The sequence below is a fragment of the Pseudoalteromonas sp. S3431 genome, from assembly GCF_000690035.1.
GTDB classification, from domain to species: Bacteria; Pseudomonadota; Gammaproteobacteria; order Enterobacterales; family Alteromonadaceae; genus Pseudoalteromonas; species Pseudoalteromonas fuliginea.
Genome location: NZ_JJNY01000041.1, coordinates 1 through 57,671, shown reverse-complemented (window position 1 = coordinate 57,671; position 57,671 = coordinate 1). Strand labels below are relative to the sequence as shown.

General features: G+C 40.2%; 43 protein-coding genes and 1 tRNA gene (1 of these 44 running past the window's edge). 25 read left to right on the top strand and 19 right to left on the bottom strand.

The features are described from left to right. The 7 genes from DO88_RS09245 to speD all read left to right on the top strand — a co-directional run. Positions 1–1,127: the 3' portion of an HDOD domain-containing protein gene (locus DO88_RS09245; RefSeq protein WP_007376260.1), read on the top strand. 34 nt of this gene lie to the left of the window's left edge; 1,127 of the gene's 1,161 nt are visible here — the last part of the coding sequence; its start codon lies off the left edge, out of view; its stop codon occupies positions 1,125–1,127. 379 nt (positions 1,128–1,506) lie between these two features. After that, positions 1,507–2,712, top strand: a complete 1,206-nt coding sequence (locus tag DO88_RS09250; protein ID WP_033039427.1) for an aspartate aminotransferase family protein — start codon at positions 1,507–1,509, stop codon at positions 2,710–2,712. 85 nt (positions 2,713–2,797) lie between these two features. Then, entirely contained in the window at positions 2,798–3,814 is a 1,017-nt protein-coding gene (astA, locus tag DO88_RS09255; protein WP_008133413.1) for an arginine N-succinyltransferase, read from the top strand. 15 nt (positions 3,815–3,829) lie between these two features. Continuing rightward, the gene (gene astD, locus DO88_RS09260; RefSeq protein ID WP_007376263.1) at positions 3,830–5,299 is read left to right on the top strand and encodes a succinylglutamate-semialdehyde dehydrogenase; all 1,470 of its coding nucleotides are present in this window, start codon (positions 3,830–3,832) and stop codon (positions 5,297–5,299) included. Positions 5,300–5,425: 126 nt separating this feature from the next. Continuing rightward, on the top strand, positions 5,426–5,773 hold the full coding sequence (locus tag DO88_RS09265) for a DUF3802 family protein (RefSeq protein WP_007376264.1): 348 nt from the start codon (positions 5,426–5,428) through the stop codon (positions 5,771–5,773). Positions 5,774–5,864: 91 nt separating this feature from the next. Then, a complete protein-coding gene (locus DO88_RS09270; protein WP_008133415.1) occupies positions 5,865–6,278 on the top strand; it encodes an OsmC family protein in 414 nt (137 codons plus the stop codon). 88 nt (positions 6,279–6,366) lie between these two features. Next, the gene (speD, locus tag DO88_RS09275; protein ID WP_007376266.1) at positions 6,367–7,179 is read left to right on the top strand and encodes an adenosylmethionine decarboxylase; all 813 of its coding nucleotides are present in this window, start codon (positions 6,367–6,369) and stop codon (positions 7,177–7,179) included. Positions 7,180–7,231: 52 nt separating this feature from the next. Here speD and DO88_RS09280 read toward each other — a convergent pair whose 3' ends face one another. The 7 genes from DO88_RS09280 to DO88_RS09305 all read right to left on the bottom strand — a co-directional run bounded on the left by DO88_RS09280 (position 7,232) and on the right by DO88_RS09305 (position 19,826). Continuing rightward, positions 7,232–8,575, bottom strand: a complete 1,344-nt coding sequence (locus DO88_RS09280; protein WP_033039426.1) for a M24 family metallopeptidase — start codon at positions 8,573–8,575, stop codon at positions 7,232–7,234. Positions 8,576–8,705: 130 nt separating this feature from the next. Next, positions 8,706–9,977, bottom strand: a complete 1,272-nt coding sequence (locus DO88_RS09285) for an aromatic amino acid transport family protein (protein ID WP_033039424.1) — start codon at positions 9,975–9,977, stop codon at positions 8,706–8,708. Between the two features lie 454 nt (positions 9,978–10,431). Next, positions 10,432–13,524, bottom strand: a complete 3,093-nt coding sequence (locus tag DO88_RS09290; RefSeq protein WP_033039421.1) for an efflux RND transporter permease subunit — start codon at positions 13,522–13,524, stop codon at positions 10,432–10,434. Next, the gene (locus DO88_RS09295; protein WP_007376271.1) at positions 13,521–14,636 is read right to left on the bottom strand and encodes an efflux RND transporter periplasmic adaptor subunit; all 1,116 of its coding nucleotides are present in this window, start codon (positions 14,634–14,636) and stop codon (positions 13,521–13,523) included. The genes DO88_RS09290 and DO88_RS09295 overlap by 4 nt, the downstream gene beginning before the upstream one ends. A gap of 120 nt (positions 14,637–14,756) precedes the next feature. Beyond that, the gene (locus tag DO88_RS09300; RefSeq protein ID WP_007376272.1) at positions 14,757–15,701 is read right to left on the bottom strand and encodes a pseudouridine-5'-phosphate glycosidase; all 945 of its coding nucleotides are present in this window, start codon (positions 15,699–15,701) and stop codon (positions 14,757–14,759) included. 12 nt (positions 15,702–15,713) lie between these two features. After that, complete coding sequence (locus DO88_RS18905) at positions 15,714–15,875, bottom strand: hypothetical protein (RefSeq protein WP_007376273.1); 162 nt, start codon at positions 15,873–15,875, stop codon at positions 15,714–15,716. 72 nt (positions 15,876–15,947) lie between these two features. Next, positions 15,948–19,826 carry an amino acid adenylation domain-containing protein gene (locus DO88_RS09305; RefSeq protein WP_033039418.1) on the bottom strand — a complete coding sequence of 1,293 codons (3,879 nt, stop codon included), beginning with the start codon at positions 19,824–19,826 and terminating at the stop codon, positions 15,948–15,950. A gap of 227 nt (positions 19,827–20,053) precedes the next feature. Here DO88_RS09305 and DO88_RS09310 point away from each other — a divergent pair, with 227 nt between their 5' ends. Beyond that, positions 20,054–20,560 carry a MarR family winged helix-turn-helix transcriptional regulator gene (locus tag DO88_RS09310; protein ID WP_008133426.1) on the top strand — a complete coding sequence of 169 codons (507 nt, stop codon included), beginning with the start codon at positions 20,054–20,056 and terminating at the stop codon, positions 20,558–20,560. 373 nt (positions 20,561–20,933) lie between these two features. Here DO88_RS09310 and DO88_RS09315 read toward each other — a convergent pair whose 3' ends face one another. From DO88_RS09315 to DO88_RS09330, 4 genes are read right to left on the bottom strand one after another with little or no spacing between them, the layout of a single operon-like run. Next, entirely contained in the window at positions 20,934–22,067 is a 1,134-nt protein-coding gene (locus DO88_RS09315; protein WP_033039416.1) for an alkene reductase, read from the bottom strand. An 11-nt stretch (positions 22,068–22,078) separates the two neighbouring features. Further along, positions 22,079–22,993, bottom strand: coding sequence for an EamA family transporter (locus DO88_RS09320; protein ID WP_033039413.1), 915 nt, complete (start codon positions 22,991–22,993; stop codon positions 22,079–22,081). Continuing rightward, positions 22,990–23,694, bottom strand: a complete 705-nt coding sequence (upp, locus tag DO88_RS09325; RefSeq protein WP_232224803.1) for a uracil phosphoribosyltransferase — start codon at positions 23,692–23,694, stop codon at positions 22,990–22,992. The genes DO88_RS09320 and upp overlap by 4 nt, the downstream gene beginning before the upstream one ends. Before the next feature lie 58 nt (positions 23,695–23,752). Beyond that, the gene (locus DO88_RS09330) at positions 23,753–24,430 is read right to left on the bottom strand and encodes a phosphoribosylanthranilate isomerase (RefSeq protein ID WP_008133429.1); all 678 of its coding nucleotides are present in this window, start codon (positions 24,428–24,430) and stop codon (positions 23,753–23,755) included. A gap of 458 nt (positions 24,431–24,888) precedes the next feature. Here DO88_RS09330 and DO88_RS09335 point away from each other — a divergent pair, with 458 nt between their 5' ends. From DO88_RS09335 to DO88_RS09345, 3 genes are all read left to right on the top strand, one after another. Continuing rightward, complete coding sequence (locus tag DO88_RS09335) at positions 24,889–25,251, top strand: DUF7674 family protein (protein WP_033039411.1); 363 nt, start codon at positions 24,889–24,891, stop codon at positions 25,249–25,251. 168 nt (positions 25,252–25,419) lie between these two features. Next, positions 25,420–26,217, top strand: a complete 798-nt coding sequence (locus tag DO88_RS09340) for an alpha/beta fold hydrolase (RefSeq protein WP_033039408.1) — start codon at positions 25,420–25,422, stop codon at positions 26,215–26,217. 233 nt (positions 26,218–26,450) lie between these two features. After that, a complete protein-coding gene (locus tag DO88_RS09345; RefSeq protein ID WP_033039405.1) occupies positions 26,451–27,854 on the top strand; it encodes a KAP family P-loop NTPase fold protein in 1,404 nt (467 codons plus the stop codon). A gap of 72 nt (positions 27,855–27,926) precedes the next feature. Here DO88_RS09345 and cysQ read toward each other — a convergent pair whose 3' ends face one another. The 6 genes from cysQ to cysG are packed head-to-tail and all read right to left on the bottom strand — an operon-like array spanning position 27,927 to position 34,889. Beyond that, positions 27,927–28,697, bottom strand: coding sequence for a 3'(2'),5'-bisphosphate nucleotidase CysQ (gene cysQ / locus DO88_RS09350; protein WP_033039404.1), 771 nt, complete (start codon positions 28,695–28,697; stop codon positions 27,927–27,929). 9 nt (positions 28,698–28,706) lie between these two features. Then, positions 28,707–29,300, bottom strand: a complete 594-nt coding sequence (gene cysC, locus DO88_RS09355) for an adenylyl-sulfate kinase (RefSeq protein ID WP_010555008.1) — start codon at positions 29,298–29,300, stop codon at positions 28,707–28,709. Positions 29,301–29,332: 32 nt separating this feature from the next. Beyond that, positions 29,333–31,057 carry an SLC13 family permease gene (locus DO88_RS09360; RefSeq protein WP_033039402.1) on the bottom strand — a complete coding sequence of 575 codons (1,725 nt, stop codon included), beginning with the start codon at positions 31,055–31,057 and terminating at the stop codon, positions 29,333–29,335. A 31-nt stretch (positions 31,058–31,088) separates the two neighbouring features. Further along, entirely contained in the window at positions 31,089–32,513 is a 1,425-nt protein-coding gene (gene cysN, locus DO88_RS09365; protein ID WP_033039400.1) for a sulfate adenylyltransferase subunit CysN, read from the bottom strand. Continuing rightward, positions 32,513–33,412, bottom strand: coding sequence for a sulfate adenylyltransferase subunit CysD (gene cysD / locus DO88_RS09370; RefSeq protein ID WP_033039398.1), 900 nt, complete (start codon positions 33,410–33,412; stop codon positions 32,513–32,515). Before cysD ends, cysN begins: the two co-directional genes overlap by 1 nt. Before the next feature lie 49 nt (positions 33,413–33,461). Then, a complete protein-coding gene (gene cysG, locus DO88_RS09375; RefSeq protein ID WP_033039396.1) occupies positions 33,462–34,889 on the bottom strand; it encodes a siroheme synthase CysG in 1,428 nt (475 codons plus the stop codon). Positions 34,890–35,175: 286 nt separating this feature from the next. Here cysG and deoC point away from each other — a divergent pair, with 286 nt between their 5' ends. Both deoC and DO88_RS09385 read left to right on the top strand, forming a co-directional pair. Beyond that, positions 35,176–35,928, top strand: a complete 753-nt coding sequence (gene deoC / locus DO88_RS09380) for a deoxyribose-phosphate aldolase (protein WP_033039395.1) — start codon at positions 35,176–35,178, stop codon at positions 35,926–35,928. Beyond that, entirely contained in the window at positions 35,912–36,427 is a 516-nt protein-coding gene (locus DO88_RS09385) for a hypothetical protein (protein ID WP_033039392.1), read from the top strand. The genes deoC and DO88_RS09385 overlap by 17 nt, the downstream gene beginning before the upstream one ends. Positions 36,428–36,464: 37 nt before the next feature. Here the strand turns inward: DO88_RS09385 and DO88_RS09390 are convergent, their stop codons facing one another. Both DO88_RS09390 and DO88_RS09395 read right to left on the bottom strand, forming a co-directional pair. Next, entirely contained in the window at positions 36,465–37,595 is a 1,131-nt protein-coding gene (locus DO88_RS09390) for a CsgG/HfaB family protein (RefSeq protein ID WP_007378446.1), read from the bottom strand. A gap of 133 nt (positions 37,596–37,728) precedes the next feature. Further along, on the bottom strand, positions 37,729–41,712 hold the full coding sequence (locus tag DO88_RS09395; RefSeq protein WP_033039390.1) for a hybrid sensor histidine kinase/response regulator transcription factor: 3,984 nt from the start codon (positions 41,710–41,712) through the stop codon (positions 37,729–37,731). Positions 41,713–41,972: 260 nt separating this feature from the next. On the opposite strand from DO88_RS09395, the gene DO88_RS09400 reads away from it, so the two are divergent. The 12 genes from DO88_RS09400 (at position 41,973) to fusA (ending at position 57,588) form a co-directional block, all read left to right on the top strand. Beyond that, positions 41,973–42,049 (top strand) — tRNA-Trp (locus DO88_RS09400). A 131-nt stretch (positions 42,050–42,180) separates the two neighbouring features. Beyond that, on the top strand, positions 42,181–42,558 hold the full coding sequence (gene secE, locus DO88_RS09405) for a preprotein translocase subunit SecE (RefSeq protein WP_002958877.1): 378 nt from the start codon (positions 42,181–42,183) through the stop codon (positions 42,556–42,558). A gap of 4 nt (positions 42,559–42,562) precedes the next feature. Beyond that, positions 42,563–43,126, top strand: a complete 564-nt coding sequence (gene nusG, locus DO88_RS09410; protein ID WP_007378450.1) for a transcription termination/antitermination protein NusG — start codon at positions 42,563–42,565, stop codon at positions 43,124–43,126. Positions 43,127–43,339: 213 nt separating this feature from the next. Beyond that, positions 43,340–43,768: a 50S ribosomal protein L11 gene (rplK, locus tag DO88_RS09415; RefSeq protein WP_002958879.1), complete on the top strand. Its 429-nt coding sequence runs from the start codon at positions 43,340–43,342 to the stop codon at positions 43,766–43,768. Positions 43,769–43,771: 3 nt separating this feature from the next. Continuing rightward, positions 43,772–44,476 carry a 50S ribosomal protein L1 gene (rplA, locus tag DO88_RS09420; RefSeq protein ID WP_007378451.1) on the top strand — a complete coding sequence of 235 codons (705 nt, stop codon included), beginning with the start codon at positions 43,772–43,774 and terminating at the stop codon, positions 44,474–44,476. Between the two features lie 323 nt (positions 44,477–44,799). Next, positions 44,800–45,294, top strand: coding sequence for a 50S ribosomal protein L10 (gene rplJ / locus DO88_RS09425; protein ID WP_007378452.1), 495 nt, complete (start codon positions 44,800–44,802; stop codon positions 45,292–45,294). A 74-nt stretch (positions 45,295–45,368) separates the two neighbouring features. Next, positions 45,369–45,731: a 50S ribosomal protein L7/L12 gene (gene rplL, locus DO88_RS09430; protein WP_002958882.1), complete on the top strand. Its 363-nt coding sequence runs from the start codon at positions 45,369–45,371 to the stop codon at positions 45,729–45,731. 272 nt (positions 45,732–46,003) lie between these two features. Next, positions 46,004–50,029, top strand: coding sequence for a DNA-directed RNA polymerase subunit beta (gene rpoB / locus DO88_RS09435; RefSeq protein WP_007378453.1), 4,026 nt, complete (start codon positions 46,004–46,006; stop codon positions 50,027–50,029). 104 nt (positions 50,030–50,133) lie between these two features. Then, positions 50,134–54,309, top strand: a complete 4,176-nt coding sequence (gene rpoC, locus DO88_RS09440; RefSeq protein ID WP_008133458.1) for a DNA-directed RNA polymerase subunit beta' — start codon at positions 50,134–50,136, stop codon at positions 54,307–54,309. A gap of 194 nt (positions 54,310–54,503) precedes the next feature. Further along, on the top strand, positions 54,504–54,878 hold the full coding sequence (rpsL, locus tag DO88_RS09445; protein WP_002958885.1) for a 30S ribosomal protein S12: 375 nt from the start codon (positions 54,504–54,506) through the stop codon (positions 54,876–54,878). Between the two features lie 97 nt (positions 54,879–54,975). Then, positions 54,976–55,446 carry a 30S ribosomal protein S7 gene (gene rpsG / locus DO88_RS09450; RefSeq protein ID WP_010555004.1) on the top strand — a complete coding sequence of 157 codons (471 nt, stop codon included), beginning with the start codon at positions 54,976–54,978 and terminating at the stop codon, positions 55,444–55,446. A gap of 27 nt (positions 55,447–55,473) precedes the next feature. Continuing rightward, positions 55,474–57,588: an elongation factor G gene (gene fusA / locus DO88_RS09455; protein ID WP_008133459.1), complete on the top strand. Its 2,115-nt coding sequence runs from the start codon at positions 55,474–55,476 to the stop codon at positions 57,586–57,588. Positions 57,589–57,671: the final 83 nt, after the last annotated feature.

Genomic DNA, 57,671 nt, shown 5'->3' with positions numbered 1-57,671 from the left:
AAATACTTGACCAACGAGCACATGATTTATTGCTTGGTCATAGCTTTGCGCATCAGCAAATTGGTTTTATTCATACATTAGAAATAGAATATGGCGAGCCAATGAAGCAACGTACGTTGCTTCAAGTTGAGGTCGCAGCACAACATAAACGTCAGCAGAGCAGTACTGCGCATCATAAGTATCGAGCTCAGGCGAGTGAAGTACTTCACAAAGCAATAGAAACAGCTATTTTTAAGCAACTAAGCGACATGGATGCCGTAATCCTAAATACGTTAGGGATTGAAGATGGTATTGCAACTATTCTTGACCTTTTAGCGGTTAAGTCTGCAACTGTAGGGCGGCTAGAGCCTCTAGTAAACGATTTAAGCTGGCTTGGGCGTGAGTTAGTCACACTCGTTAATTTACCTTACTATCGAAAACAGCGTAGTAAAAACACCTCAGTAAAAGTAGATAGCCCCGCGCTTGCTCTGCGCTATATTGGCCTTGATAATTTACAGTTAGTCATACCTACTTTTGCAGTACGTCATTGGATGCCACACAGTACTGAACCATTTTCACTGCTAAAGCGCAGGCTACGTGATAGTGCAATGGCTAATGCGATTGCAGCACAAAAAATAGCGCAAATTAACAATGTAAACGATATTCATGCATTTACCCTTGGTATGCTTTTAGATGTAGGGCGAATCGCATTAGTGCGTTTATATTTAAAAACTTTTGAGCAAGTATGGCAACGTAAAGTACAAATAGCGCGCCAAGAGCAGCGCAAAGACTTGCACACTGCGTTATTAGAATTAAAACCCGACCCGCTTTTTTTAACTACGTTACTTAATAACCAATCTTTAGCTATCAGCGCTAAAGTTATTGAGAAGATGAAATTTAAGTATTTGCCGTTTCAAGGGGTCATGCAGCAGTTGGTTAATGGAGTCGATAAGGGCGATACAATGTTACCTTTAACCGAGGTAATGTTAAAAGCGCGTTGTTACTCTCAATATCTAAATTTAAAAGAACACCAGCTTATTGAATCTGATGAAACAACAGCATGGTTTTCGTACTTTAAGTTCACTAAAACGGAACTAAAAACCCTCGAAACAAGTAATTTTACCAATCTAGCTATTCAAATTGACTAAAAACTTAAAATTTTTGTTAATTTTTTAGCGACTAATCATTCATTCTCACTCTATTGTTATATTGCATATTTAACACTTAAAGTGTGTGCGCCTCAGTGCTCATGCGGTTAGTTGTCTAAAAATGAGCATAATTGACTATGCAAATAGTTATTCACTATCTATGAAATAATATCTTTAGCCCTTTATTTTAAAGGGATACATGAAAGTTTTTAACGAGACAGATTTAAGTAATTCTGAAATAATGTGCGTCTGAAAATTGAACCACAAAGCAATTTTGCGCAATTATCAGGTTACTGATCTTGCCTATAAAGTTGGTTACAAATAGTAACCAAACACCTATTTTTATGTTTTGTGTTGCTCACAATTAAGAGGAAATAAAATGACAGTCAATCGCGAATTATTTGATCACGTAATGGTTCCTAACTACGCACCTTCAAGCGTAATTCCTGTTCGAGGCGAAGGCTCTCGCGTATGGGATCAACAAGGTCGAGAGTTTATCGACTTTGCTGGTGGTATTGCCGTTAACTGTCTTGGCCATTGCCACCCTGCATTAGTAGGCGCATTAAAAGAGCAAGGCGAAAAAATCTGGCATCTATCTAACGTAATGACCAATGAGCCGGCACTTCGCCTAGCTAAAAAAATGGTTGATGCGACATTTGCTGAAAAAGTTTACTTTGCCAACTCAGGCGCAGAAGCAAACGAAGCCGCGCTTAAATTAGCGCGTCGTTTTGCACTTGATAAGTTTGGCGCAGAAAAATCACAAATCATCGCGTTCAACAAAGGTTTCCACGGTCGTACATTCTTTACCGTAACTGTTGGCGGCCAAGCGGCATATTCTGATGGTTTTGGTCCTAAGCCAGGCGACATTGTACATTGTGATTACAACGACCTAGCTGCTTTTGAAGCGCTTATCAGCGACAAAACATGTGCCGTAATGATGGAACCTCTTCAAGGTGAGGGCGGTATTGTTTCACCAACTGACGAGTTTGCTCAAGGCGTTCGTGATTTATGTACTAAACATAATGCACTGCTTATTTTTGATGAAGTTCAAACAGGTGTTGGTCGTACTGGCGATTTATATGCATACCAAGGCTTAAACGTAGTACCTGATATTTTAACTACCGCTAAAGCACTTGGCGGCGGTTTCCCTATTGGCGCTATGATCACAACAACTGAGATTGCACAGCACCTTAAAGTAGGTACTCATGGTTCTACTTATGGCGGCAACCCGCTTGCGTGTGCTGTAGCAGAAGCTGCATTTGATACAGTAAATACACCAGAGGTACTTGCTGGCGTTAAAGCAAAAGCGGCTTTATTTAACGAACTACTGACTGCGGTTAACGAAAAATACAACGTATTTAGCGAAATCCGTGGCCAAGGTTTATTAATTGGTGCAGTAGTGAACGAGAAATACAAAGGTCGTGCAAAAGAGTTTTTAGTGGCAGGTACTGAGCAAGGTCTTATGTCATTAGTTGCTGGTGCGGATGTAGTACGTTTCACTCCATCTTTAGTAATTCCTGAAGCGGACATTCGCGAAGGTATGGCGCGCTTTGAAAAAGCAGTAGCAAGCGTAGTAAACGCATAAGCGACTTAAGCCAACCAATTAAGGGCAAGCACCGCTTGCCCTGCAATTCCTATTTACCGTTATTTATAAGGGAGCAAGCGGACTCATGATGATCCTTCGCCCAATCCAGCAAAATGATTATTCAGCATTACTGAAAATTGCCCACGAATCAGGGCATGGTTTTACGTCTTTGCCATTAAACGAAGAACTATTGCAAAAAAAGATTGACCATTCAGTAAGCTCTTTTGCTAAACAAACGTCACAACCTGGTGACGAAGGCTACCTGTTTGTTCTTGAAGATAGCGAAACCGGTGACGTTGTAGGTACGTCTGCAATTGAAGCTGCGGTAGGGCTTGATGATGCATTTTATCATTATCACTTAAGTAAAGTGATTCACTCTTCGCGTACATTAAACGTCTACAAAGCGGTTGATATTTTAACGCTATGTAACGACTACACAGGTGCTACAGAGCTTTGCACATTGTTTTTAAAAGATGGCTATCGTAAAAATTGTAACGGTAAGCTACTTTCAAAAGCGCGCTTTATGTTTATAAAACAGCATCAAGAGCGTTTTGCACAAACAGTGATCGCAGAAATGCGCGGTGTGTCTGACGAAAACGGCAGTAGCCCTTTTTGGCAGTGGCTTGAAGAGCACTTTTTCTCAATGGATTTTCCAACAGCCGATTACTTAACAGGTATTGGCCAAAAGGTTTTCATTGCTGAATTAATGCCTAAATACCCAATTTACGTAAACTTGCTAAGTAAAGATGCGCAAGCCGTAATAGGTAAAGTACACGACAACACTCGCCCAGCAATCGAGTTATTAAAAAGCGAAGGCTTTACGTTTAATGGCTACGTAGATATTTTTGACGGCGGCCCAACGGTTGAAGCCAAAGTAGATAACATTGCGACGATTCGTAATGCAAATCACTTTAACGTTGAAATTGGCGAAATGACTGGCGACACCATGGTGTTACTAGCGAACGAAAAGCTTGAAGATTTTAGAGCAACTGTTGCGCCAATGACATTTGACGAGCGCGCAAAAAGCCTTATTTTATCGCAAGAAATAGCAGATGCATTGCATTTGCAAGCTGGCGATATTGTTAGTGCAACCACGATTTAATTTAGGAGAAAGTATATGACTCATCCTGCACAATTTATAAATGGTCAATGGTCACAAGGCCAAGGCACAGAATTTAATTCGCTAAACCCTGCAAATAACGACGTTATTTGGCAGGCATCATCAGCAACTGCGGCGCAAGTAGATACCGCAGTAAATGCAGCGCGCGAAGCGTTTTACGCATGGGCTGATAAAAGCTTTACTGAGCGTTTAGAAATAATTAAAGCATTCGCAGCGCAATTAAAAGAAAACAGCGAAGAGCTCGCTATTACTATCGCACAAGAAACAGGTAAGCCACTGTGGGAAACGCGCACAGAAGCGGGTGCTATGGTTGGTAAAATTGCCATTTCTGAAAAAGCATTTTTAGAGCGCACTGGCGACGTAGAAAACGCAATGCCACTTGGCCGTGCGATGATTCGTCATAAGCCACATGGGGTTGTAGCCGTATTTGGTCCGTATAACTTTCCGGGTCACTTACCTAATGGCCACATTGTGCCAGCGCTTTTAGCAGGTAACACGGTTGTATTTAAACCGTCTGAGCTTACTCCTAAAGTTGCCGAGCTTACGCTTAAACTGTGGGAAAAAGCAGGCTTACCAGCTGGTGTAATTAACTTAGTTCAAGGTGAAGTAGAAACGGGTAAAGCCCTTGCTGCTCACAAAGGGATTGATGGCTTGTTCTTTACGGGTTCTTCGCGTACTGGTCATATTTTACATGAACAGTTTGCGGGTCAACCGGGTAAAATTTTAGCGTTAGAAATGGGGGGTAATAACCCACTTATTATTACTGACGTTGAAGATACGAAAGCCGTTGTACATGACATCATTCAATCAGCGTTTATCTCAAGCGGCCAGCGTTGTACCTGTGCACGTAAATTATTTTTACCTAAAGGTAGCAAAGGCGATGCAATTTTAGAGCGCCTTATCACTGCAACTAAAGCGATTAAAGTAGGTAACTACGATGATGCAGACCAGCCATTTATGGGCTCTATGATCTCATCAGCGGCAGCTGCAGGCATGGTTAAAGCGCAAAACGAGCTTGTTGAGCTTGGCGCTCAAGTATTAGTAGAGCTTGAGCACACAGCCAATACCGGTTTTGTAACACCGGGCATTATTGAGTGTACAAACATTAGTGACTTCCCAGATGAAGAGCATTTTGGACCACTTTTAAAAGTATTCCGCTTTGATGACTTTGACCAAGCCATTGATAAAGCAAACGATACAACCTTTGGTTTATCGGCTGGTTTATTAAGTGATAGTGCAGCAGATTACGACCATTTTTTACGTCGTATTCGCGCTGGTATTGTTAACTGGAACCGCCCAATTACTGGCGCATCAAGCGCAGCACCATTTGGTGGTATTGGTGCGTCGGGCAATCACAGAGCAAGCGCGTATTACGCTGCTGATTACTGTGCATACCCAGTTGCTTCAGTTGAGCTTGAAAAAGTAGCGATGCCAGCAACGCTAAGTCCAGGTTTAAAAATAGATTAAGTACTACTTAATAACTACAAAAGCAGCTTCGGCTGCTTTTTTTGTATTGCTATCGTGCAAAGCTAGTAATTCGCGTCGCTTTCTGATTAAATCATGGCAATTAATTATTTTAAGGTGGTATAAAAAATGGTTTTAGATAGGCAAGGGTACGATGATTTGATCATGTATCTAACTCAAAATTTAGCATTGTTTGAGAAGCCAGGCGAGATAAAACCAGGTGCCCCAACAGTAATGGAATTAATTGAAGACGTCATTGCGCAAAATGTTATGCTTATTTGTGAGCAGCACACAGAGCTTAATACAGAGCAGCGTAGCTTAATTGTACGCGAAGTTGACGGCATAGTTTACGATTTAGAAGAAGTCCTCAGTAGTATCACCACACAGCCTGTCACGGTTGAGCAGCATGCATTTATAGATGAATTTGCTGGTTTAGTTAAAAACTTATTCGATAATGCAGTCTCGCAACAGTATTAATCAATTGCTTATATAGCCGCCTAGTACATTTTCATTTGCAACTGCGGCTAAGTTGCTTACAATCAAGAAAATATTTTTTTGAGATAAGCACATGCAAGCAAATGTAAAATGGGTTGAGGGCGATACGTTTATCGGCCGTTCTAATTCTAACCACAATGTAGTGTTTGATGGCGGTAGCGATAGTGCCGCGCCAAGCCCTATGGAAATGGTTTTAATGTCGGTTGGCTGTTGTTCATCAGTCGATGTTGTCAGTATTTTAAAAAAAGCCAAACAAGATTTTTCAGACGTGCAGGTTCAACTTACTTCAGAGCGTGCCGAAACAGCCCCACGCGTATTTACTAAAATCAACTTACACTTTGTTGTTAAAGGTAATAATGTGTCTGAAAAACACCTTGCACGCGCCGTTTCCCTCTCTGCTGAAAAGTATTGTTCGGTTGCATTAATGCTTGATAAAACAGTAGAAATTACGCATAGCCACGAAGTTGTGCAAGATCAAGCAAAATAACGCTTTTTCCATAAGGAAAATTCGTATAAAATCCGCGAACTTTTCATTCTGCAGGTGCAGAGTTCACTAATTTATAGGTTGGTTTATTATGAACAAACCCTTCGATAAACTTAAACTTCATGGCTTTAACAATTTAACCAAAAGTTTAAGCTTTAGTATTTACGATATTTGCTACGCAAAGACCGAGCAACAACGTAAAGAATATATTGAATATATCGATGAGCAGTATAGTGCAGATAGACTAACCGACATTTTAGGTGAAGTTGTTGATATAATTGGCGCTAACATTTTAAATGTAGCGCGCCAAGACTATGAACCACAAGGCGCTAGTGTAACTATTTTGGTTTCAGAAGAACCAGTAGAAGAGCAGCAAAATTACGATGCTGACGAAGCGCCAGGTCCATTACCTGATTCAGTTGTTGCGCACCTAGATAAAAGCCATATTTGTGTACACACATACCCAGAAGCTCACCCTGATGATGGTATTTGTACATTCCGTGCTGATATTGAAGTGTCTACTTGTGGCATTATTTCACCACTTAAAGCGTTAAACTTCTTAATTCATAGCCTTGAGTCAGACGTGGTAACAATTGACTACCGCGTTCGTGGTTTTACCCGCGACATAAATGGCGTTAAGCACTACATTGATCATGCTATTAGCTCGATTCAAAACTTCATGACAGAAGATACTAAAGAAGCGTACCAAATGATGGACGTGAACGTGTATCAAGAAAACCTGTTCCATACCAAAATGATGTTAAAAGAAACCGACTTAAATACCTATTTATTCGGCCTTTCTACGGCAGATTTATCAGAGGGCGAAGAAGACGAAATTCGCTCAAAACTGACCCGTGAAATGCAAGAAATATTCTATGGCCGTAACCTGCCAGATACAGAATAATAGCAACGAATTAAATTAAAAATGGCGCTCAGTGAGCGCCATTTTTTTTGCTTTATTTTACAAGCAATAATTGTGTTTGTCGGCCATTTAAATACCAGACACCGCTTTTATCAAAAATAGCTTCCTCTTCTAGCATTATTCTTATTTCTTTGTTCCACTGTTTTATAAACACCGCATTGTTGAGCTCAATAGAGTAAGCCGTATTTAAATGCAGCGGATAGTCACCATCTCCCGGTACACCTTGCTGAGAATCCCACATACCTAATGTAGTACCAGCAGCGTGACCATGATAGCCAAGAGGATGAGTATAAATAGTGGGCTTTAATCCCTGAGCAATAGCGGCTTTTCGTGCTGCAGCTAACACTTCATTACCTGTTTTTCCTACCGCAAATTGATTGGTAAATATATCTTGTAGTTTATTACCGCTTTTTAGTGCTTCAACTAAGTAATTAGGCGCACTCGTTTCGTTTTCTTTGAGCACATACGCATGCTGCTGCGTGTCGGTATTTAAGCGTAAATAAGTAATACCAAAATCGACATGAAGTAAATCGCCGGCTTGTATAACGTTATCATCGTAGCCATTGGTAAAGCTTTCTTCATGATTAAACGACTTCGCATCGGCGCGCTGAATAGCAACGCTTGGGTGAAACCATGTTTGTAGTTTTAGCTCTTTTACGCGCTCTCTAAACCACCATACCAAGTCATCGCTAGTTGTTTTACCTACCGTAATTGTTTTACCCGAAAACCCCTCTGCAATAATATGATGGGCAATAGCCACAATATGCTTATACATTTTAACTTCTTCAGGAATGCGTTGCTCTAACCACGCAACAGCAAGCGGCTCTGCAGAAATTATTTTATTGTGATAAGCGGCGGGTAAGTTAGCCATTAAGGTTTTGTAATCGCCTAGCACAAGGCCATCGGCATGTGCCCAGTCGGTAGAAGTATTAAGCGCAATGTTGCGAGGTTTGTATTGCTCAATAAGTGTATTGAGTGCTTCCCACTGGCTTGGTTGTGTTTGTTTATCCCACCCTTTTTTAAATACGTTACCTATTTTATAAGGCGCAATAGCGTAAGCATCAACACCACCTTGTTTATTAAGTGCAAATAGCAAAATAGTGGTGCGTCTGGCTGAAAGCCATGTTGCTGGCAGCATTGTTTTTAATATTGGATCTTCGTTATATTCTCGACTTATAAGTAGCCACATATCAGTGTTGTGCTGCTTCATTAACGAGGGCATTAAGGTATTAACTCTAAGCTCAGTTATTTTATCTATAAACGTAGCGCGCTCTTTCATCGATAAAATAGCGGGAGCGTCATCAGCTTTAACAAAGAGGCTTAAAACAAGCGTAGTTAGCAAGCTTACGTAAAGTAGGAGTTGTTTAGTAAAGTGCATAATTGTTTTATTTTTAGGCTAGTTAATTTATAACATGCCTGAAGAGCGACTATAAAAAAACAATTTGAGATAAACAGCACACAAAAAAGCCCAGCTAAAAAGTAGCCGGGCTTTTGTATAAACAGTTTTATTACTTAAGCATACTGTATAAAAGTGCAAATACAGCAAGTGAGCCAACCGCTAATATAAATAGCGTGCTAAAGCGATTTCGGTATTTATTAAGTGCAGGTACTTTATAAACTGCAATCATTGGCATAATGAATAAAATCATCGCGATAATAGGGCCCGATAACTGATCCATCATGTCTAAAATACTTGGGTTTTTAACAGCACAAAACCAAATAGCTAAAAACATAATTAACACACCAATTTTATCGGCCACTTTTGCGCTTAAGCTTGTTTGTTTAGTTACTAAACCTGTAAAGCTTTCGCGTGCCCCTAAAAAATGACCCAAAAACGACGATGTAATAGCAATAAAGGCAACAAGCGGCCCAAGTGTGGCAATAAACGAGTTATCAGTAATGTTAGCAAGATAGGACAGAACCGATACGTTAGCCGCTTTAGCAGCGGCCATTTGCTCGCCTGTAAGCGACAGCACGCAAGAGAACACAAATAACAGTACAAAGGTAATAAGTAGTAAGCTAGTGCGCTTTAAAATCGCCTCAGATTTATGTGTAGCTTGTTCACCGTAGTGACCGCGTTGCACGTTTACAAAGCTTGAGATAGCCGCTGCGTGGCTAAACGAAAACACAATAATAGGGATCGATAACCACAACGTTTTTCCAAAGCTGCCCATTTCAGGCATGCTCATATCTGGCACTTGCCAGCTTGGGATTAAATAAAGTGATAAAAACAATAATATACCCACAAGCGGATAAACTAAAATAGCAAAGGCACGTAGCATTAAGCGCTCGCCGCCCATCATTAAGCTAATCATACCTGCAACTAATACACCCGAAAGTAATACGCGAGATGGCGACTCTAACCCCATTTGATTAACCATAAAGCTATCAACAGTATTGGTTAAGCCCACACCGTAAATAAGCAAAATTGGGAATATAGATAAAAAGTACAACAAGGAGATTAACCGACCTGCAGTCACACCAAAGTGCTCTTCAACTACATCGGTAAAGTCGGCATCTTTATTTTTCGACGAAAGTACAAAGCGTGCTAAGCCTCGGTGGGCACAAAAGGTCATTGGGAATGCTAAACACGCCATAATAATTAATGGCCAAAAACCGCCAATACCAATATTAATAGGTAAAAATAAAATACCCGCACCAACGGCCGTGCCAAATAGACTTAGCGTCCATTGTGTATCGTGTTGGTTCCATTTTGAGGTAGAAGAGTGTGTGTTATTTATTGGTGCATTTGAAAGCGTTGCACCTTGAGGTGTTGTCATGTGTGTGCTCATCCATTATTTGTAATAATAATTACGCCGAAGAATATAGTTTTTGACTAAATTTTTCATGTTTTGAGCTGGTTTTAGAATGAATTAGTTGTAGTGGTTTAGTGACTAACTGTCATGAATATGAAACAGCGATTTAAAAGTGAGCAATGTATAAAGTAATAATTATACAATGTGTTGTTTATTTGAACGAAGTAACTGCTGTCAGGTTTTTTTGTATGAAACAAAGTTTTTTATACGCTGCAGATATTACATAATTTATCGCGATAAGAGCTTTAGCTTATTAGAGCGTGTTGATCTTTGGTCGTTGAATTTTCAACAGCATGTTTGCATGTAAGCCAACAAGGTAACGCAGGAGCTGTTACCGAGCTGGCTATGTTATAAATCTCGCGCCGGGATTAAATTTCCCCTAGATAGAACAAACTTTAATCTTGAGAGGTCACAGACCTTAACTAATAGCAAAAGATGATTTTTCATTTGAACTGCAAAGGTTACTTTTATTTACTTCTTTAGGCACTCGTTTTGAAGCCAGTTTTACGTAAAAAGCAGGCAATACAAAAAGAGTAAAAAGGGTTCCTATAAGCATTCCTGCTACTAATATAATGCCAATACTATTTCGGGCTTCAGCCCCAGCTCCAGATACCATTAATAATGGGAAGTGCCCAAGAACAGTGGCAGCAGTGGTCATTAAAATAGGCCTTAATCTAGTTGATGCAGATTCAATTACGGCTTCTATGCGGCTTTTACCTTGCTCTTGTAGGTGATTTGCAAATTCGACAATTAAGATACCGTTTTTTGCAATCAGACCAATGAGTGTGATTAAACCGATTTGAGAATAAATATTGATAGTCGTTAATTCAAAATACGACAGCATCAACGCGCCAGCCATTGCCAAAGGTACACTCCCAATTAACACAACTAGAGGGTCTCGAAAGCTATTAAATTGGATACTAAGCAGTAAGTAAACAATGACCAGTGAAATTAGCATAACGCCTAATAAACTATTACCTTGTTGTCTTATTTGTCTAGACTCTCCTGCATAATCAACAGTGTATGAAGGGGGGAGTAATTCTTTTGCGGCATTTTCTAATGCTGAAAGTGCCTCTTCTTTTGTGGAATTAGGTAATACGGCTCCAAATATGCGAAAGGCATTTTGCTGTCCAAAGCTATTTAATTGTCTAGGAACTGTTGCCCATTTAACTTCAGCTATTGCAGATAATGGCACGCTGGTTCCATTAATTGATTTAATATTTAAGCTTAGTAGTTTTCCAGGATCTGACTTTACATTTCGGTCAATAACAGGGATTACCTGATAAGCTTTTCCTTGCGCATCAAATCGATTAACGTAGTTATTTGATAAAAGAACACTCAGTTGCTGATTGACATAAGCGAGATCCATTCCTAAATCGGCAATTTTATCGCGCTTTAATTGTAATTGTATTTGGGGTAAATCGATTTTTAAATCAGTGTCTGCGTATAAAAAGTGCCCACTAGCAAATGCTTTACCTATAAGTTGCCCCGCATAGCTTTGCATTATTTCAAAACTATCGCTGGACTTAACGACCATTTCTACATCGAATTGGCCCGCAGTAGGAAGTGGCGCTGGAAGAATGGGCAACGGGTTGACTCCAGGGGTTTTAGCCAAGCGTCCATAAATCTCAGGAAGAATTGATTTAGTAGTGTAATCTCGTTCGCTAGCACTTATAAATTCAATACCGCCAAAAGCACTATTGGTAAAAATGTTCTGCCACATTTGAGTTGTGCCGGGTATTTCTAATAAGCTATCAACCATGCCACGAATGTTATCTTCATTATAAGTTAACGATGACTCAGGGGGGGATTGTACAAGTACAAATATGCTGCTTTGATCCTCAACTGGCGCAAGCTCTTTTTGTGCACCTTGGTAAAATGGTATTATCATAAGGCTTAACGCAATTGCAGCGACAATCACTTGATTTCGCCACGACAATAAAAGTGTAAGTAACAACGCATATTTATTTCTTAGCTGATCAAATACCCAGTTTACTTTTTTTGTTAATTTAGTTTCTTGCCCTTCAGCAGGGATAACATACGCGCTCATTATTGGTGAAAGTGTGAGGGCAACAATGCCTGATATAAGCACTGATATTGCTAGGGTAAAAGCAAATTCTTTAAATAATACGCCGGTAAGTCCAGACAGAAAGCCAATCGGTAAATACACCATTGTTAGTGTGAGAGTCATTGATACAATTGGTACAAACAGCTCTTTGGAGCTTGTGAGCGCAGCGTCAATTTTAGATTTTCCTGCACGAATATGACGTGAAACATTTTCTACAACAACAATCGCATCATCAACCACCAAGCCAACAGAGAGAACAATAGCGAGCACGGTTAGTAAGTTTAACGAAAAACCGACGACATACATTGCGGCAATAGCACCTAATATTGAAATAGGAATAGTCACTAAAGGTACCGCTGAGCTTCTAAATGAACCCATCATAAAGAGAACAACAACGCCTACTAGAATAACCGTCTCAATAAGTGTTTTAAAAATCTCATTTAATGCATCGCGCATATATAAAGTACCATCATAGGCATAACCAATGCTGATACCATCCGGTAAAGTCTTATTAATTTTATCGGTTAATGCGTAAAGTGCGTCACCAACTTCAATTTCATTTGCACCTGGCTGCGGCCAAACTGAAATATAAACAGTATCATGCTGATTTAAGCGAGCACTTACCGTTGGCTGCTCAGAGCCAAGTTCAATATGGGCTACATCTCTCAGATATATAACATCATTATCTATACGTTTTACAATTAACTGCTTAAATTCATCGATACTTTTCAATTGTGTATTAGCGACCAGATCAATTTTTTGTTTATTAGTTTCTATATAACCTAGCGTAGCTATTGTATTATTTGCAGCCAACGCGGAGTAAATATCGTCAGCGCTAAGATCAAATGCTTCTAACTTTGCAGAATTTAAATGCACGCGCATCGCAGGCGTTCTACTGCCTTCAATTTCGACTCTTTGAACACCCTCAATATCTGTAATTATAGGAGTCACTTGCCTTGATAAAAAGTCGGTTAGTTGTGTAAGTGATTCGCCCTGATGCTCTATATTTAAATAAAATAGCGCATGAGGTCGATCGGTGCGCTTAACGCTAACAATGGGATCCTCAGTATCATTCGGGAGCATATATTTAACTTGGCTAAGACGAGCAGTAAGCTGTGATAAAGCCCGAGTACTATCTTCGTTTAAATTTAAGTAAGCTGTTACAGTGCTATTCCCTGCAATTGTGACTGATTCAACATAATCAACACCTGGAACCGTAGCAGAAATACGTTCAATTGGTTCTGTAATAAAACCTTTAACTGTTTCAGCTGATGCGCCTACGTAGTTAGTTGAAATAACTAAAGATGAACTTTCAATTTTTGGAAACTGTAGCACAGTCACCTTAAGCACTGACCAAATCCCAGCAATACAAATAATGGCGGATAAAACGATTGCAAGTGTTGGTTGTGTTATGAATCGATCCATAAAATGATTGTTTTTCATAATGATACCTTAGGAGATAACGTATCTTCCATAGCTACAGTACGCTCTGAATTAAGCAAGTATGCTCTTAAACCGTCACGCAATTTAAATGCTCCATGACTTGCGATTAATGCGCCTGAGGTTAAGCCATTGGTGATCATAACGAGATCCCCAATACGTTCGCCTAATTCAACTTGTGTACGCTTAGCGTATGTTTTTCCTTCCTCGTCTTTATTTAATAAATATACATAGTTCCCTAATTTGCCTTTAATAACTGCTAAATATGGGATCGCAACAACCTCTTTTTTGTTGCCAATAGGTACCTTAATTTTAACGAGTTGATTTGAATTTAGTTTAGTATTTCCTAATGTAATTTTTGCACGGTATTTCAGCTGTCTTGAGTGTTTTGACATTTCTGGTGCAACAGAGGCAACTTGTGCAATTATTTCTGTCTGTGTGTCATCAAGTAGCGTTAATACTACCGGCGTATTAATTGCTAGCTCTGTATAGGTTTGCGGGAGAGAAAAATCGACCCACATATATTTTTCAATACCAATGAGCTGAGTTAGATTTGTATTAGCAGGTAAAAACTGACCGACTTGCAAGTCATGTATACCAACGCGGGCTGTAAATGGTGCTGTAATCACTTTTTTAGCAATTTTAGCTGAGAGTAGATTTATTTCTGCTTGGTATTGAGCAAGTAAAGCCGTTGATTCATCTAATTGCTGAGCGCTCAATTTATTTGAATTATAAAGGCTTTTATATCTCTTTACGGTGGTGTTTTGTAGTTCAAAGCGTGATTTAGCTATTTGCAGTTGTGCTTTTTCCTCCTCGTGTTCTATTTCGAGTAACGTATCGCCTGCATAAGTAATACCGCCAGATTGCAAATAGAGTTTTGTAACTTTACCTGCTGATTCATTAATTAACGATAATGTTTTAGGGGCTTTTACGATACCGCTAATATCTATATGTGACTGATGAGCAACTTTTTCTACATACATAGCTTCGACATTAGCCGATTGTTCATTGCCTATATTGCTGCGCGCATCAATGATGTTACTTTTAACTGCAAAGCTGCCCGCTATTAAAATTGCTAGTATGCCTGTCGTTGTAATCCATGGAATGAAATTCATAATTAGCTCCTTGTGTGCATCTAGTAGGTAATATGCTTGGGTGAAGTTTGTTTATGTAAAGTATCTTTATATAAAGATATGTAATTAAAAAAATTTGTCAATAAACTTCACCCATTATTTTTACGCTACTTCTCTTTTATTACTAGATTGCTTTGCATGGGCAACAGCTAAATGCCCTGCAACACGCGCTGTATTGATCAAAACGGCACTGTTAGCTTTAGCTGAACGCCCTTTAGTTACTTCATCAATTGCTTTCATAATGTACTTAGTGACTTTATTTCCACTGATCCCTTGCGCTTGAGCCGAGCTAATTGCCGCGTTGATAGCATCATTAACATCATCACTATCAATGGCATCTTCGAGCTTAGTGGGTGTTGTAATTAATACACTGCGCTTATTATCAAGCAGCCATTGGGTTTCAATTATGTCGGCTAAAATAGATGCATCATCTATCCGTTGTGGTGCTTTATAGCCACTTGAGCGACAGTAAAATGCAGGGAAATCATCAAATTGATAAGATATAATAGGGACATTGTGGGTCTCTAAGTATTCAAGTGTTAAACCTAGATCGAGTATGTTTTTTGCACCAGCACATACAACGGCAACCCGTGAACGTGTAAATTGCATAAGATCTGAAGAAATATCCATCGTATTGTTTGCTCCTCTATGAACGCCACCAATGCCGGCAGATGCAAAAAAGCATATTCCTGCTAACTCAGCTGCAATAATAGATGAGGCAACGGTGGTTGCACCCAATTGCTTAGTCGCTAATACAACGGGTAAGTCACGCGTGCTGACTTTAGGTATATTTGCGGTTGTTGCAAATAACTCAATCTCACTTTCATCCATGCCAATTAGTAATTTACCATTAGCGACTCCAATGGTTGCAGGGATTGCACCCGATTCACGAACTGCTGCTTCTACTTGTAACGCGGTGTGTTTATTTTCAGGGTAATCTAAGCCATGCGTTATAACATTAGACTCAAGCGCCACGACTGCAAGCCCTAACTCAAGAGCCCGTTTAATTTCAGGCTTAATAACAAGATTTATCTTTGTATTGTTCATTTTATTTCTCCTCTAATAACTTGGTTTTTTAATTAATTTATATTTTTGCTGAATAATATGTTTGTTATAAACACGTTGTCGCCAATTTTTCGGTTGCTCTGCATGCAGTGCGATTGAAATAAAGTCGTTATTGCATTTAAACTCTTTACTTATCAGTGCCGAAATTTTTTTCACGAGCCTATTCTTGGTAGAACTGGATACGTGAGAATCAAAATAATGTATGTTGATATGCGGCATGTTGCGTCCTTACGCTATTAATAATGAACGATGGCTCTCGTAAGAACCTTGAGATTGCACAATGCAATTAAACAGCTCATCAACACCTTGATGTTTTAATAATGCGTAATGATCTGCTTGTAAGTGTTGTGTTATCGCTTCTTTTTCGTTGTACTCAGGAATGTTTTCAATAAATGAATAATCATCTCCTTGTGCTTTAAATATCACTTTTGGTGCTTTTACTTGGCGTTCAAGCAACTCTGTGAATGTATATTTAAACTCATAAGTGCGCATGACTACTTCTATGATTTTACTGACAACATCTCGATTCAAAGTGCGATGATTCATACATACAAAGTCAATAAACTGTTGTTTATTAGTCACTGCCGATAAACATTGTTCTAATACCGGGCCTTGTATTTTTTGAAAGAACACTGAAAATAAAATGGTGACAAATGCAGGAGAAGTAAAACAAGGTGTCTGCTCTTTTTGTGAATACTGAGGTAGATTAGGTGAGCCAGGTGCAATGAGATAAAGTGCTTCCACGGTCTCGCCACTTGCTTCAAGTTGATGGGCCACTTCAAATGCAACACGCGCCCCAAAAGAGTATCCCCATAACGTATAAGGACCCGTTGGTTGCTCATTTTTGATTAGCTTGATATCAGCTTCTGCCATTTCTTGTATTGTATCGTAAGGAACTTCATCACAATTAAGGCCATGCGCTTGCACTGCAATAAACGTCGCTTCATCGGCCACTTTTTCAGCTAAAGGTTTTAAGCTCATTGGATACCCACCTAAACCAGGCCAGCAGAAAATTCGCGATTTTTGTGTAGAGTTATTTAAATTAATCAACCGACTATGTGAGCTGTTATCGTTTTGCTTAATATAAAGAGCAAGTGCTTCAATAGTGGGGGCTTGAAAGATAGCTTGCATTGGGATACTAATGCTCAACTCTTTATTTAAAGTATTCATAAATGTAACGGCTGTTAAAGAGTTTCCACCACTTTCAAAAAAATTATCTTGGACTGATACTTTGTCCCATTTCATCACATGGAGCCAAATATCAGCTATTTTCTCTTCTAATTTATTTCGAGGCTCAATGTAGGCTGCCTTATTTTCAATATTATTAAGTTTCTCTGAATTTTTTAGAGCGAGATAATCGACTTTCCCATTCGCTGTTTGTGGGAATTCAGCAAAAGTTATAATTTTATTAGGTACCATATAGCTAGGTAGCGAATTTTGTAAATCATGATTCAATATTTCAAGGGGGCCACGCATATGTATAGCGTCTTCTTTCATACCTTCACTGCGCTTTTGCTCTTCTGAAATTTTTCCACCAATGCAAAAATAAAATGGTTTCATTGTACAGTTCGCATCAGATAAAATTTCTTCAATACGATTGGCTGAAGGTAAATTATTACCAGATTTTGAGCTATAACCAGAAGACATTAAACCTATGTTTAAGTCGTTCATTTGTAACTGCTGTAACTTACGACCTAAATCAATATAGTGTCGCCAAGCCGTTGTAGAATGATTAAGTAAAGAAATACCAAAAGAAGCTCTATCATAGACTTGCTGATTAATGGCAATCACTTTTTTCTTTTCAATTAGCTGATCAGAAAGGGGTGTCAGCTGATTATCTTGAACGGTGTATTGTCCTGAATTTAAACCATCTACATTTTGAATTTGCACTAAGGTCTCAACATTTGAAAGCGAGTCAGTTTCGCTATGTTGGCTAATATCAAAACTTCCTAAGTAGGCGTCATCTTCGTGAACAGCTAAGTAATCTTGGTATTCATTGTCAAAACTAGCAGCGCCAATTGAAAGGCCAAACTGAGGTAAAATATGATCAAATAAGCCAAGCATATGGCCTGTTTCCATTTCTAAAACTTCTAATATATTATTTTGATATACAGGTTCTATAGCTGATTGTTTACCTAAAAAATGGCAAGTTAATTTAACCGTGCTTACAGGCGCTAATGAGCGTACAAGATGCAGGGTATGTAGTTCAGGGTGATAATAATAAATACCCGATTTTAAATTAAATAAATTATGTATTTCTAAAAATAACTGCGTAGCATACAGGGCGCCTGGAGATGCATAGCCATACTTGGGCAGTAAGCGTTGCTTGCTTTTAAACTGGCCAAAATATCTCATGATTTGACCAAATTCATCATATTCTAATGCGCTGACAGGGCGTGTAGGGATCTCTGATTTTTGTTTTTTGAGTAAGTTAAGTATTTCTTGCTCACACACATTTCCACCATCAAAGTAACGATAAGTTTTACGAGCAAAAACAGTTTCAGTTTGCTCTTTTGATGCGTTTTTATTTGGTAAATTAAATACGGGTAAGTTTAACAGCGCTTGTGGTTGTCTAAATCCTGCATTAGAGAGTTGTGCTTTAACTTGTAATTTACTTTTTTTAGATTGATGGTGTTCACTCTGCTTGCCTTGATCCATTAAAGCGGCTTCACGATGATTTAATTCAATGCATGCAATAAGATTTTGAAAACCGGTACGCTGGTCATTTTTTACAACCATTGCGGCATTTTTTATCCAATCATGCTTTTCAATAGCAAGTCTAATTTCATCAAGCTCTACACGGTAACCACGTAATTTAATTTGATTATCGGCGCGACCTAAAAAGTGTGTGTTACCTTCTTTATCACGTTTTACAATATCACCACTGCGATAGAGCGTATTATGCATAGGCTCGCTATTGTGAGGATTAGATATAAATCTTTCGAGTGTTGTATCGTTACGGTTTAAATAACCTCTAGCAACCTGCACACCACTAATATAAAGCTCACCAGATTCACCCTCATCAACTAAGTTTAACTGTTCATCAAGTATATAGTAGTGAGTATTGGCTACAGGCTTACCAATGGTAATTGCATCAAACGCTTGCTCTAAAGTATGAGGCGTTACTTTATGGCTGGATGAATTTATTGTGCATTCTGTTGGCCCATATAAATTGATTAGATCTTTTTCAGGCAGTGTTTCAAAAAATTGTAAGGCGAGCTGTTTAGTAAGCGTTTCACCCCCACTGAACACGTGAGACAATGAGTTGCACAATTGAATACAAGGCGAATCAAGCAAGGCTTGTAAAAGGGTAGGAACACATTGCAAAACGGTCACTTGTTTTTCAATGATTAAATCAATAAGTGCAAGCGGATCGCGATACATTCCTACTTCACTTGTAACAACACAAATACCGATTGCATTAGCTAAAATCTCCCATTGGGCTGCATCAAAGCTAAAAGGCGTTTTTTGTACAATACGAGTTGATTGGCTAAAGCTATGCTCTTCTTTTAGCCACAGAAGCTGATTAACAATACTGCTATGTTCAATGATGACGCCTTTTGGATCACCTGTGCTTCCAGAGGTGTAAATCATATAAGCAAGGTTATCTTGTGATAGTGGCGCATAATATGACGTATTATCATCAACATCATCTATTGAAATCACAGTAATGTCGCTGCTAACCAATGCAGTAATTTGCTCTTTTAAATGTGCTTGAGTTAAAACTAAGCGCGCTTTAGAGTCTTTTAGCATATAGCTAATACGTTTTTCAGGGTATTCAGGAGACAGTGGAAGGTATCCGCATCCTGCATAAATAGCTCCCCACACACCAAAAATTAAGTCAGGCGATGGATCGACAAACAAACCAACATATTCACCTTGCTTAGCACCATGCTGATGGAGTAAAGAGGCAATGTTAGCTGATTTTTTATCCAGCATTTTATAGCTCCAATCTCCTTGGTTACTAATTACTGCAGTTTCATCAGGTGTTTCAATAATTTGCTTTTGAATTAAATCAAACAATGTTCGAGTATCACTTTCTCCTAAAAAAGATATCTGATCTTGCTCAAGGTTTTCGGTTCGATTTAGTTGGTTATGTAGTTTCATTTCTATGCCTATTCCTTTATTTAAAATTTTATAGATGACTAATTTTTGAATTGCCTTGTTAAAAATGAGTACTACACATAACTCTCATGTAACAAAGTTAGGTAAAAGATAATACATACAATCTTAATGTCAAGTATCTTTGTGTAAAGATACTTGTTGTGATGAGTCTTGTCGTAGAGGTTGTTGTGAGTTATATTGGTTTATCAATTTAAATTAGAGTAGTAGATATGATGAAAAATGATCTTGTTGACGTCGTTATAGCCCAGTGGAATAAAGAAAGACCTGATTTAGACCCTTCGCCTATGGGAGTTATGGGCCGACTCGTTCGTACCGATGCAATGTTTAGCAAAGAATTACAAACTGTATTTGGCCGTTTTGGCCTCAATGGTGGCGAATTTGATGTATTAGCGACAATTAGGCGTTCAGGAAAACCGTTTACATTAAGTCCAAATCAACTATTGCAGACATTAATGCTAACCTCAGGCTCAATGACAAACCGTATCGATAAACTAGAAGCTAAAGACTTGGTTGCACGCAGCTCAGATCCTAACGACCGTCGAGGCGTTATGGTGTCTTTAACTGAGAAAGGTTTTCAATTGATTGATCAGGTTGTAGAGGAGCATATCGCAAAAGGGCAGTCTTTATTGTCACCTTTAGATAAGTCGGAGCAGCAGCAACTCGCAGTATTACTTAAAAAATTACTTTTAGGCCTTTCTAGCTCTACTTATAAATAAGGCCAGTTGGCCTTTCAGGAGCACAATTTGTTCTATCTAGGGCATGTTGATCTTTGTGGATTAAAATTTGTTCAATCGAGGAGCGATTTAATCGTGGCGCGAGATTTGTAACTTGGTAGCTTTGGTAACGCTCCTGCATCACCTTACTAACTTATCTTTATGTAAGAATAGGTAAATTCGCGCAAAGCTTCCGCGCCCTACTCACGGCTTTTATTTACATCTATGTAGCAGCAAAGAGTAAATCGCCCCTAGGACGAACCTAAGGGCTACGGATGTTTGGCACTTACGCTGCGTTATCGCCTATTTATGGGGAATAATCACACGACATAAACTCTGCCTCGCCTAACTACCAAACCTACAGCTGCAAAATTAATCACGAAAGCTCGACACGCTCTAATATAGATTCACTTTGTTTCTCAGATAGCGATGCACTTTTATCTACCATTGTAGGATAATCGGTATAACCGGTTTCGTCGCCACCATAAAACGTATCGGGATCTACATTATTAAAAGAAGCATTTAACTTAGTACGTTCTACCAAATCAGGGTTTGCTAAAAAGAGTGCCCCTAATGCCACACCATCGCATAAATTTTCATTTAACACATCTGATGCAATAGCAGGGGTTACAGGGCCATCTTGCCAAGATTTGTGAGGGTTTAATATAAGCTTACCTAACCATTGGTTACGGATCTGCTGAGTGTGCTCACGGTTAGCCGCTTCCATAATATGCAAATACGCCAGATCAGTTGGCAACTGACTAATAAGAGTTTGGTAGAGCACTGCACTGTCTTGTTCAATAATGTCATTGTAAGTATTGTCGGGAGAAATACGAATACCGACTCTTTTAGCACCAATAGCTTGTGTAACAGCCGCCACTACTTTTAGCGTAAATCTTAAACGGTTTTTGACGCTACCACCAAATAGATCGGCTCTATTATTTGTATTGCTTGCCATAAATTGGTGAAGTAAAAAACCATTTCCTGCGTGTATTTCTACCCCATCAAAACCTGCCTGAATCGCTAATTCAGCTGATTTTGCGAAGTCTTCAATGGTTGCTGTAATTTCATCTAATGTCATTTCTTTTGGTGTAGGGTAGCTCTTTGGCCCTGTTGGTGTAAAAGCGTCTCCGGTAGCTTTAATTGCTGAAGGCGCTATTGATTGATGAGCACTGGGGTATAATTCAGGATGCCCAATACGACCAGAATGCATCAATTGAGCTACAATTTTGCCTCCCCTTTTATGTACTGCTTCAGTAATGGGCTGCCAGCTTTTCACATGTTGTAAATTATGTAGCCCTGGGGAGTTCATAAAACCTTGACCAATTTGGTTAGGTTGAATACCTTCAGAAATAATTAACCCAGCTGTTGCTCTTTGAGCATAATAGGTTGCCATAAGAGGCGTTGCTAATCCTTCAGCTGTTGCCCTGTTTCTACTCATTGGTGCCATTACAAAGCGATTGCTTGCGTTGATTTTCCCAAAACGAGCTTCTGTAAATAAGTTGTCCATGTTTACTTCCTTTAACTAGTTTTTTTGTTTAGTGATGGTTCCAGATTAAAATTGGAACTTGATTTTTTAAACAGCTGTACTTGAGATATAACAATGGCTAATACAATAATGACAGCGCCTAATGTTTGACTCATCGTTAGCCTTTGCGAAAGAATAAAATAACCCAATAATGTTGCTGAGATTGGGCTTGCAAACGATATAAAAGACACCGTAACAACTGGCAGTTTTTCAATAGCTTTAAACCAAACTATATAAGCGAACAAGGCGCCAATGATACTTAAGTAGGAATAACCAATTATATTGTCCACTGTTAGGTTACTAGGTAAGCCTTCTTGTACTAATCCAATCGGGAGTAAAAATAATCCACCTACAACGAGTTGCCAGCCTGTAAAAGTATATAAATTAACGTCAGCAGGCTTGCCCCATTTTTTTGTTAATACTATTCCCGTGGCCATTGAAGCGGCACCAATTAAACCTGCAATAACACCTTGAACAGGTAAATTCATATTTGGTTCTAAGACCAACATCGCGACTCCAACAGCCGCAATTGCACAAGCAATAAATTGCCTTAAATTAAGGGTATCTTTAAAGAGTAGCGCACCAAGTATCATGACTATGATAGGTTGGCACGACATAACAAGTGCAGCTACACCACCGGGTAATAGATAGGCTGCTACAAATAAACAGTAAAAAAAGCCACCAATATTAAGTATGCCAAGCACGATAGAACGCACCCACCAGATGCCTTTAGGTAGCTTTCGACCAATCAGTACTAATAAAATACCAGCAGGTAAAGCACGAAGTGTTGACGCTATTAAAGGCATATCTGGCGGTAATAGCTCGGTCGTTACTATGTATGTACTGCCCCAAATTGTTGGGGCAATCATAGCAACTAACATCCAAAGTATTAGTTGTTTATTTGTCATACGGCCCCCACATCGGTCGTACCGAAGTAGCGATCTCCGAAGTCGCCAATTCCAGGTATCATAAATGCGTTTCCATTTAGATACTCTTCAATTGAAGACGTGACTATTTGAATTTTTTTAAATTGCTGAGTAACTTTTTGAATCCCCTCAGGGGAGCACAAAAGATTAACAAAAATGATATTTTCTTCTAAAACACCAGCATCTATAAGCACCTGAATAGCACAAATTGCAGAGCCGCCTGTCGCCAACATAGGTTCGAATATCAGCACGCGACATTTAGCGATATGATCCGGAAGTTTTGAATAATAAAGAGTTGGCAATTTTGTGACGACATCGCGTTGTATTAAAATTTTTCCAATGGGAATTTTTAAGTCAATATGACGCAGCTCATTTTCCATACTTTCACCAGCACGAACCACAGAAACGGCACATATTGGATCTGCAAACTGCTTGCCTTTGTATGTTTCTCCCACGGGAGTAGTTACATCGAGATCTTTAAATGGTACTAATTCTAAGCTTTTTTCAATCAGCAGACGAAACACTTGATCAGCATAAAAAATGAATTGGCTTTTACTCGCTACCTTGTCACGCATTTTTGCATGCAGGTATTTTAGTCTATTTGTTTGCGGTAACTCGATCACACTACTTGAGAGTATTTGTGAGTCTTCTTTATATATTTGAATAACTTGATTTGCATTCATAACGCTCTCCCTATTTGAGTCTGCCAGATTAGGGGTGTTAATCTGGCAGTGAATTATATTAAGCATTGATCTCCGAGAATGCTTTTTCAGCTTCGCGAATGAATTTCTTCACCTTAGCGGCATCTTTTCTGCCGTCGCTACCTTCTAATCCCGTATGTGAATCAACTGCGGCTGGTTTAACCTTATAGATTGCATCAGCTACATTTTCAGGCGTTAAACCGCCAGCCATCATTAGAGGTTTTGGAGATCGTCTAACAAGTTCAGCGCTTACGTCCCAGTTATGCGTTAAACCAGTAGCGCCTTTAGCACCCGTTTTAGGGTTAAACGTATCAGTGATAAACATGTCAACAAAGTCAGCCATGGTATCAACAATTTCTAACAGCTCTTCAGCATTGTCTTCTTTCACAACAAGGCTTTTTAATAAGAAAAGATCAGGGCGCAGCTCTCTAAGCTTTTTCATTTCTGCCACACTAATATCACCGTGTAGTTGAACTGCTTTTACACCTAGCTCACTGCAATAACCGCTCACTTCTTCAGCATCTACCATATAGCTAATCAACACACCGGCTTGAGGCTCACTTAAGCCTTTAATAATGCTCATTGCATCTGTTTCAGAAATATCATCTTTTCCAGAAGGTAAGCGCAAAGGAAAGCCAAGCCACTCAATGCCAGACTCCAGCATTAGATTTGCTTCTTCTCGGTCGATAATGCCAGCTACTTGAATAATGTTTTTCATAATGTTCTCCAATTTAAAGTTAAAGGGTTGTAAAGAATCTCGACGTAAAGATATGTAAGAATTAACTTTGTGTCAAGTATCTTTATGTGAAGATATTAAATTAATATACGTTTAGCTGTTTCATAGAGTTGTTGAAGACTGATATTTTTATATCGTAATTATTTAAAAAGTTAACATAAGCAATAGTTTAAGTGGGTTTTTGAAGTGGTGCAGGGCGATTGGAAGCTTACTAAAAAATAATTTTCGGCCTTAAAAAAACTTAACGTATTGAGCGTAAGTCTTAAATAAAAACAATATTTAGGCATTTAAAAAATTATATGGTGTGGGTATGGTTATCAAAACGTTAAGTTAACGAGGTCGTAAACGCGGACAAGAACAGTTGGCTTTGTCCGTGCCCCACCAAATTATTTTTAGCTGGTACAATGGCATTTGTATAACTATGTGCAGCAAGGGAGTATATGGAAAAGCAAGAAATAATAAGATTCATTAAGGATATACAATGTAAGTTTCCAGATGTGATCCCGCTAATGGATAAACACGAAAGTTGGGCGCTTACTTTTCGCATGGAAGAGTTTGCAAACTTAACAACTTTTGCATTCAACGAAAATAAAGTCACTAATGCTCTAAAGCACTTGTCATATATGAGTCTAAAATTAGACTCTGCAAGTCCTGCTGAACTTGAGTACATAGACACTTATTACGTTGAGCACTTATTTTGCAAGGCCACTCCCATTGGAATTGAAATAGGTTGGCCACTTGTTCCTGACATACTTAAAAAACTGTATTTAGATTTTCACGGGCAAGCGCCTAAAATACGTTGAGAATAGAAGCAAGTCGTTTTTATTTGTTTTCATTTAAAATCAAAATCTGCTCCCAAAAGCTGTTAAGTAGAAGCCATTGTTCTCAACTTCATAAGAGATTTTTATTAAACTCCGTTATACTTCCTACAATTGAATATGCCAAATGAAGTAAATAGGCCGCTAACAGCAATGAGTACAGAAATTCTTTTCCATACTATTTTTCCACACGAAACCAGTAAAACATGGGTTGTATTTGTCCATGGAGCCGGTGGTAGTTCGGCAATCTGGTTTCGTCAGCTTAAAGCGTATAAAAAAGAATATAATGTGTTGTTGCTTGATCTTCGCGGTCACGGCAAATCGAATAATCTACTACAAAACTTTGTTGATAATAATTATTCATTTAATAATGTCTCTAAAGACATCATAGATGTGTTAGATCATAACAATATTACCAGCGCACACTTTGTTGGTATTTCATTGGGCACAATTCTTATTCGAAATATTGCTGAAATTGCGCCGCAATATGTTTCTAGCATGGTGCTAGGTGGAGCGGTTACTCGTTTTAATACTCGCAGTAATACATTGGTTTATTTAGGTAATACTTTTAAACACTTCCTGCCTTATATGTGGTTGTATCGCTTATTTGCTTTTATTATGATGCCGAAAAAGCGTCATAAAGAATCTCGACTTTTGTTTGTTCGTGAAGCAAAGCGCTTGTGCCAAAAAGAGTTTATAAAATGGTTTAAATTAGCCATGGATGTAAATCCTTTAATGCAATATTTCAAAGAAAAAGACATTGATATTCCCATTCTGTACATTATGGGTAAGGAAGATCATATGTTCCTTGGCCCTGTTAAAGAAATGGTTAAGCGTCATAAAAACAGCGTACTGCAAACTATTCACCATTGTGGCCATGTCTGTAATGTGGAACGTCCTGACTTATTCAATCAGCACTCGCTTGCTTTTATCGCCCAGCAAAATCGTTAAGGGTTGTTGCTTTTAGAAAGCTTTCAGTTAATGGTAGGTAATTAGTAAATTGGATTAGGTCATTCTTTTTGGCTTTCGTCCTAAACTAAAAACAAGACCTGCTCCTGAAGGGCATAGCTTTCCTGCACATCCCAATTGATAAGCAATGTTTACATTAGAGCTCTCTGATGTAAATATGTGATTAGTTTTATGAAGTTGGCCTTTCAATATTGGAACCGGAGAAAAATACATAAATGGAATTTAAATCACATAAAATAATTATTGATCCAAACGATCCTTTTAAGAATGATAAGCTTGGACGAAAACCTCATGTCGAAAACTTTACTACACTCCTCAAAAATATTAGCTCACCGATAGTTTTATCCGTAAATGCTCCTTGGGGACAAGGTAAAACTACATTTTTGGAGATGTTAGAAGCTAACCTAAAAATAAATGATTGTTCGGCAATTTACTTTAGTGCTTGGGAAACTGATTTCGTTAATGATCCACTGCAAGCATTTCTGGGCGAGGTTAATAAAAAAATAGAGTCTCTTGCTGAAGGAGATAAAGAGAAAAGTAAGGCATGGGTTAAAGCCAAGAGTGCAGGTGCACAAATTTTAAAAAAAGGTTTACCCGTGCTAGTAAAGCTCGCTACTGCTGGAATAATTGATGCTGAAAAAATAATTGAAGCTGAAGCAGCAAAATTCACGGAGGGATTATCTAAAGATTTTTTGGATGATTATACAAAGAGTAAAGAGGCTATTACTTCTTTTAAAGAAAATGTGTCAAAAACTTTGAAAAATGAAGATGGAGCTACAAGCCAATTATTTATTATTATTGATGAATTGGATCGATGCAGACCTACCTACGCAATTGAGTTACTAGAGAGAATAAAACATCTTTTAGATATTGAAGGCCTTGTATTCGTAATTGCAATGGATAAACTTCAACTGTCTCATAGCGTTAAAGGGGTCTACGGTGCAGGGTTTGAAGCAATGGGTTATCTTAGGCGGTTTATTGATATTGAGTATATTTTACCTGATAGTGATTTAGACGCATTTATTGAACAGCTTTATAAAATATTTGAGTTTGATACTTTCTTTCATAAAAGAACTCAATACCAAGCATTTAGATACGAAAAAGATCACTTAAAGAATACCTTTAAACTATTGGCAAAAGCTAAAAAACTGTCCTTAAGGGAAGTAGAGCAGTTATTTGCGAAAGTAAATTTAGTAGTTAAATCTACAGCTGAAAATGTGTATCTATACCCTGACTTACTGGCATTCTTGATTGTTGCTAAAGAGTTCTATTACGAAAGTTATAGTGGGTATATTAATGGAGGTGATACACCAGAAAACCTGATTCAAGTTCTTCATTCAATAACCCCTAGTTTGAAATCAATAGATTCTAGAGCGTGCGCAGTAATTGAAAGCTCTTTAATTGGAGCAAAAAACGACAGATACCACGGTAATATTGGAGACGCACTAAAGTACCATGAGGATATAATTTCTGATGAAAGTACTAGTACAGAAGAGCAAGGCTATTCGAATGATGTAGTACAATTAACAAAAAGTTTTGACGGGTTTAGAAATTCGATTAATTTAGAGAGTTTAAAGCAGAGGATAGAAATGCTAGAAAGCTTCAAATTCAATAGTTAATATAAAGTCCTGTTGTAGTTAAGCTATCAATTGTCTTTTTAACAACCGATAGCTAACCACTTAAAACAGGGCTTACTCTTCTATCGCACTCACTACAAAATACGGATTTAAGTACTCATCTTTGGTGTTATAAATAAGCGGGCTGCCATCAAGTTTAGTGACTTTAGCACCGGCTATTTCGGCGATGGCATGGCCTGCGCCCGTATCCCATTCACAAGTTGGGCCTAAGCGCGGGTAAATATCAGCGCTGCCTTCGGCGACTAAACACAGTTTTAGTGAGCTGCCTTTAGACACCATTTCAACCTCATCAAAGCGTTTTACAAACTCGGCTAAATCGGGTGATGGGTGAGAGCGGCTGCCTACAACACGAATTAACCCTTTGTTAGGTTTAGTGGTTACTTTAAGCTCAATTCGCTCATCGCCTTTATCTTTAAACGCGCCAATTGCTTCGGCGGCTAAGTACGATACGCCGAGTGCGGGTGCATCTACTACGGCTAAAATAGGAATACCGTTTTTAATTAGGGCGATGTTTACGGTAAATTCACCGTTCTTTTTAATAAATTCTTTAGTGCCGTCGATTGGGTCAACTAACCAGTAGCTTTTCCACGTTTGGCGTACATCCCAGCTTATGTCGGCGTTTTCTTCACTGAGTATTGGAATGTCTGGGGTGAGTTGGTGTAGCCCTGCCACAATCAGTTTATGAGCTGCTAAATCGGCGTCGGTTACGGGGCTTTCATCGGCTTTGTACTCAACGTTAAAATCCTTTTCGTAAATTCTCATTATCGCTTGGCCTGCTTTGCGGGCAAGGATGAGGGTTTCTTCTAGCAGTTCGGTTTGATTCATGGGGTTAACCTATATTATGTGCTTTTGTTTTAGATACGTTATCAGTTGTGTAACCGATTGGTCTAGGGTGTTTTTACTTGTATCTAAAATTATTTCTGGATTGTTTGGCACTTCGTAGCTTGAATCGATACCAGTGAAGTGTTTTATCTCTCCAGCGCGGGCTTTTTTGTACAAGCCTTTTGGATCGCGGCTTTCGCATACATCCAGTGGGGTATCGATAAATACTTCGATAAATTCGCCGTCATCTACTAGGCTGCGCACCATGTCACGTTCTGCTCTAAAAGGCGATATAAACGCAGTAAGTACTAACAAGCCAGCGTCGGTCATTAGTTTTGCGGTTTCGCCCACGCGGCGTATGTTTTCAATGCGGTCTTCGTCGCTAAAGCCTAGATCTTTACACAAACCGTGGCGTACGTTGTCGCCATCGAGCAGGTAAGTGTGCGTACCTTGCTGATTAAGCGCCGCTTCTAGTGCGTTTGCTACGGTGCTTTTGCCAGAGCCTGAAAAGCCGGTAAACCATAAAATAGCGGGCTTATGTTTTTTTTGCTCACTACGCTGTGCTTTTGTCGTTGCGTAGTTATGCCAAACTATATTTTCATCCATAGTGAGAGTCTCTTATGCTGTGAGCGCAGGTATTAAAACGGAAATACCAGCGGGATCAGGGTTAATACCGTGATTGAATAAATAATAGAAAGGGGTAAGCCCATCACTATGTAATCTTTTAAGCGATAGTTACCCGCGCTATAAACCATTAGATTAGTTTGATACCCAAATGGCGATATAAAGCTGGCTGATGCGCCAAAGGCAACCGCCATAATAAACGGTAGCGGGTCTACATTAAAACCAACCGCGAGCGAGTAAGCAACAGGGAACGACAAGGCAGCTGCTGCGTTATTAGTAATAAGCTCGGTAAATAATACGGTCATTAAAAATATGGCAATAAATGCGCCGTACGGGCCAAAATCCCCAAGTACCATAAACATGGCGTCGGATATTTGCCCGGCAAGTCCGGTGCCTATCATTAATTTAGCAAGGCCAATGGCGCTGCCTACTACCACTAATAACTCGATAGGAAAACGGCGTTTTACTTCGTTAAGTTTTATGGTGCCACTGAGCATTAAGCCAATCAGTAATACTAATAAGCCTTTAACCAGCGGCACTATGCCAATAATGCTTAAACCCAGTACTGCGGCAAAGCTTAGTAACACAATGTTTGATTGTTTAGGCGCAAGGTGGGCTTGTAAGTCAAACCCTGAAATATACACAAATTCGCGCTTTAAATTAGGCAAGCTGTAAAAGTTTTTGCCTGGTGCGAGTATAAGTGAGTCGCCAGCTTGTAATTGCACTTGCCCAAGGCCGCCTTGTAAGCGGTCGTGCCCACGGCGAATAGCAATAACGGCTGCATGAAACTGCTCTCTAAAGCGGGCTTCTTTTACGGTTTTGCCAATAAATTTTGAAGATTGACTTACGACTACTTCTACTAAGTGTTCTATGTCTTTTTGATGATTTTCGTGCACTACTTTTAGGCCGTCGAAACGGGTAAGTAATGGCACCGATTTTATGTCACCTACAAACAGCAGCACGTCGTCTTTTTGAATAATTTGCTGTGGAGTGACTGCGCAAATGCGGCTCCCGTCGCGAATGATTTCAGCAAGGAATAAGTCTTTTAAATCACGCAGGCCGTTTTCTTCTACGGTTTGGCCTATTAATTTTGAGCTTGCTTGTACTTTACCTTCTAGGTAAAAAGGCACGACTTCTTGGTCGCTTTTACCGTTGTCGGGTAAGTATTTAAGCATTACTAAAATGGTAATTAGGCCTACGCTTAGCGCGCCCAAACCCACTAAGGTAAAGTCAAAAAAGCCCAGCGGTTCCATGCCCGCATCAACAGCAAAGCCATTGACGATTAAGTTGGTTGATGTACCAATAAGCGTAATAGTGCCGCCCAAAATAGCAGTGTACGACAGTGGTAATAATAGCTTTGAAGGGGAGTGATTAGGATTGTCTTTTATCGCGGTAATAAGCGATGCAACAACGGCGGTATTGTTAGTGAACGACGATAAAAAGGCGGTTGATAATCCCAATTTTGTTACCGATTTTACTAAACTACCTTTAGATAGTGATTGCGCTAACTTTTGAATTAGGGTGGTTTTTTCTATTGCGGTCGACACTAATACCAGTAATACCAAGGTAATAAGCGACGGGTTAGCGTAATTAACTAACATGCTTTCAAGATCAATTAATCCGGTTAAATAACTAGTACCAATGGCACTTACAAATAACCATGCTGGATTAATACGAGTGCCAAAAAGGCACCCGACTAAGGTAAGCATAATGCCTGTTAAAACGAGCTGTTCTACCATGCTTTTAAATTCCTAACAGGCTAAAGTTAACTTATAACTTAGAAATATCAAGCGCTTGCCAATGCGGAAAGTGCTTGCGTACTAAGCTGTTAAATTCAACTTCAAATTCGCTAAAGTTACTTTGCTGTGCTTGGCTTTGCAGTACTTGCTCAATCATACCCGCAGCAACTGTTAGGTTTGATAAGCGATCGATTAGGATAAACGAGCCTGTTTCGTGATTGCTGTGGTACTCGTCTGCCAAAATAGTTTCGGTTAGTTCAAGTGTTACAATCGCAATTTCGTTTAACTGTAATGAGTCGCTAGTGCCGTGCTCAAGCGTGTTCACATCAATTGTGTAATCAATCTTTTTAACAATAGCTGAGGTGTTTTTGCTGCCTAGTTTTAGGTTATAGCTTTTACCTAATACTAATGGCGATTCATGCATCCACACAATTTTAGCTTGCAACTGGTTAGTTACAGCGGCCGTTGAGTTTGCAGGTACTATTACATCCCCTCGGCTAATATCAATTTCGTTATTTAGGGTAACGGTAATTGCTTGGCCTGCTTCTGCGCTATCTAGGTTGCCATCAAAGGTAACAATTTCTTTAATGCTTGATGTTTTACCCGACGGTAATACTTTTATTGCATCGCCTACATGTATCTTGCCTGATGTAAGTGTGCCCTGAAAACCACGGAAGTTTAAGTTAGGGCGCACGACATATTGCACAGGTAGGCGCGCTTCAAAGCCTGTATCTGTTTCGGCTGCTGGCGAATCTTCTAGTAATTCTAGTAGCGGCTTGTCGGTGTAATACGGTGTATGTGCAGAGCGTGTTACTACGTTGTCGCCTTTAAGCGCCGACATAGGCACAAACTTAATGTTTGATACGTTAAGTTGCTCAGCAAATTTAAGGTAATCGGCCTTAATTTTTTCATACACGGTTTCGTCAAAATCAACGATATCCATTTTATTAACGGCAACAACAAACTGTTTAATGCCCAGCGAGTCACAAATAAAGCTATGGCGCTTAGTTTGTACTTGTACGCCGTAACGCGCATCAACCAAAATAATGGCGACATCGCTTGTTGATGCACCCGTTACCATGTTGCGGGTGTATTGCTCGTGCCCAGGCGTGTCGGCAATAATAAATTTACGCTTAGCCGTTGAAAAGTAACGGTACGCTACGTCAATGGTAATGCCTTGCTCACGCTCAGCTTGTAGGCCATCAACTAATAATGCAAGGTCAAGATCTTCACCTGCATTACCTACTTTTTCGTTATCTTTATGAAGGGCTGCTAGCTGATCTTCATAAATTTGGTGGCTGTCGTGCAGTAGGCGGCCAATCAATGTTGATTTACCGTCATCTACGCTGCCACAAGTAAGCATGCGTAATAAGCTTTTGTCTTGTTGGCGTGCTAGGTAGGCGTCTATGCCTATTTCTTTTACTTCGTTAAATGTATCGTTATTTTGGCTAGACATTAAAAATACCCCTCACGTTTTTTCTTCTCCATTGAGCCGGCTGAATCATGGTCAATAACACGACCTTCACGTTCAGATGACGTAGATAGCAGCATTTCTTCGATGATTTCGGTTAAAGTACTGGCTGTTGATTCAACTGCACCGGTAAGTGGGTAGCAGCCTAATGTACGAAAACGTACAGATTTCATTTGCGGTACTTCACCTTCATTAAGAGGCATACGCTCATCGTCAACCATAATTAAAGTACCGTCGCGCTCAACTACTGGGCGATCTTTAGCTAGGTACAATGGCACCATTTCGATGTTTTCTTGATAAATGTATTGCCAAATATCAAGCTCAGTCCAGTTAGACAACGGGAAAACACGAATGCTTTCGCCCGGATTAACTTGGCTGTTGTAGGTATTCCAAAGCTCAGGACGTTGGTTTTTAGGATCCCAACGGTGGTGTTTGTCGCGGAATGAATAAACACGCTCTTTTGCGCGTGATTTTTCTTCGTCGCGGCGTGCGCCACCAAATGCAGCATCAAAACCATATTTGTTAAGTGCCTGCTTTAAGCCTTGGGTTTTCATTATGTCAGTATGTTTACCCGAGCCATGCGTAAACGGGCCTACACCCATTTCAATGCCTTCTGGATTTTTGTGTACCAGTAGATCAAAGCCGTATTCTTTAGCTATACGGTCGCGAAACTCAATCATTTCACGAAACTTCCAATTGGTGTCTACGTGTAATAACGGAAACGGAATTTTTGCAGGGTAAAATGCTTTACGCGCTAAGTGCAAAAGTACCGACGAATCTTTACCAATAGAGTAAAGCATTACTGGGTTCTCAAACTCAGCGGCGACTTCGCGCATGATTTTGATACTTTCAGCTTCAAGTTGCTGAAGGTGAGTTAAAGCCATTGTTAGTCGTCCTACTAAAATGATTAAAAGTTACAAATTTAAAATTCGGTTATGTATTTGATACATCTGTTAGTGGCTGTGCAAAGCTGCTTGTTTGCTCGTTTTCCCCAAACCAGGCTAGTTGCGAGTGCAGGGCGGCTACTTCGCCAATAATGAGTAGCGCAGGCGATATAATGCTGTTGCGCTGGATTAAGTCGGCAAGTTCGCCTAATTGGCCTGTTACTACACGCTGATTTTTACGTGTACCGTTTTCGATAATGGCAACAGGGGTGTCGGCTTTGCGACCATGCTTTAAAAGCTCGCTTTGTATGTGCGGCGATTTAATTACGCCCATGTAAATAGCAAGCGTTTGATTTGCTTTTGCCAGCGATTGCCAATCAAGTTCTTGACCGTCTTTTTTACAGTGGCCAGTTACAAATTGAATGGCTTGTGCGTGGTCACGATGCGTTAGCGGAATACCCGCATACGCACTACAACCTGCAGCGGCTGTAATACCCGGTACAATTTGATAATTTACGTTGTTAGCAGCTAGTACTTGTACTTCCTCGCCACCACGGCCATAAATAAACGGGTCACCACCTTTAATGCGGCATACTTTTTTGCCTTGTTTAGCAAGGTCGACCAGCATTTGGTTGGTATCTTCTTGAACAACACTATGATCGCCTAAACGTTTGCCTACACAAATAAGGTCAGCATCACGGCGCACTAGTTCCATAATTTCGTCAGAGACTAAAAAGTCATAAACGACGACGTCGGCTTGTTGCATAAGTTGCAGTGCTTTAAGAGTTAAAAGCTCTGGATCGCCAGGGCCTGCACCTACTACATATACTTCGCCTTCAGGTTCTGCTTTCGCATCTAGCATTTGCTCTAGTTGCTGCTGTGCGGCTTGGGTATCGCCGGTTTGTACTTTACTCACGACAGATGAGTCGAACACGCCTTCCCAAAATTGGCGGCGGTCTGAAAAATGCTTAAAGCGTTTTTTTACTTTGTCTCTAAAGCCACCGACAAGTGTTGCAAGTGGGCCAATATGATGTGGAATAAGAGTTTCGAGCTTTTCGCGTAAGCGACGTGCAAGTACGGGCGCTGTGCCAGCACTTGATATAGCAATCGTAATTGGGTCACGGTCAACAATGGATGGGAATATAAACGTACATTTAGGTTGGTCATCAACCACGTTTACAAATACATTGCGGGCATTGGCAAGTTCAAATACGTTGTTGTTTACTTCATCGCGGTCGGTTGCTGCAATAACAAGCATTTTGCCATCGAGATGCGACTCATCAAAATAAGCATCAATAAGCTTTACTTCATTATTATGCGCATGCTCTTTTAGTTCGTCGCAAAACCAAGGCGCTACTAAAGTAACGCTCGCTCTCGCTTTTAAAAACGCGCGACATTTGCGTAATGCGACCTCTCCACCGCCAACAACCAATACTGGTTTGTTGTCGAGTTTGGTAAAGATAGGTAAATACTGCACGTTAATAAGACCCCTAAACAAATTCAAATATAAGAAAACGCTTTATTCTGATAAGCAGAATATAGCGGCTATCAATAAGTAAAAAATAATTAAAACCAAGTTGATATAACTAAAAGTTATAATAGGTGGGCTTTTTAGGCCTAAGAGTTAGTTAACAAGGGATTGCGCCGAGTTACAAGTAAAATAAACAGCTTATAGTGTTTGGTTATGAGCTATAGCGAGTTTGGTTTAATTTGTTAATATGGAGGCATATCAAATTTTGTACTCAAGAAGTAACGGAGCTCTAATGACACAACAACAAAAAGAAGCTGCATTAGCAGTCGCACTGATGGATTTAACAAGCTTAAATACCAGCGATACAACCAAAAGCATTCAAGCACTTGTTGATAGCATAAACCCTACCTTAGGTACACCTGCTGCAGTATGTGTTTATAGCGACTTTGTTGATGATGCAAAAATAGCACTCGCAGCACGTGGGCTTAACCACGTAAAAGTTGCAACAGTCACTAACTTCCCAACGGGTGATGCACCAATAAGTGATGTAATTAACGAAACACTTATTGCAATAGAGCGCGGTGCTGATGAGATTGATTTGGTTATTCCTTATAAAAAGTTAATCGCGGGCGATGCTCAAACTGTACTTAACTATGTAAGCGAAAGTAAAAAAGCGTGTGGGTCGCGCGCCCAGCTAAAAGTAATAATAGAAAGCGGCGAGCTAAAAACTGACGCGCTTATTACTCAAGCCACGGAGCTTGCAATTGAAGGTGGTGCTGATTTTGTAAAAACCAGTACGGGTAAAGTCGCTGTAAATGCCACGCTTGAATCAACAAAAATTATGCTCAGTGCAATTAAAAATACTGGTAAGCATGTTGGCTTTAAAGCCGCCGGTGGTGTTAAAACAGTGGCTGATGCCAGTGATTATTTAGCGCTTGCACGCGCGATAATGGGCGATGATTACCTGCAAGCAAATACATTTAGGTTTGGTGCTTCAAGCTTACTGAATGATGTTTACAAGGTGTTGAATGAAACGCAGCAGTGATGAGGAAAAGCGTCAGTTAGAGCATGATGCGGCTAAATTGTTTTTACGCTGTTATGAGCAACAGCAAGGCATTCATATGCGTAATATTTGGCATAATGAGCCGAATAAACCTGACGTTAGTTGTTATCAAGAGAATGAACAGCTTGATATAGAAATTGCTCATCTATATGCCAGCGAAACAGAAGCGATGGCTGTTTTAGGACGCCCGCTGTCAATGCAAATGCAACGAGATTTGGCAGACATGGCACAAAAGCCAAGTGAACACAGATTGCGGGCTGCATTAGAGCGGTTGCTGAAACAAAAAGCGAAAAAACGTTACTATTCAGAGCGTACTTGGCTTGTTATTCGTAACGCGAGTACTATTTGGCGCAAAGCTGACTTTGAAGCCGTGATCGATGACCTTAACTTTCCAAGAACCTATCAATTTGAGCAAATTTGGTTAGTGTGTGATTTTTATCGTGGTGAGTTATTACGTGTGGATGAAAAACGGCCTATATAACAGCCGTTTTCAATTTTAAGCTTAAAGCTAATACTGATTAATTAAACTTAAACATGTTGCCTATACTTTCGAGGCTAGATTTGTTCGTTTTGGCAATACAACCACTGTCATCAAGTGACTTTTTGGTTGTTTCATCAGCTAAACCGGTTACTTTGAGTTTTTTGTCTTGCTGATACTCACGAAGCGCGATAACTGTTTTACGATCGTATTCAACATCTTGTGTTTCAAACTCTTCGTAGTCAGGCTGATTTCTTAGGTAACCCAAACAAACTAAGCTTAGGCGTGACATTGCTAAATCCATTTTTTCATAATGCGGCATTCTATGAGTGGGTACATCAACTGTTACAGCGCTCTTGCTGGCTGCTTTTGCGCGTTTAGTAGCTGGTGGCGGCGCAGTGTAACCCGGTGCTAACGTGTTGTTACTGTTATAGCGATAGTAGGTATCTGGAATTTTAGTTTCTAAAAACTCAACCGCTTTAATAATAACTTCACGCAGGGCTTTTTCTTTAGGGGTATCAGACCATCCACTAATATTGCCACCAACGAGTGCGCCACCAAAATTGGTTGCAGCGCCTGTGAAATCAAAATCTTTACTACCCCCTTCAACACTCGTTGCAGCTAAAATGCGTGATGTGCGAGTATCTATAAGGCGTAGATCAATTGCCATATGTGAACCCGAAAAACCGGCAGATACAGAGCTAAATACATCACCGATAAAGCCGCCACTGCCAACACTTGCACCAGAGCTATCGTCATCAAATTCTGTTACCGCAGCAATCACGACTATTTCAGCACCTTCAATCTCGCCATAAGCAGCACCCGATGAAGCGCTAACGCGACCTGAGGCTGCTAGGTCTTGTTCTGATAAAACAGCATCAAGCGCTTGGCGCTCTAAAACAATAAAGCGGTTTGTTGATACTAGAGCCGTAGTTAATTGATCAGCCATACCGTCGCCTATTTCTTTGCGCCACCATTTTGAGTTGTTAGATTTATCGGTAAAGCGTGCAACAGCAATACGAGCTTTAGGGCCATTGTATTGTTCTTGTGCAACTGCATTTATGTCTGGTGAGTTTTGACCTGAAGTGACATTTGTAGAGGTGCTTTGACAAGCGCTCAGAGTGGTCGTTAATAGTGCCGTTAATAATAGTTTTTGTGGTGCTTTTAACATATGACTGTCCTTAATTAATATGCTTAAAGGAAATGTTGTGCATTTCCTTCAATATTTATATTCATGTTAATTTAGTTAAATCAGTAGGTTAAAAATAGTACTGGTGCGAAATATTTAGTCACACAGGCGAAATTTATGAGGATTTTTCACGAAACTGTTTTGGGGACATGTTATATTTTGATTTAAAGCAGCGGGCAAAGTAGCTTTGTGAATTAAAGCCAACTTGCTGTGCTACTAAACCAATCGCAAGCTCACTATTTTTTAAAAGCTCTTGTGCAAATTCTAAGCGAATGTTTCGAATGTAATCGCTTGGTGTTAGGTTGTACAAGGCTTTCATTTTTAATTGTAAAGCGCGAGGGCTAAGATAAAGCGCAGCTGCAAATTCTTCCACGTTAAACGCTTCGTCTTGATAATGCTCTTTTACTGTCGTTTTTACACGCTCGGTAAATACATAATCTTTACTTTGCGCCATTTGTGGGTCGAGCTCGATTGTTTTTGATAAAGCAGGTAGTTGTTGTTTTAAATTTTGATTGAGTACTTCTCTAATCGTTAATAATCCTTGAACGCGGCTTAATAACAGCTGTGGTTCGAAGGGTTTACTTAAATAATCATCAGCAAGTAAGTCCAGGCCCTTTAATTTGCTGCGCGTATCAGCCTTTGCTGAAAGTAATAACACCGGAATATGGCTAATAGCCGTGTCGCTGCGCAGTGCTTTAATAAACTGATAGCCATCCATAACAGGCATCATTACATCACTTATTACCAAGTCAGGCATTTCGCTTTTACATAAAGCTAAACCTAGCTCTCCGTTAACGGCGTTTATACATACGAAGTTGCTAATAAAGAGTGACGTTAGTAAATCACGCATTTCATCGTTGTCTTCGATAATAAGAATTTTATTGTTTTTTACTGCACATAAATTATTGCTTTTAGATACAGCAAGAGCAGTAAGGTCAGAGGTTTCGTCTACTTGAGTTATTGGGAGTGAAATAGTGAAGCAACTTCCTTTGTTTAATTCACTTTTAAGTTCAATGGTTCCTTCATATTGCTCAACTAGCTGCTTTATAAGTGCTAAGCCAATACCGCTACCGCTTTGATTACTCGTATCTATGCGTGTAAATCGTTGGAAAACTGCCTCGAGGTGCTTTTTATCTATACCAACACCAGTGTCTGAGACTATGATGGTTAATATTTGTTTTTGAGTTAATAGCTGAAGTAATACTTTACCTCCGTTCGGGGTGTATTTTTGGGCGTTACTTAATAAGTTACTGATAATAGAAACTGTATGATTTGGCTCTAATTCAATGAGAATATTTTTTTGCGTTAAATCTTCAAACTCGAACGTAATATTTTTTTGTTTAAATAAAGGAGTGAAATCTTCGATTAATTGTTCAACTACCGGATTTATAGCATAGGGTGTTACGTGTTTCACTGCAGTGCTTGGGCGCTGACTGAGCTGTAAAAGTTGGTTTATTTGATCCAATAGCTTATGGCTATTACGTTGAATCATCGCTAGTTTTTGTTGGGTGTCTGAATCTTTATGACTTTTTAGTAAACTATCAAGTGGCGCTAATATTAAGCTCAATGGTGTTTTAAGTTCATGGCTAACGTTATCTAATAGCTGGGTTTTTAAGCTGCTAAGTTCTCTCTCTTTTAAGTTTGCTTGCTCTGCAACTTTAGCTCTATACCTTGCTGTTATAATTAACCACATTATAAATAATACGATAATGATGTAAGTGACATAAGCAACATTGTTCTTCCACCAGGGTGGAGTAACCGTAAGCGCAACCATCGTTTTATCATCACTCCATTGGCCGTATTGGTCTTTAACTTTTACAATAAAGTGATAGCTTCCTGCGGGAAGTTGAGAATAGCTAACTTGCCTCTGATTTTTGTTTGCGTATAAAAACTGCTTATCTAATCCAGCTAACTTGTAAGCATATTGGTATTGAGAAGGGGGCTCTGCACTGTTTAAAGCAGAAAACTTAAAACCGATAACACTGTCTTCTTCTTTAAAAAAGAGTCTGTCTGTATAGCTTATAAGCTTAGCCGCTTGAGTCTTGTTTTTTATATATTGCTGCGTCGCGACTGACTGGTTATAAATAAGTAAGTCTGTAATAACGGGTTCTGGAGGTTTGGTTGCTAGAGTTAGTTTTAACGGATCAAATTGATTAAAACCGTTAATACCACCAAAAAATAGCTCGCCGTCATTCGCTTGAAAAGCGGCGCCTAAAATAAAAGAATGATGCTGTATACCGTTTGCGGGTAAAAAATGCTGCATTTGTTGGGTTTGAGGAGCGTAACGGGTTAGGCCTTGGTTGCTGCTTAGCCACAAGTAACCGCTGCTGTCTTGTTTAATTGCAAAAATATTATCGTTAAGCAAGCCATCGAACTCTGTAATGTTTATTACTTTGTTTGTTTGGATATTTAACTTATTTAACCCGCCAAAAGTACCTACCCATAAAGTGTTTTTATCTTGTAAATGCAAGGATGTAACCATGTCATGCGTTAAACTATTAGGCTTTTTAAGATCGCTTTGGTAATGAGTGAAAGTTTCATCATTTAAAGAAAATTTATTTAATCCTACGCGGGTTCCAGCCCATATCGCGTTGTTCTCACTGTCATAAGTAATACTAAAAACAGTATTATTTGAGATGCTATTTTTATCTGCGCTGTATTTAAAGTGTGTAACTTGCAATGTATCGGGATTAAATCGCGTTAATCCTTCATTACTGCCCAGCCACAAATTACCAATATGGTCGCCCTCGATTGCATAAATACGGTTACTGCTGAGTTGGTGACTTTGCATAGTAAAAGCTGAAAAGCTATCATTAACTGGGTTATAAAGCAGTAAACCACCTCCATACGTGCCTACCCATATGCGCTTATTGGCATCTTCATAAAGACTAAATATATTGTTATTAGTTAGGCCAATATTGTGGTTTTTATCTGCTTTATAGTGTTTAAATCCAGTGTCAGTTTGTTTGTTAAGTCCGTCGCGCGTGCCCACCCAGAGTATGTTGTTACTATCTTTGAGTATTGCTCTTACAAAGTCATTCGAAATCGAAGCCGAGTTATTGCTTTGATGCTTTTGATGACCAAACTGAATCTGTCTTTTATCATAGCGATGTAACCCATAACCATCTGTACCAATCCAAATAATCCCTTTAGGGTCTTGGTAAAGTGACAATAAGTGGTCGTTAGCTAAGCCATGCTTTAAATTTGGAGAGTAAGTAAGTTGCTGAAACTGTTTACTTAATAAAATATCTTTAGTTTGATAATAAAGACCATGGCCATAAGTGCTTACCCATAGGTTTTTTTCATCATCAATAAGCATATCAGTTACCCAAACATTTTTGAGTTGCTCAAAGTTATAAAATGCGAGTGTGTTTAAGTCAAAAACACTTAGACCAGTTTTGCCTCCTATAATAAATTTGCCGTTTGGTGCTTTTTTTAATTGCCAGAGCTGTTTAGGGCTATTAGGTATGTATGTGAACTGATTTGTTTTTGAATCGAACTTAATAAGCCCAATATTACTTGCTAACCAAAGGTTTTTTTTATCATCAAAAAGCATATCTTTAAAAACAACATTTAATTGATTTGTGCTCTGATAAGAAAATAACTCGGTAGTACCTGTTTTTGTATTTAACCGAGTAAGTTGCCCTTTATCGTGACCAATCCAAATTGTTTCTGGGGAGTTAGAGGTTATTGTTGAAATGCGTTGGTTTGTAATAGAGGGGGTTGAATACTGGTTAAAAACACTAAAACTTCCTGTTTCAGTATTTAATAAGTTGAGGCCGTTACTTGTCGTCGCAAACCAAAGTTGGCCGTTTTCTAAATTCAGGCAGTCTGTAATCCAATTCCCCGAAATACTCGATTGTGAAGGATTGAATTTATAGTGTTTAAATTCATATCCATCGAATCGGTTTAAGCCGCCTTGGGTCGAAAACCAATGAAACCCCTTTTCATCAGTGGTACTGCAGGTGATTGAATTTTGAGATAAACCTTGTTCATTTGTATATGTATCTAAGTACAGTGGTAGGGCGAGCGAGCTAGTATGAAATAATAATAAAAGGCTGATGACTTTATATTTTATGATTGTTTTAATTGCTTTCACAGACTTCCTATCTATTGTGAATCCCTTAGGGCGTGTTGACCTTTGTGGATTGAAATTTGTTCAATCTAGGGGTGATTTAGTCGCGGCGCGAGTTTTGTAGCCTAGTGGGCTAAGTATAAACCGAGTATCTGGTCAATCATAAACTGCTTTTTAATCAATGTTAAGATTGATTTTTCAATGCAATGTTGAGATTTTGCATTGTGGGTATCTTTTAGGCTTGTGTTAATGAACTGCGTAAGTATAATAGGCATCCACTTTGCAGGGGCGTAGTTCCAATTGGTAGAACAGCGGTCTCCAAAACCGATGGTTGGGAGTTCGAGTCTCTCCGCCCCTGCCAGTTTTACTTGTGATTGAGTAGTCTGAGATTAAAAACCGGTTTAAATTAAGTCTGTTTTTAAGTTTAGATTTTAATGGATTAACCCTGCCGTAGTGTAGGGTTGTTGTGTCTGTAGTTAAGGTAATAATATTATGAGCACGAATGTAGAAACACCATCAAGTGCGATGGAGTCAGTAAAGTGGTTAGTAGCAATCGCGCTACTTGCAGGCGCAGTTGTTGGTAATCATATGTATGCAGATCAATCTGTATTACTACGTGCTATCGGCGTTGTTGTTGCAATAGCGGCCGGATTAGCAATTGCCTCACAAACATTTAAGGGACGTAACTTTCTTGCTTTCGCTAAAGAAGCTCGAATTGAAGTACGCAAAGTTATTTGGCCAACTCGCCAAGAAACTACCCACACGACATTAATTGTAATGGTTGCAACAGTGATTATGGCACTTATCCTTTGGGGATTAGATGGCATTTTATTCCGCGCTGTTGGCTTTTTAACTGGATTGGAGATCTGATCCCATGTCGGATGAGAACGAGAACAAAGAAATTAAATTACGTTGGTACGTAGTACAGGCTTTTTCTGGTTACGAAAAGCGTGTAGCACAAACGTTAATTGAACATATCAAAATTGAAGGTCTTGAAGCGAGCTTTGGTGAGATATTAGTACCAACTGAAGAAGTTGTTGAGATGCGTGCTGGTCAAAAGCGTAAGTCTGAGCGTAAATTCTTCCCAGGTTATGTATTAGTACAAATGGATATGAACGACGCTAGCTGGCACTTAGTGAACAGCACTGAACGCGTAATGGGCTTTATTGGTGGAACGTCTGATCGTCCAGCTCCAATTAGCCCTAAAGAAGCGGAACGCATTCTTAATCGTTTACAAGAAAATGCTGAAGCACCTAAACCTGCTACATTATTTGAACCAGGTGAAGTTGTACGCGTTACAGATGGACCATTTGCAGACTTCAGTGGTGTAGTTGAAGAAGTTGACTACGAAAAAAGCCGCGTAAAAGTTTCTGTACTTATTTTTGGTCGTTCTACGCCAGTTGAGCTTGAATTTGGTCAAGTTGAACAAGATAAGTAATTGATTAAAAAAGCTTCGCCACTATTTTTTTAAATTTTGGCACGAAGCTTGAAAAAGGCCGCTGATTATCTTATAATCAGCGGCCTTTTTGTATTAAGGTAAAATTTATTTTTACTGTGCAAAAAGTACGAAACCAATTTTTAAACTGGGAAGCCGTTAGAGTACGCGTCCTCGCGCGCACAAGGCTGAGACCCACCAAATGAGGTATTTATAATGGCTAAAAAAGTTGAAGCTCTAATCAAGCTACAAGTTGCCGCTGGTATGGCTAATCCTAGTCCTCCAGTAGGTCCTGCACTAGGTCAACACGGTGTAAACATCATGGAATTCTGTAAAGCGTTTAACGCACGTACAGAGTCTATCGAAAAAGGCGCTCCAGTTCCTGTAGTGATCTCTGTTTACGGTGACCGTTCATTTACGTTCGACATGAAAACGCCACCTGCTGCTTACTTACTTAAGAAAGCTGCTGGTATCAAGTCAGGCTCAGGCCGTCCTAACACTGATAAAGTAGGCACAGTAACTCGTGCTCAACTTGAAGAGATCGTTGAGACAAAACGAACTGACCTTACAGCTGCCGATATGGACGCAGCGGTTCGCACTATCGCAGGTTCTGCGCGTGCGATGGGCTTGAACGTAGAGGACTAAGAAATGGCTAAATTAACTAAACGTATGCGTACTATCCGCGAAAAAGTGGAAGTAACTAAAGATTACGAAATCAATGAAGCAGTTGCTCTTTTAAAAGAGTTAGCGACAGCTAAATTCGTAGAAAGTGTTGACGTTGCCGTTAACCTTGGTATCGATGCTCGTAAATCTGATCAAAACGTTCGTGGTGCTACTGTACTACCTAACGGTACTGGTCGCGACGTTCGTGTTGCTGTATTCACACAAGGCGCTAACGCAGAAGCTGCGAAAGAAGCTGGTGCTGAATTAGTAGGCATGGAAGATCTTGCTGAGCTAGTTAAAAAAGGCGAGATGAACTTTGACGTTGTTGTTGCATCACCAGACGCTATGCGTGTTGTTGGTCAACTAGGTCAAATCTTAGGCCCACGTGGTCTAATGCCAAACCCTAAAACTGGTACTGTAACGCCTAACGTTGCAGAAGCAGTTAAAAATGCTAAAGCTGGTCAAGTACGTTACCGTAATGACAAGAATGGTATCATCCATACTACTATTGGTAAGGTTGATTTCACAGCTGAGCAACTTCAACAAAACCTTGAGTCACTAATTGTTGCACTTAAGAAGGCTAAGCCTTCTCAAGCTAAAGGTGTTTACTTGAAAAAAGTAACTATCTCTACAACAATGGGCGCAGGTGTTTCTGTTGACCAAAGCACTTTAACTACAACTGTAGCTTAATTTAGTGTTTACATGGCGTGAAATTTGTACTATAATTTCGCGCCATTTTGTTGATTAATTTATTAGTCGGCAAAGTAAAGAATTCGGGTTGAAGTTCATAATTTCGTTAAGTCTTAGGGTTTAACGATAAATTGGGCTTCCGTCCAAGACCGTAGGTGGCTTCGGCCTTAATATTCACCTACGTAGACGGTGTAGACCCCAGATAGATTTTTCCTAATCCTTCTGGCTCTCGCCGTAAAAAGCATCTCTACTTTGTTTGGTAGGGAAGAGTAAAACAGGGGAATCCGATAATCGGTATCCCCATTAAACCAGGAGTAACACCCATGGCTTTAAATCTTCAAGGCAAAAAAGCAATAGTTGCTGAAGTCAACGAAGCAGCCAATGGTGCTCTATCTGCAGTTGTTGCAGATTCTCGTGGTGTAACAGTTGGCGCAATTACTGCCCTTCGTAAAGAAGCTCGTGCAAACGGTGTTTGGATGAAAGTTGTCCGTAACACTTTAGCAAAACGTGCTCTTGAAGGAACAGATTTTGAGTGTCTTTCTGATTCATTTGTTGGTCCAAGCTTAATCGCTTTCTCATCAGAGCACCCAGGTGCTGCTGCGCGTATCTTTTCAGATTTCGCGAAAAAGAATGAGAAATTCGAGATAAAAACGGCCGCTTTTGAAGGAAATGTTGTTAATGCAGCAATGCTTGCTACATTACCTACATACGATGAAGCTGTTGCACGCTTAATGAGTGCTATGAAAGAAGCGTCTGCTGGCAAATTGTGTAAAACAATTGAAGCAGTACGTCTACAGAAAGAAGAGCAAGCTGCTTAATTTTAAGCTGTTTAATCACTTTCGGTGTAAAATTTATTTGGACGTAATGTCCGTTAATTATTAGGAAATTTGTAATGTCTGTATCTAAAGACCAAATCCTTGACGCAATTGCTGAAATGTCAGTAATGGACGTTGTTGCTCTTATCGAAGCAATGGAAGAAAAATTCGGCGTAACTGCTGCAGCTGCAATGGTAGCTGGTCCAGCTGCTGAAGCTGCTGAAGAGAAAACAGAATTTGACGTAATCCTTACTGGCGCTGGCGCTAACAAGGTTTCTGCAATCAAAGCTGTTCGTAGCGCAACTGGCCTTGGCCTTAAAGAAGCGAAAGCTCTTGTTGAAGCTGCTCCTACACCTGTTAAAGAAGGTGTATCTAAAGAAGAAGCTGAAGCACTTGCAAAAGATCTTACTGAAGCTGGTGCTGAAGTTGAGGTTAAGTAATTTAGCTTTTGCTAAGTTCGCTGCCTGAGAAATCAGGCAAGGGCTGGTGATTATTTAATCACCGGCCTTTTTGCGCTATAGAGTGATCCACTCTTTTAGTTCAAATAAAATCTGATTTTTTCTTTACTTTCAACGCTTTATAGTTTGCTAGTGTTAAAGTGGGATCTAATTAGAACAACAGTTAAATGTTGTAAAAATCTTGGCATAGCTGCCAGTTAAGTCTGTTCTTACAAGAACAGGTCGGGTCAAAGATCAGCAAGCTGAGGAACCCCATGGCTTACTCTTATTCTGAAAAGAAACGTATCCGTAAGGATTTTGGTAAACGTCCACAAGTTTTGGATATACCTTTTTTACTGTCTACACAGTTAGAATCGTTTAAAAAATTCTTAGTGCCGGACGCTGATGGCGATCATGGTTTGGAAGCTGCCTTCCGTTCTGTGTTCCCTATTAAAAGCTACTCGGGAAATTCTGAGCTTCAATACGTAAGTTATCGTATTGGTGAGCCAGTTTTCGATGTAAAAGAATGTCAAATTCGCGGTGTGACTTATTCTGCTCCACTTCGCGTGAAACTGCGTCTTGTTGTTATGGACAAAGAAGCTCCAGGCACAGTTAAAGACATTAAAGAGCAAGAAGTTTACATGGGCGAAATTCCGCTCATGACCGATACCGGTACCTTTGTAATCAATGGTACAGAGCGTGTTATCGTTTCTCAGCTACACCGTAGCCCTGGTGTATTCTTTGATAACGACCGCGGTAAAACTCATTCATCAGGTAAAGTATTATATAACGCACGCGTTATTCCTTACCGTGGTTCATGGTTAGACTTCGAATTTGATGCAAAAGATAACTTATATGTACGTATTGACCGTCGTCGTAAATTACCGGCGTCTATCATCCTACGTGCACTTGAGTACTCTAGTGAAGAAATCCTAGAAATCTTCTTCGACAACACGACGTTTGAAGTAGCTGACGGTAAAGTTCTTATGGAACTTGTGCCTTCACGTTTACGTGGTGAAACTGCCGCTTTTGATATCAAGAGCGAAGACGGTGAAGTATTTGTTGAAAGCGGTCGTCGTGTTACGGCTCGCCACATCAAGAGCATAGAGAAGAAAGGCATTAACCGCCTAGAAGTACCTCATGAGTACATTATTGGCCGTATTATAGCTAAAAACTACGTTGACGAGTCAACGGGTGAAGTTATAGCAAGCGCGAATGATGAACTAACTCTTGAGCTAATGGCTGAATTGGTTAAAGCTGGTTACACTAAAATTGATACGTTATATATCAATGAAGTGGACAGCGGTGCTTACATGTCAAATACATTGAATATTGACTCTTCAAGCAGCCGTTTAGAAGCACTAGTAGAAATTTATCGCATGATGCGCCCAGGCGAGCCACCGACGAAAGACGCGGCTGAAGCCTTATTCCAGAACTTATTCTTCTCTGAAGAACGTTATGACTTATCTACTGTAGGTCGTATGAAGTTCAATAGCCGTGTTGGTTACGATACAGACACAGGCCCAGGCACATTAAGCAAAGAAGACATCGTGTCTGTTATGAAAGTATTAATTGCTATTCGTAACGGTCAAGGCGATGTTGATGATATCGATCACTTAGGCAACCGTCGTATACGTAGTGTTGGCGAAATGGCTGAGAACCAATTCCGTGTTGGTCTAGTACGTGTAGAGCGTGCTGTACGTGAGCGTTTAAGCTTAGGTGACCTTGACGCAATAATGCCACAAGATCTTATTAACGCTAAGCCTATTTCGGCTGCTGTTAAAGAGTTCTTCGGCTCGTCTCAGTTATCACAGTTTATGGACCAAAATAACCCACTATCAGAAGTTACGCACAAACGTCGTATTTCTGCATTAGGTCCGGGCGGTCTAACTCGTGAACGTGCAGGCTTTGAAGTACGTGACGTTCACGTAACTCACTATGGTCGCGTATGTCCAATCGAGACTCCTGAGGGTCCAAACATCGGTCTAATTAACTCATTGTCTACGTACGCACGTACAAATGACTACGGTTTCTTAGAAACACCTTACCGTAAAGTGGTAGACGGTGTTGTAACTGATGAAGTTGATTACCTATCAGCCATTGAAGAAGGTCAGTTTGTTATCGCACAGGCGAATTCAAACTTAACTGAAACCAATGAGTTTGTAGATGAACTTATTCCATGTCGTCACAAAGGTGAATCTACCTTTATGGGTCGTATGGATCAGCAATATATGGATGTATCACCACAACAGGTGATCTCTGTAGCGGCAGCACTTATCCCGTTCCTAGAACACGATGATGCTAACCGTGCATTGATGGGTTCAAACATGCAACGTCAAGCAGTACCAACATTGAAAGCGGATAAGCCGTTAGTAGGTACAGGTATTGAGTTAACACTAGCGAAAGATTCTGGTGTTACTATCGTTGCAAAACGTGGTGGTGAAGTAATGTATGCTGACGCAAGTCGCATCGTTGTAAACGTACATGAAGAAGAACGCGTTCCTGGCGAAGCGGGCATCGACATTTACAACTTAACCAAATACACACGTTCTAACCAAAATACATGTATTAACCAAAAACCAACTTGTATGGTTGGCGAACCGGTTACTCGTGGTGACGTGTTAGCAGATGGTCCTTCGACTGACTTAGGTGACTTAGCCCTTGGTCAAAACCTTCGCGTGGCATTCATGCCATGGAACGGTTATAACTTCGAAGATTCAATCTTACTATCAGAGCGCGTAGTTGAAGAAGATCGTCTAACGACTATCCATATTCAAGAACTACAGTGTGTTGCCCGTGATACTAAATTAGGTCCTGAAGAGATCACTGCAGATATCCCGAATGTGGGTGAATCTGCACTAGGCAAGCTTGATGAATCAGGTGTTGTTTATATTGGTGCTGAAGTTAAAGGCGGCGATATTCTAGTAGGTAAAGTGACTCCTAAAGGCGAGACACAGCTGACACCTGAAGAGAAGCTTCTACGAGCTATCTTCGGCGAAAAAGCGTCTGACGTTAAAGACAGCTCTTTACGTGTACCAAATTCTGTAACTGGTACTGTAATTGACGTACAAGTCTTCACCCGTGATGGTGTTGAAAAAGACAAACGTGCGTTAGAAGTTGAAGATATGCAGCTTCGCGAAGCGAAGAAAGACTTCAACGAAGAGTTCCGTATTTTAGAAGCTGGCGTTTTAGGACGTGCTCGCAAGTTACTTGTTGATGCAGGCTTCGAAGAAGACAAACTAACGTCACTGAATGCTGAAAAACTACTTACTCAAAGCCTTGCACAAGAAGACAAGCAGGCTGAACTTGAGCAACTAGCTGCACAGTACGATGAGCTTAAAGCTGAATACGATAAAAAGTTTGAAAATAAACGTCGTAAAATTACCCAAGGTGATGACTTAGCACCAGGCGTACTTAAGATTGTTAAAGTATACCTTGCTGTTAAACGTCGTATTCAACCTGGTGATAAAATGGCGGGTCGTCATGGTAACAAAGGTGTTATCTCGACTATCGTACCAGTAGAAGATATGCCTTACGATGATAAAGGTCGTACGGTAGATATCGTATTGAATCCACTAGGTGTACCATCACGTATGAACATCGGTCAGATCCTTGAAACACATATGGGTCTAGCTGCACGTGGTATCGGTGAACGTATTGAAGAAATGATGAAAGAGCAACGTGAGCTTCATGAGCTACGTGAATTCATCAAGCAAGCCTACGAAATTGGTGAATCTCGCCAAGTAGTAGATATTGCTAGCTTCACTGATGACGAAATTCGTCGTCTAGCTGAAAACTTAAAAGGTGGTTTACCAATTGCTACTCCTGCATTTGATGGCGCGAAAGAAAGCGAAATCAAAGACATGCTTGAGCTTGGTGGATATCCTCGAAGTGGTCAGGTTACACTTTATGATGGCCGTACTGGCGATCAGTTTGAACGTCAAGTAACTGTAGGTTACATGTACATGCTTAAACTTAACCACTTGGTTGATGATAAGATGCACGCACGTTCTACTGGTTCTTACAGCCTTGTTACTCAGCAGCCGCTGGGTGGTAAAGCACAGTTCGGTGGCCAGCGTTTTGGTGAGATGGAAGTATGGGCACTTGAAGCTTACGGTGCTGCTTACACTCTACAAGAAATGCTAACAGTGAAATCGGATGACGTGAACGGTCGTACTAAGATGTATAAAAACATCGTTGATGGTAACCATAAAATGGAACCAGGTATGCCAGAATCGTTCAACGTATTGTTGAAAGAAATCCGCTCACTGGGTATCAACATCGAGTTGGAAGAAAATTAAGCCAATTAGGTGCTGCAGTTAACGCTGCAGCATCTGTTACGGCTGAATAGAATGTAGGGACGAGATTACCCGTCCTCAAGATTAACTCCGACAGGAGAGCTAAGGTGAAAGACTTACTTAAGTTTCTGAAGCAACAAAATAAGACCGAAGAATTCGATGCAATTCGCATTGGTCTTGCTTCACCAGACATGGTTCGTTCATGGTCATACGGTGAAGTAAAGAAACCTGAGACTATTAACTACCGTACTTTCAAGCCTGAGCGCGATGGCTTATTCTGTGCCCGTATTTTCGGCCCAGTGAAAGATTATGAGTGTTTATGTGGTAAATATAAACGCCTTAAACACCGTGGTGTGATCTGTGAGAAGTGTGGCGTTGAAGTTACACTAACTAAAGTGCGACGCGATCGTATGGGTCATATTGACCTTGCGAGCCCAGTTGCACATATATGGTTTTTAAAATCATTACCGTCACGTATTGGCTTAATGCTAGATATGACGCTTCGTGATATTGAACGTGTTCTTTACTTCGAATCATTCGTAGTGACTGAGCCTGGTATGACAACGCTTGAGCGTGGTCAACTATTAGGTGAAGAAGAATACCTAGATGCACTAGAAGAGCACGGTGATGAGTTTGAAGCGAAGATGGGTGCTGAAGCAGTGTTAGACTTGCTTCGTGAACTTGATCTTGCTCAATTAATTGCTGAGATGCGTGAAGAGTTACCAACAATTAACTCTGAAACTAAGCGTAAAAAAATCACTAAACGTCTTAAGTTAATGGAATCGTTCCACCAATCAGGTAATAACCCTGAGTGGATGATCATGACAGTACTTCCAGTATTGCCACCTGATCTACGTCCATTAGTACCATTAGACGGTGGTCGTTTTGCGACATCTGATCTAAATGACCTTTACCGTCGTGTTATTAACCGTAATAACCGTCTTAAACGTCTACTAGATTTAGCAGCACCAGACATTATTGTACGCAACGAAAAACGTATGTTACAAGAAGCGGTAGATGCGCTACTTGATAACGGTCGTCGTGGTCGTGCAATTACAGGTTCTAACAAACGTCCTCTTAAATCTCTTGCTGATATGATCAAGGGTAAGCAAGGTCGTTTCCGTCAGAACTTACTTGGTAAGCGTGTAGATTATTCAGGCCGTTCTGTAATTACAGTAGGTCCTACACTTAAGCTTCACCAATGTGGTCTTCCTAAGAAGATGGCACTTGAGCTATTCAAACCATTCATCTATGGCAAACTAGAGCGTCGCGGCATGGCTACGACGATCAAAGCAGCTAAGAAAATGGTAGAACGTGAAGTTCCGGAAGTATGGGATGTACTTGACGAAGTAATTCGTGAACATCCGGTATTACTTAACCGTGCACCAACACTTCACCGTTTGGGTATCCAAGCGTTTGAGCCTGTGCTTATCGAAGGTAAAGCGATTCATTTGCATCCATTAGTATGTGCGGCGTACAACGCCGATTTCGATGGTGACCAAATGGCGGTACACGTACCGTTAACAATCGAAGCGCAGCTTGAAGCTCGTGCATTGATGATGTCAACAAACAACATTCTATCTCCTGCGAATGGTGAGCCAATCATCGTTCCTTCACAGGATGTTGTATTGGGTCTTTATTACATGACTCGTGACCGCATTAACGCTAAAGGCGAAGGCGCGATATTTAAAGATCCAAAAGAAGCAGAAAAAGCATACCGCAGTGGCAATGCAGACCTTCACGCAATCGTGAAAGTACGTATTAGCCAATCAGTTAAAAACGAAGATGGTGTAGTAGAAGATACTATTACTGTTATCGATACAACTGTCGGTCGTGCAATTTTGTCTCTAATTTTACCAACTGGTATGCCGTTTGCGTCAATCAATCAGCCGCTTGGTAAAAAGCAGATTTCTAGCTTATTGAATGAGTGTTACCGTCGTCTAGGCCTTAAAGACACTGTTGTGTTTGCTGACCAAGTTATGTACACCGGTTTCCATTATGCAATGAAGTCAGGTGTTTCTATCGGTATTGATGACTTAGTTATCCCACCGGTTAAAGCACAGATAATTGAATCAGCTGAAGCTGAAGTTACTGAAATCAACCAACAATTCCAATCAGGTCTTGTAACGGCTGGTGAAAAGTACAACAAAGTTATCGATATCTGGTCACGTGTTAACGAAAACTTATCACGTGAAATGATGTCTAACTTGTCGAAAGACACAGTTATCAATGCAAAGGGTGAAGAAGTAGAGCAACCGTCATTTAACTCAGTGTTTATGATGGCCGACTCAGGTGCTCGTGGTAGTGCTGCACAGATTCGTCAGTTGGCGGGTATGCGTGGTCTAATGGCACGCCCAGATGGTTCAATCATCGAGACTCCAATCACAGCTAACTTCCGTGAAGGTCTAAACGTACTTCAGTACTTCATCTCAACGCATGGTGCGCGTAAAGGTCTTGCCGATACAGCACTTAAAACAGCAAACTCGGGTTACCTAACGCGTCGTCTAGTAGACGTTGCACAAGATTTGGTAATCAATGAAGATGACTGTGGCACAGAAGATGGCTTAACAATGAAACCGCTTATTGAAGGTGGTGATGTTGTAGAAGCGCTTCGCGAACGTGTTTTAGGTCGTGTTGTTGCTGAAGATATTGTAATTCCAGGTACTAATACAGTGCTTGTTGAACGTAATATCATGCTAGACGAAAAACTGTGTGATCTTTTAGAAGAGCATTCAGTAGATGAAGTTCGCGTACGTTCTGTTATCACTTGTGATAATGACTTTGGTGTTTGTGCTAACTGTTACGGTCGTGACCTAGCACGTGGTCATATCATCAACGCTGGTGAATCAGTAGGTGTTATCGCAGCACAGTCAATCGGTGAGCCAGGTACACAGCTTACGATGCGTACCTTCCACATCGGTGGTGCAGCATCTAGAGCGTCTGCAGAAAATAATGTACAAGTTAAAACTAACGGTACGTTAAAACTGCATAACTCTAAATATGTATTAAATACAGACGATAAGATTGTTATTACTTCGCGTTCAACGGAAATTACTATCATCGATAGTCATGGCCGTGAGAAAGAGCGTTATAAAGTACCTTACGGTGCGGTATTAACAGTTAAAGATAATGCAGAAGTTCAAGGTAACGACATCGTTGCTACTTGGGACCCGCATAGTCACCCAATCGTTCTTGAGCATAAATCAAAAGTATCGTTCAGCGATATTGATGACTCAAATACTGAAGCACAGACTGATGAACTAACTGGTTTAACCCGTGTAGTTGTTAAAGACCTTGCTAAAGTAAATACGAAAGAACCAAAGCTTATCATCGAAAGTGAAGAGCGCGGCTTGCAAGAAACACGTCTTCCTTCATTCACAACGATTGAAGTAATTGACGGCGTTACAGCAAACCCAGGTGACGTGTTAGCACGTATTCCGCAAGAAGGTTCGAAAACTCGTGATATCACGGGTGGTCTACCACGCGTAGCCGACTTATTTGAAGCTCGTAAGCCAAAAGATCCAGCTATATTAGCTGAAGTAACTGGTACAATTAGCTTCGGTAAAGAGACTAAAGGTAAGAAGCGTTTAGTTATTACTCCACCAGAAGGTGATCATTACGAAGAAATGATTCACAAGTGGCGTCAACTTAACGTGTTTGAAGGTGAGCAAGTGTCTAAAGGTGAAGTTATCGCCGATGGTCCTGAATCACCACATGACATCTTACGCTTACGTGGTGTGACTCATGTTGCTAACTACATCGTTAACGAAGTGCAAGAGGTTTACCGTTTGCAAGGCGTTAAGATCAATGACAAGCACATTGAAACAATTATCCGTCAAATGTTACGTAAATGTACCATTATACACGGTGGTGATACTGACTTCTTAGCTGGTGAACAAATCGAAGTGGCGCGCGTTAATATCGCAAACCGTGACCTTGAAAAACAAGGTAAGATCCCAGCTAAGTTTGAAATCCAATTAATGGGTATCACAAAAGCATCACTAGCAACAGAATCTTTCATCTCTGCAGCGTCTTTCCAAGAGACAACACGTGTTCTTACAGATGCGGCAGTGAATGGTAAGAGCGATGAGCTTCGCGGTCTTAAAGAAAACGTAATTGTGGGTCGTTTGATCCCAGCCGGTACCGGTTTTGCGTATCATCAAGAACGTATGGCTCGCCGTAAACAAAGCAAAGTAGTCGTAGAAGAGCAAACAGTAAGTGCAGAAGAGGCAACTCAAGCACTTACAGACGCTCTAAATGCTGATTTGTCTGGAAATCAATAAACTGTTCTTAATCAATAGATTAAGTAATCGTAAGGCAGTTATATGCTGTCTTGCGATTAGTTTAGGTTGACAGGTTAAACTTTGCTCATTAAAATTCCGCCACCCATTTACTTGTGTGCTTAATGCAGGCTCGTAAATAAAGGGCGGATTTTTTATTTTTTTCAGTAGTAATTTTAATTTCAGGAGCTATTTAAATGGCAACTATTAACCAGCTAGTGCGTAAGCCACGCCGTAGCAAGGTTACGAAAAGTAACTCAGCTGCACTAAAAGCGTGTCCGCAAAAGCGCGGTGTATGTACTCGCGTATATACAACTACACCTAAGAAACCAAACTCGGCGTTACGTAAAGTAGCACGTGTACGTTTAACTAACGGTTTCGAAGTAACTTCATACATTGGCGGTGAAGGTCATAACCTTCAAGAGCATAGTGTAATCCTAATCCGTGGTGGTCGTGTTAAAGATTTACCAGGTGTGCGTTTTCACACTGTTCGTGGTGCACTTGACTGTGCAGGCGTTAGCGATCGTCGTCAAGCTCGTTCTAAATACGGTGCAAAACGCCCTAAAGGGTAATTGTATTCCGTTAGTAAGGCCAAGCACTAAATATTTATAATTATTGTTTTGGGTGATTGACTCGAAAGAGCAAACCTGAATAAACCGGAGATACAAAATGCCTAGAAGACGCGTAATCGGTCAACGTAAAATTCTTCCAGATCCTAAGTTCGGATCGGAACTTCTTGCTAAATTCGTTAACATCGTGATGTTAGACGGCAAGAAATCTACTGCTGAAAAAATTGTTTATGGTGCGCTAGACGTGGCTGCTGAGAAATCAGGCAAGTCGCACCTAGAAATCTTTGAAACTGCACTTGATAACATCCGCCCACAGGTAGAGGTTAAATCTCGCCGTGTTGGTGGTTCAACTTATCAAGTACCAGTTGAAGTACGTCCAGTTCGTCGTAACGCATTAGGTATGCGTTGGTTAGTAGACGCTGCACGTAAGCGTGGCGAAAAATCTATGGGCTTACGTTTAGCTCAAGAAATCGTTGACGCTTCTGATAATAAAGGCACTGCGGTTAAGAAACGTGAAGACGTTCACCGTATGGCTGAAGCGAATAAAGCATTCGCTCATTACCGTTGGTAATCTGTCTTTAACCTTTAAGAGGATCATATGGCACGTACAACTCCACTTGAGCGCTATCGTAATATAGGTATTGTTGCTCACGTAGATGCAGGCAAAACCACCACAACAGAACGTGTTCTGTTCTACACGGGTCTTTCTCATAAGATCGGTGAAGTACATGATGGCGCTGCAACTATGGATTGGATGGAGCAGGAACAAGAGCGTGGTATCACAATCACTTCTGCTGCAACAACGTGTTTTTGGAAAGGGATGGATGCTCAATTTGACGCCCATCGTATCAATATTATTGATACTCCAGGACACGTAGATTTCACTATCGAAGTAGAGCGTTCTTTACGCGTACTAGATGGTGCGGTAGTTGTTCTTTGTGCTTCGTCTGGTGTACAGCCGCAAACTGAGACAGTTTGGCGTCAAGCGAACAAATACGAAGTTCCGAGAATGATCTTCGTAAATAAAATGGATCGCACGGGCGCTGACTTCTTAGCTGTGGTTAGCCAGGTGAAATCTCGTCTTGGAGCAACGCCTGTTCCAATTCAGTTGCCTGTAGGCGCTGAGGACGACTTTAAAGGTGTTATTGACCTTATAAAAATGAAAGTGATTAACTGGAACGAAGCGGACCAGGGTATGACTTTCTCTTATGAGGCAATACCGGCAGAGCTTCTGGAATTGGCTGAAGAATGGCGCTCTCATTTAGTTGAAAGCGCTGCTGAAGCCTCAGAAGAACTAATGGATAAATACTTAGAAGGTGAAGAGTTAAGTGAAGCAGAAATTAAAAATGCTTTACGTCAACGAACATTAGCTAATGAGATTGTTCCAGTTACTTGTGGTAGCGCATTTAAAAACAAAGGCGTTCAAGCTGTGCTTGATGGCGTTGTTGAATATATGCCGTCACCAGAACAAGTGAAACAAATCCAAGGTATCTTAGAAAATGGTACTGAGGAAGAACGTCCGGCTAATGATAAAGCGCCGTTTGCTGCACTCGCTTTTAAGATTGCAACAGACCCGTTTGTTGGGACCTTGACCTTTTTCCGTGTTTACTCTGGTACTGTTAAACAGGGTGACACGGTATATAATCCAGTAAAAAGTAAGCGTGAGCGACTTGGCCGTATCGTACAGATGCATTCAAACTCTCGTGAAGAGATCAAAGAAGTTTTCGCAGGCGACATCGCGGCAGCTATTGGTCTTAAAGACGTAACAACAGGTGAAACACTGTGTGATCCGAATTCTATTATTACGCTTGAGCGTATGGAATTCCCTGAACCAGTAATCTCTATTGCGGTTGAGCCTCGCACTATAGCTGACCAAGATAAGATGGGTATCGCGCTAGGAAAACTAGCTGCTGAAGACCCTTCTTTTCGCGTACAAACTGACGAAGAATCAGGCCAGGTTATAATCTCTGGCATGGGTGAACTTCACCTAGATATCATCGTCGACCGTATGAAACGTGAATTCAGTGTTGAATGTAACGTTGGTAAGCCGCAGGTCTCATACCGAGAAGCTATTCGTTCAACTGTTAAAGTTGAAGGGAAGTTTATACGTCAGTCAGGTGGTCGTGGCCAATATGGACACGTTTGGATTAAACTTGAACCGATGGATATTACGGATGATGAGTCACCAATTTACGAGTTCGTTAACGAAACCGTAGGTGGTTCTGTTCCTAAAGAGTTCGTCCCTGCGGTAGACAAAGGTATCCAAGAGCAAATGTCTCAAGGTGTACTGGCAGGCTACCCATTACTTGGCGTTAAAGCGACTTTATATGATGGTTCATTCCATGATGTAGATTCGAATGAAATGGCATTTAAAATAGCAGGTTCACTGGCAATGAGAGATGGGGCGCTTAAAGCTAACCCTGTACTTTTAGAGCCAGTAATGAAGGTTGAAGTACTCACTCCTGATTCAAATATGGGTGATGTAGTTGGCGACTTAAACCGTCGTCGCGGCATAATCGAAGGCATGGAAGATGCATTAGGTGGGCTTAAGCAAATTAATGCGCAAGTTCCTCTTTCTGAAATGTTTGGTTATGCGACTGCTTTACGATCTGCAACTCAGGGCCGTGCCTCATACTCTATGGAGTTTGTGAAGTACGCTGAAGCCTCTAAAAATGTTGCAGATACAATAATTTCAGCTCGCGCTGTTATATAATTTTAGCTTGTCTGGCTCAATAGTGAGTCAGGCTTTAATTTCTTTATTAGGAATTTTTTAAGATGGCAAAAGAAAAGTTTGAA

Excerpts from the sequence above, each read along its gene's own strand:
- DO88_RS09250 (WP_033039427.1), top strand. The coding sequence starts at position 1,507 with ATGACAGTCAATCGCGAATTATTTGATCACGTAATGGTTCCTAACTAC.
- astA (WP_008133413.1), top strand. The coding sequence starts at position 2,798 with ATGATGATCCTTCGCCCAATCCAGCAAAATGATTATTCAGCATTACTG.
- astD (WP_007376263.1), top strand. The coding sequence starts at position 3,830 with ATGACTCATCCTGCACAATTTATAAATGGTCAATGGTCACAAGGCCAA.
- DO88_RS09265 (WP_007376264.1), top strand. The coding sequence starts at position 5,426 with ATGGTTTTAGATAGGCAAGGGTACGATGATTTGATCATGTATCTAACT.
- DO88_RS09270 (WP_008133415.1), top strand. The coding sequence starts at position 5,865 with ATGCAAGCAAATGTAAAATGGGTTGAGGGCGATACGTTTATCGGCCGT.
- speD (WP_007376266.1), top strand. The coding sequence starts at position 6,367 with ATGAACAAACCCTTCGATAAACTTAAACTTCATGGCTTTAACAATTTA.
- DO88_RS09280 (WP_033039426.1), bottom strand. The coding sequence starts at position 8,575 with ATGCACTTTACTAAACAACTCCTACTTTACGTAAGCTTGCTAACTACG.
- DO88_RS09285 (WP_033039424.1), bottom strand. The coding sequence starts at position 9,977 with ATGACAACACCTCAAGGTGCAACGCTTTCAAATGCACCAATAAATAAC.
- DO88_RS09290 (WP_033039421.1), bottom strand. The coding sequence starts at position 13,524 with ATGAAAAACAATCATTTTATGGATCGATTCATAACACAACCAACACTT.
- DO88_RS09295 (WP_007376271.1), bottom strand. The coding sequence starts at position 14,636 with ATGAATTTCATTCCATGGATTACAACGACAGGCATACTAGCAATTTTA.
- DO88_RS09300 (WP_007376272.1), bottom strand. The coding sequence starts at position 15,701 with ATGAACAATACAAAGATAAATCTTGTTATTAAGCCTGAAATTAAACGG.
- DO88_RS09305 (WP_033039418.1), bottom strand. The coding sequence starts at position 19,826 with ATGAAACTACATAACCAACTAAATCGAACCGAAAACCTTGAGCAAGAT.
- DO88_RS09310 (WP_008133426.1), top strand. The coding sequence starts at position 20,054 with ATGATGAAAAATGATCTTGTTGACGTCGTTATAGCCCAGTGGAATAAA.
- DO88_RS09315 (WP_033039416.1), bottom strand. The coding sequence starts at position 22,067 with ATGGACAACTTATTTACAGAAGCTCGTTTTGGGAAAATCAACGCAAGC.
- DO88_RS09320 (WP_033039413.1), bottom strand. The coding sequence starts at position 22,993 with ATGACAAATAAACAACTAATACTTTGGATGTTAGTTGCTATGATTGCC.
- upp (WP_232224803.1), bottom strand. The coding sequence starts at position 23,694 with ATGAATGCAAATCAAGTTATTCAAATATATAAAGAAGACTCACAAATA.
- DO88_RS09330 (WP_008133429.1), bottom strand. The coding sequence starts at position 24,430 with ATGAAAAACATTATTCAAGTAGCTGGCATTATCGACCGAGAAGAAGCA.
- DO88_RS09335 (WP_033039411.1), top strand. The coding sequence starts at position 24,889 with ATGGAAAAGCAAGAAATAATAAGATTCATTAAGGATATACAATGTAAG.
- DO88_RS09340 (WP_033039408.1), top strand. The coding sequence starts at position 25,420 with ATGAGTACAGAAATTCTTTTCCATACTATTTTTCCACACGAAACCAGT.
- DO88_RS09345 (WP_033039405.1), top strand. The coding sequence starts at position 26,451 with ATGGAATTTAAATCACATAAAATAATTATTGATCCAAACGATCCTTTT.
- cysQ (WP_033039404.1), bottom strand. The coding sequence starts at position 28,697 with ATGAATCAAACCGAACTGCTAGAAGAAACCCTCATCCTTGCCCGCAAA.
- cysC (WP_010555008.1), bottom strand. The coding sequence starts at position 29,300 with ATGGATGAAAATATAGTTTGGCATAACTACGCAACGACAAAAGCACAG.
- DO88_RS09360 (WP_033039402.1), bottom strand. The coding sequence starts at position 31,057 with ATGGTAGAACAGCTCGTTTTAACAGGCATTATGCTTACCTTAGTCGGG.
- cysN (WP_033039400.1), bottom strand. The coding sequence starts at position 32,513 with ATGTCTAGCCAAAATAACGATACATTTAACGAAGTAAAAGAAATAGGC.
- cysD (WP_033039398.1), bottom strand. The coding sequence starts at position 33,412 with ATGGCTTTAACTCACCTTCAGCAACTTGAAGCTGAAAGTATCAAAATC.
- deoC (WP_033039395.1), top strand. The coding sequence starts at position 35,176 with ATGACACAACAACAAAAAGAAGCTGCATTAGCAGTCGCACTGATGGAT.
- DO88_RS09385 (WP_033039392.1), top strand. The coding sequence starts at position 35,912 with ATGAAACGCAGCAGTGATGAGGAAAAGCGTCAGTTAGAGCATGATGCG.
- DO88_RS09390 (WP_007378446.1), bottom strand. The coding sequence starts at position 37,595 with ATGTTAAAAGCACCACAAAAACTATTATTAACGGCACTATTAACGACC.
- secE (WP_002958877.1), top strand. The coding sequence starts at position 42,181 with ATGAGCACGAATGTAGAAACACCATCAAGTGCGATGGAGTCAGTAAAG.
- nusG (WP_007378450.1), top strand. The coding sequence starts at position 42,563 with ATGTCGGATGAGAACGAGAACAAAGAAATTAAATTACGTTGGTACGTA.
- rplK (WP_002958879.1), top strand. The coding sequence starts at position 43,340 with ATGGCTAAAAAAGTTGAAGCTCTAATCAAGCTACAAGTTGCCGCTGGT.
- rplA (WP_007378451.1), top strand. The coding sequence starts at position 43,772 with ATGGCTAAATTAACTAAACGTATGCGTACTATCCGCGAAAAAGTGGAA.
- rplJ (WP_007378452.1), top strand. The coding sequence starts at position 44,800 with ATGGCTTTAAATCTTCAAGGCAAAAAAGCAATAGTTGCTGAAGTCAAC.
- rplL (WP_002958882.1), top strand. The coding sequence starts at position 45,369 with ATGTCTGTATCTAAAGACCAAATCCTTGACGCAATTGCTGAAATGTCA.
- rpoB (WP_007378453.1), top strand. The coding sequence starts at position 46,004 with ATGGCTTACTCTTATTCTGAAAAGAAACGTATCCGTAAGGATTTTGGT.
- rpsL (WP_002958885.1), top strand. The coding sequence starts at position 54,504 with ATGGCAACTATTAACCAGCTAGTGCGTAAGCCACGCCGTAGCAAGGTT.
- rpsG (WP_010555004.1), top strand. The coding sequence starts at position 54,976 with ATGCCTAGAAGACGCGTAATCGGTCAACGTAAAATTCTTCCAGATCCT.
- fusA (WP_008133459.1), top strand. The coding sequence starts at position 55,474 with ATGGCACGTACAACTCCACTTGAGCGCTATCGTAATATAGGTATTGTT.